General features: G+C 71.8%; 53 protein-coding genes and 2 pseudogenes (1 of these 55 only partly in view). 37 read left to right on the top strand and 18 right to left on the bottom strand.

Features of this window, described 5'->3' with window-relative positions; all coding sequences use genetic code 11:
- Window positions 1–598: the 3' portion of an alpha/beta fold hydrolase gene (locus SJY07_RS01105; RefSeq protein ID WP_380156424.1), read on the top strand. 221 nt of this gene lie to the left of the window's left edge; 598 of the gene's 819 nt are visible here — the last part of the coding sequence; the start codon falls outside the window, past its left edge; the stop codon is at window positions 596–598.
- Window positions 599–624: 26 nt separating this feature from the next.
- Here SJY07_RS01105 and SJY07_RS01100 read toward each other — a convergent pair whose 3' ends face one another.
- Window positions 625–1,509 carry a PD-(D/E)XK nuclease family protein gene (locus SJY07_RS01100; RefSeq protein ID WP_328296084.1) on the bottom strand — a complete coding sequence of 295 codons (885 nt, stop codon included), beginning with the start codon at window positions 1,507–1,509 and terminating at the stop codon, window positions 625–627.
- A gap of 105 nt (window positions 1,510–1,614) precedes the next feature.
- Here SJY07_RS01100 and SJY07_RS01095 point away from each other — a divergent pair, with 105 nt between their 5' ends.
- Window positions 1,615–2,751 carry a site-2 protease family protein gene (locus SJY07_RS01095; RefSeq protein ID WP_380156421.1) on the top strand — a complete coding sequence of 379 codons (1,137 nt, stop codon included), beginning with the start codon at window positions 1,615–1,617 and terminating at the stop codon, window positions 2,749–2,751.
- 37 nt (window positions 2,752–2,788) lie between these two features.
- Complete coding sequence (locus SJY07_RS01090; protein WP_380156419.1) at window positions 2,789–3,865, top strand: tRNA (adenine-N1)-methyltransferase; 1,077 nt, start codon at window positions 2,789–2,791, stop codon at window positions 3,863–3,865.
- A gap of 16 nt (window positions 3,866–3,881) precedes the next feature.
- Here the strand turns inward: SJY07_RS01090 and SJY07_RS01085 are convergent, their stop codons facing one another.
- From SJY07_RS01085 to SJY07_RS01070, 4 genes are all read right to left on the bottom strand, one after another.
- A complete protein-coding gene (locus tag SJY07_RS01085; protein WP_380156417.1) occupies window positions 3,882–4,610 on the bottom strand; it encodes a ThuA domain-containing protein in 729 nt (242 codons plus the stop codon).
- Window positions 4,607–5,674, bottom strand: coding sequence for a Gfo/Idh/MocA family protein (locus SJY07_RS01080; RefSeq protein WP_380156415.1), 1,068 nt, complete (start codon window positions 5,672–5,674; stop codon window positions 4,607–4,609). The genes SJY07_RS01085 and SJY07_RS01080 overlap by 4 nt, the downstream gene beginning before the upstream one ends.
- 110 nt (window positions 5,675–5,784) lie before the next feature.
- Window positions 5,785–6,681: a phosphotransferase family protein gene (locus SJY07_RS01075; RefSeq protein ID WP_380156413.1), complete on the bottom strand. Its 897-nt coding sequence runs from the start codon at window positions 6,679–6,681 to the stop codon at window positions 5,785–5,787.
- On the bottom strand, window positions 6,630–7,457 hold the full coding sequence (locus tag SJY07_RS01070; protein WP_380156411.1) for a sulfurtransferase: 828 nt from the start codon (window positions 7,455–7,457) through the stop codon (window positions 6,630–6,632). The genes SJY07_RS01075 and SJY07_RS01070 overlap by 52 nt, the downstream gene beginning before the upstream one ends.
- A gap of 23 nt (window positions 7,458–7,480) precedes the next feature.
- Here SJY07_RS01070 and SJY07_RS01065 point away from each other — a divergent pair, with 23 nt between their 5' ends.
- Window positions 7,481–8,455, top strand: a complete 975-nt coding sequence (locus SJY07_RS01065; protein WP_380156409.1) for a bile acid:sodium symporter family protein — start codon at window positions 7,481–7,483, stop codon at window positions 8,453–8,455.
- Here the strand turns inward: SJY07_RS01065 and SJY07_RS01060 are convergent.
- The 4 genes from SJY07_RS01060 to SJY07_RS01045 are packed head-to-tail and all read right to left on the bottom strand — an operon-like array spanning window position 8,378 to window position 12,664.
- Window positions 8,378–9,409, bottom strand: a complete 1,032-nt coding sequence (locus SJY07_RS01060) for a YihY/virulence factor BrkB family protein (protein ID WP_380156407.1) — start codon at window positions 9,407–9,409, stop codon at window positions 8,378–8,380. The genes SJY07_RS01065 and SJY07_RS01060 overlap by 78 nt on opposite strands.
- Window positions 9,410–9,468: 59 nt before the next feature.
- Window positions 9,469–10,569, bottom strand: coding sequence for an alpha/beta hydrolase (locus SJY07_RS01055; protein WP_380156405.1), 1,101 nt, complete (start codon window positions 10,567–10,569; stop codon window positions 9,469–9,471).
- Entirely contained in the window at window positions 10,566–11,414 is an 849-nt protein-coding gene (kynA, locus tag SJY07_RS01050; protein WP_380156403.1) for a tryptophan 2,3-dioxygenase, read from the bottom strand. The genes SJY07_RS01055 and kynA overlap by 4 nt, the downstream gene beginning before the upstream one ends.
- A complete protein-coding gene (locus SJY07_RS01045; RefSeq protein WP_380156401.1) occupies window positions 11,411–12,664 on the bottom strand; it encodes a kynureninase in 1,254 nt (417 codons plus the stop codon). Before SJY07_RS01045 ends, kynA begins: the two co-directional genes overlap by 4 nt.
- 43 nt (window positions 12,665–12,707) lie before the next feature.
- On the opposite strand from SJY07_RS01045, the gene SJY07_RS01040 reads away from it, so the two are divergent.
- Both SJY07_RS01040 and arc read left to right on the top strand, forming a co-directional pair.
- Window positions 12,708–14,264, top strand: coding sequence for a class I SAM-dependent methyltransferase (locus SJY07_RS01040; RefSeq protein WP_380156399.1), 1,557 nt, complete (start codon window positions 12,708–12,710; stop codon window positions 14,262–14,264).
- A gap of 139 nt (window positions 14,265–14,403) precedes the next feature.
- A pseudogene (gene arc / locus SJY07_RS01035) lies at window positions 14,404–16,038 on the top strand (proteasome ATPase); the annotation flags it as partial.
- Window positions 16,039–16,075: 37 nt separating this feature from the next.
- On the opposite strand, the gene SJY07_RS01030 reads toward arc, so the two are convergent.
- A complete protein-coding gene (locus SJY07_RS01030; protein WP_380156397.1) occupies window positions 16,076–16,627 on the bottom strand; it encodes an NUDIX hydrolase in 552 nt (183 codons plus the stop codon).
- Window positions 16,628–16,741: 114 nt separating this feature from the next.
- Between SJY07_RS01030 and SJY07_RS01025 the strand changes: the two genes are divergently transcribed.
- The 10 genes from SJY07_RS01025 to SJY07_RS00980 all read left to right on the top strand — a co-directional run bounded on the left by SJY07_RS01025 (window position 16,742) and on the right by SJY07_RS00980 (window position 26,689).
- Window positions 16,742–18,151, top strand: coding sequence for an efflux RND transporter periplasmic adaptor subunit (locus SJY07_RS01025; RefSeq protein WP_380156395.1), 1,410 nt, complete (start codon window positions 16,742–16,744; stop codon window positions 18,149–18,151).
- 107 nt (window positions 18,152–18,258) lie between these two features.
- The gene (locus tag SJY07_RS01020) at window positions 18,259–18,960 is read left to right on the top strand and encodes an ABC transporter ATP-binding protein (RefSeq protein ID WP_380162078.1); all 702 of its coding nucleotides are present in this window, start codon (window positions 18,259–18,261) and stop codon (window positions 18,958–18,960) included.
- Window positions 18,957–20,153 (top strand): ABC transporter permease, encoded by a 1,197-nt coding sequence (locus SJY07_RS01015; protein WP_328296101.1) that lies wholly within the window; start codon window positions 18,957–18,959, stop codon window positions 20,151–20,153. Before SJY07_RS01020 ends, SJY07_RS01015 begins: the two co-directional genes overlap by 4 nt.
- A gap of 19 nt (window positions 20,154–20,172) precedes the next feature.
- On the top strand, window positions 20,173–21,789 hold the full coding sequence (gene dop / locus SJY07_RS01010) for a depupylase/deamidase Dop (protein WP_380156392.1): 1,617 nt from the start codon (window positions 20,173–20,175) through the stop codon (window positions 21,787–21,789).
- Window positions 21,790–21,892: 103 nt separating this feature from the next.
- A complete protein-coding gene (locus tag SJY07_RS01005; RefSeq protein ID WP_328296103.1) occupies window positions 21,893–22,096 on the top strand; it encodes a ubiquitin-like protein Pup in 204 nt (67 codons plus the stop codon).
- 83 nt (window positions 22,097–22,179) lie between these two features.
- Window positions 22,180–23,067, top strand: a complete 888-nt coding sequence (prcB, locus tag SJY07_RS01000) for a proteasome subunit beta (RefSeq protein ID WP_328296104.1) — start codon at window positions 22,180–22,182, stop codon at window positions 23,065–23,067.
- Window positions 23,068–23,069: 2 nt separating this feature from the next.
- Window positions 23,070–23,783, top strand: coding sequence for a proteasome subunit alpha (gene prcA / locus SJY07_RS00995; protein ID WP_380156389.1), 714 nt, complete (start codon window positions 23,070–23,072; stop codon window positions 23,781–23,783).
- Between the two features lie 64 nt (window positions 23,784–23,847).
- Window positions 23,848–25,209, top strand: coding sequence for a Pup--protein ligase (gene pafA / locus SJY07_RS00990; RefSeq protein ID WP_380156388.1), 1,362 nt, complete (start codon window positions 23,848–23,850; stop codon window positions 25,207–25,209).
- 68 nt (window positions 25,210–25,277) lie between these two features.
- Entirely contained in the window at window positions 25,278–26,276 is a 999-nt protein-coding gene (locus tag SJY07_RS00985) for an FKBP-type peptidyl-prolyl cis-trans isomerase (RefSeq protein WP_328296107.1), read from the top strand.
- Window positions 26,277–26,311: 35 nt separating this feature from the next.
- Window positions 26,312–26,689, top strand: coding sequence for an FKBP-type peptidyl-prolyl cis-trans isomerase (locus SJY07_RS00980; protein ID WP_328296108.1), 378 nt, complete (start codon window positions 26,312–26,314; stop codon window positions 26,687–26,689).
- 231 nt (window positions 26,690–26,920) lie between these two features.
- Here the strand turns inward: SJY07_RS00980 and SJY07_RS00975 are convergent, their stop codons facing one another.
- Window positions 26,921–28,012, bottom strand: a complete 1,092-nt coding sequence (locus tag SJY07_RS00975) for a DUF3866 family protein (protein ID WP_380156385.1) — start codon at window positions 28,010–28,012, stop codon at window positions 26,921–26,923.
- A 56-nt stretch (window positions 28,013–28,068) separates the two neighbouring features.
- Here SJY07_RS00975 and SJY07_RS00970 point away from each other — a divergent pair, with 56 nt between their 5' ends.
- From SJY07_RS00970 to SJY07_RS00940, 7 genes are all read left to right on the top strand, one after another.
- The gene (locus tag SJY07_RS00970; protein ID WP_380156383.1) at window positions 28,069–29,094 is read left to right on the top strand and encodes a helix-turn-helix transcriptional regulator; all 1,026 of its coding nucleotides are present in this window, start codon (window positions 28,069–28,071) and stop codon (window positions 29,092–29,094) included.
- A complete protein-coding gene (locus SJY07_RS00965; protein ID WP_380156381.1) occupies window positions 29,091–30,068 on the top strand; it encodes a helix-turn-helix transcriptional regulator in 978 nt (325 codons plus the stop codon). The genes SJY07_RS00970 and SJY07_RS00965 overlap by 4 nt, the downstream gene beginning before the upstream one ends.
- A gap of 167 nt (window positions 30,069–30,235) precedes the next feature.
- A complete protein-coding gene (locus tag SJY07_RS00960; RefSeq protein WP_380156379.1) occupies window positions 30,236–30,574 on the top strand; it encodes a hypothetical protein in 339 nt (112 codons plus the stop codon).
- Between the two features lie 200 nt (window positions 30,575–30,774).
- Window positions 30,775–31,062 (top strand): Sec-independent protein translocase subunit TatA, encoded by a 288-nt coding sequence (tatA, locus tag SJY07_RS00955; protein ID WP_328296113.1) that lies wholly within the window; start codon window positions 30,775–30,777, stop codon window positions 31,060–31,062.
- 32 nt (window positions 31,063–31,094) lie between these two features.
- Window positions 31,095–31,964: a twin-arginine translocase subunit TatC gene (gene tatC / locus SJY07_RS00950; RefSeq protein ID WP_328296114.1), complete on the top strand. Its 870-nt coding sequence runs from the start codon at window positions 31,095–31,097 to the stop codon at window positions 31,962–31,964.
- A gap of 4 nt (window positions 31,965–31,968) precedes the next feature.
- Window positions 31,969–32,868, top strand: a complete 900-nt coding sequence (locus SJY07_RS00945) for a diacylglycerol/lipid kinase family protein (protein WP_380156376.1) — start codon at window positions 31,969–31,971, stop codon at window positions 32,866–32,868.
- A 14-nt stretch (window positions 32,869–32,882) separates the two neighbouring features.
- Window positions 32,883–35,678 carry a DEAD/DEAH box helicase gene (locus SJY07_RS00940; RefSeq protein ID WP_380156374.1) on the top strand — a complete coding sequence of 932 codons (2,796 nt, stop codon included), beginning with the start codon at window positions 32,883–32,885 and terminating at the stop codon, window positions 35,676–35,678.
- Window positions 35,679–35,693: 15 nt separating this feature from the next.
- Here the strand turns inward: SJY07_RS00940 and SJY07_RS00935 are convergent, their stop codons facing one another.
- Window positions 35,694–36,449, bottom strand: coding sequence for a class I SAM-dependent methyltransferase (locus SJY07_RS00935; protein WP_380156372.1), 756 nt, complete (start codon window positions 36,447–36,449; stop codon window positions 35,694–35,696).
- Between the two features lie 51 nt (window positions 36,450–36,500).
- On the opposite strand from SJY07_RS00935, the gene SJY07_RS00930 reads away from it, so the two are divergent.
- Together SJY07_RS00930 and SJY07_RS00925 are read left to right on the top strand one after the other, a co-directional pair.
- On the top strand, window positions 36,501–37,316 hold the full coding sequence (locus tag SJY07_RS00930; protein WP_380156370.1) for an aldo/keto reductase: 816 nt from the start codon (window positions 36,501–36,503) through the stop codon (window positions 37,314–37,316).
- On the top strand, window positions 37,309–38,124 hold the full coding sequence (locus tag SJY07_RS00925) for a dienelactone hydrolase family protein (RefSeq protein WP_328296119.1): 816 nt from the start codon (window positions 37,309–37,311) through the stop codon (window positions 38,122–38,124). Before SJY07_RS00930 ends, SJY07_RS00925 begins: the two co-directional genes overlap by 8 nt.
- Here the strand turns inward: SJY07_RS00925 and SJY07_RS00920 are convergent.
- Window positions 38,109–39,047 carry a 5'-3' exonuclease H3TH domain-containing protein gene (locus SJY07_RS00920; protein WP_380156367.1) on the bottom strand — a complete coding sequence of 313 codons (939 nt, stop codon included), beginning with the start codon at window positions 39,045–39,047 and terminating at the stop codon, window positions 38,109–38,111. The two genes, SJY07_RS00925 and SJY07_RS00920, sit on opposite strands and share 16 nt — an antisense overlap.
- A gap of 150 nt (window positions 39,048–39,197) precedes the next feature.
- Here SJY07_RS00920 and SJY07_RS00915 point away from each other — a divergent pair, with 150 nt between their 5' ends.
- From SJY07_RS00915 to SJY07_RS00900, 4 genes are all read left to right on the top strand, one after another.
- The gene (locus tag SJY07_RS00915; RefSeq protein ID WP_380156365.1) at window positions 39,198–40,055 is read left to right on the top strand and encodes a hypothetical protein; all 858 of its coding nucleotides are present in this window, start codon (window positions 39,198–39,200) and stop codon (window positions 40,053–40,055) included.
- A gap of 126 nt (window positions 40,056–40,181) precedes the next feature.
- A complete protein-coding gene (locus tag SJY07_RS00910; protein WP_380162076.1) occupies window positions 40,182–41,723 on the top strand; it encodes an amidohydrolase in 1,542 nt (513 codons plus the stop codon).
- Window positions 41,724–42,152: 429 nt separating this feature from the next.
- Entirely contained in the window at window positions 42,153–43,808 is a 1,656-nt protein-coding gene (gene lnt, locus SJY07_RS00905; protein ID WP_380156363.1) for an apolipoprotein N-acyltransferase, read from the top strand.
- Window positions 43,805–44,332, top strand: coding sequence for an FxsA family protein (locus SJY07_RS00900; protein WP_380156361.1), 528 nt, complete (start codon window positions 43,805–43,807; stop codon window positions 44,330–44,332). The genes lnt and SJY07_RS00900 overlap by 4 nt, the downstream gene beginning before the upstream one ends.
- 75 nt (window positions 44,333–44,407) lie before the next feature.
- Here SJY07_RS00900 and SJY07_RS00895 read toward each other — a convergent pair whose 3' ends face one another.
- From SJY07_RS00895 to SJY07_RS00880, 4 genes are all read right to left on the bottom strand, one after another.
- Window positions 44,408–44,755: an RNA polymerase-binding protein RbpA gene (locus tag SJY07_RS00895; RefSeq protein WP_328296125.1), complete on the bottom strand. Its 348-nt coding sequence runs from the start codon at window positions 44,753–44,755 to the stop codon at window positions 44,408–44,410.
- Window positions 44,756–44,911: 156 nt separating this feature from the next.
- Window positions 44,912–46,276: an MFS transporter gene (locus tag SJY07_RS00890; RefSeq protein ID WP_380156358.1), complete on the bottom strand. Its 1,365-nt coding sequence runs from the start codon at window positions 46,274–46,276 to the stop codon at window positions 44,912–44,914.
- Window positions 46,273–47,073 carry a glycerophosphodiester phosphodiesterase family protein gene (locus SJY07_RS00885; protein WP_380156356.1) on the bottom strand — a complete coding sequence of 267 codons (801 nt, stop codon included), beginning with the start codon at window positions 47,071–47,073 and terminating at the stop codon, window positions 46,273–46,275. Before SJY07_RS00885 ends, SJY07_RS00890 begins: the two co-directional genes overlap by 4 nt.
- The gene (locus tag SJY07_RS00880) at window positions 47,073–48,359 is read right to left on the bottom strand and encodes a D-alanyl-D-alanine carboxypeptidase family protein (RefSeq protein ID WP_380156354.1); all 1,287 of its coding nucleotides are present in this window, start codon (window positions 48,357–48,359) and stop codon (window positions 47,073–47,075) included. The genes SJY07_RS00885 and SJY07_RS00880 overlap by 1 nt, the downstream gene beginning before the upstream one ends.
- 228 nt (window positions 48,360–48,587) lie before the next feature.
- On the opposite strand from SJY07_RS00880, the gene SJY07_RS00875 reads away from it, so the two are divergent.
- From SJY07_RS00875 to SJY07_RS00845, 7 genes are all read left to right on the top strand, one after another.
- The gene (locus SJY07_RS00875; RefSeq protein WP_380156352.1) at window positions 48,588–49,769 is read left to right on the top strand and encodes a PucR family transcriptional regulator; all 1,182 of its coding nucleotides are present in this window, start codon (window positions 48,588–48,590) and stop codon (window positions 49,767–49,769) included.
- Between the two features lie 146 nt (window positions 49,770–49,915).
- Window positions 49,916–50,920 carry a TerC family protein gene (locus tag SJY07_RS00870; RefSeq protein WP_380156350.1) on the top strand — a complete coding sequence of 335 codons (1,005 nt, stop codon included), beginning with the start codon at window positions 49,916–49,918 and terminating at the stop codon, window positions 50,918–50,920.
- Between the two features lie 157 nt (window positions 50,921–51,077).
- Complete coding sequence (locus SJY07_RS00865) at window positions 51,078–51,254, top strand: DUF1059 domain-containing protein (protein ID WP_328296131.1); 177 nt, start codon at window positions 51,078–51,080, stop codon at window positions 51,252–51,254.
- Window positions 51,255–51,288: 34 nt separating this feature from the next.
- Window positions 51,289–51,600 carry a hypothetical protein gene (locus SJY07_RS00860; protein WP_328296132.1) on the top strand — a complete coding sequence of 104 codons (312 nt, stop codon included), beginning with the start codon at window positions 51,289–51,291 and terminating at the stop codon, window positions 51,598–51,600.
- 6 nt (window positions 51,601–51,606) lie between these two features.
- Entirely contained in the window at window positions 51,607–52,410 is an 804-nt protein-coding gene (locus SJY07_RS00855) for a nitroreductase family protein (RefSeq protein WP_380156347.1), read from the top strand.
- Between the two features lie 247 nt (window positions 52,411–52,657).
- Window positions 52,658–53,923: an IS256 family transposase gene (locus SJY07_RS00850; RefSeq protein ID WP_380156345.1), complete on the top strand. Its 1,266-nt coding sequence runs from the start codon at window positions 52,658–52,660 to the stop codon at window positions 53,921–53,923.
- 155 nt (window positions 53,924–54,078) lie between these two features.
- Complete coding sequence (locus tag SJY07_RS00845) at window positions 54,079–54,519, top strand: hypothetical protein (protein WP_380156342.1); 441 nt, start codon at window positions 54,079–54,081, stop codon at window positions 54,517–54,519.
- Window positions 54,520–54,585: 66 nt separating this feature from the next.
- On the opposite strand, the pseudogene SJY07_RS00840 reads toward SJY07_RS00845, so the two are convergent.
- Window positions 54,586–55,087, bottom strand: a pseudogene (locus SJY07_RS00840) (IS5 family transposase); the annotation flags it as partial.
- A 379-nt stretch (window positions 55,088–55,466) separates the two neighbouring features.
- Between SJY07_RS00840 and SJY07_RS00835 the strand changes: the two are divergent.
- Window positions 55,467–56,762, top strand: a complete 1,296-nt coding sequence (locus tag SJY07_RS00835) for an IS256 family transposase (protein ID WP_380156340.1) — start codon at window positions 55,467–55,469, stop codon at window positions 56,760–56,762.
- The last annotated feature ends 388 nt before the right edge of the window (window positions 56,763–57,150 follow it).

Raw genomic sequence — 57,150 nt, 5'->3', positions numbered from 1 at the left:
GAGCCCCGCGACCGGTGACGTCACCCTGGACCGCGAACTCGCCGCCGTCGCCGCCCTGGTCGAGGAGGTCGGTGGTCACGCCGTCCTGGTCGGGCACTCCTCCGGCTCTTCGATCGCGTTGGCGGCCGCCGCGCGGGGCGTACCCGTCGACGGGCTGGTCCTGTGGGAGGCACCCCTGGACGAGCAGGAGGACCTGGCGAAGGTGCAGGGCTGGCACGACGACGTCACCCGTCTCCTCGACGTGGGGGAGCTCGCCGCGGCGGCGGCGGAGTACGTGCGGGACATGCCGGCGGAGTTCCGCGCCGGCCTCGAGCAGATGCCGTTCTACCCGCAGTTCGTCGCCCAGGCTCCCGCCTACCGCGCCGACGGTGAGTCGCTGGTGTGGGCCGCGAGCGGGAACCTCGGCGAACTCCTGGGGAGGGAACTGCCGGTGCTGGCCGTGGTCGGCGAGCAGACGTTCCCCGTCATGACCCGGGCCGCGGAGCGGATCGTGCGCGAGGTACCGGGTGCGGTGTCGGAGGAACTGGCCGGTGCCTGGCACAGCTGGGACGTCCCCGCGGCGGTCGAGCGGTTCGGGCGGTTCACCCGCGACCTGTGACGGTGGTGCCCGCCCGACCGGTCGGCCTACTCGTCCAGTCCCGGGACCTCGACGGGTTCGCGCACCACGGGGGTCTCCAGCGGCAGCGGCGGGGGCGTCCCGCCGAAGCTGGGGCAGATCGCCTTGTGGTTGCACCACGAGCACATCCGTCCCGGTTTCGGGCGCCAGTCGCCCGCTGCCCGGTTGCGTTCGATGGCGTCCCACAGGGCCTTCACCTTGCGCTCGGTGGCCAGCAGGTCGCCTTCGTCGGGGGCGTAGCGGAGGATCTCACCGGATCCGAGGTAGACGAGCTGCAGGAGCCGAGGAACCTCACCCCGCATGCGCCACAGGACGAGGGCGTAGAAGCGCATCTGGAACAGCGCCTTCGTCTCGAAGGTCTCGGAGGGCGCGCGGCCGGTCTTGTAGTCGACGACGCGCATCTCCCCGGTGGGGGCGACGTCGAGGCGGTCGACGATGCCGCGCAGCACCAGGCCGTTCTCGAGGTCGACCTCGACCCGCAGCTCGCAGGCCTCGGGTTCCAGGCGGGTGGGGTCCTCGAGGTCGAAGTACTTGCCGAGCAGCGTGCGGGCGCTGGCCAGCCAGCCCGTGAGCGCCTCCGCGACGACGTCGTCGCGGTCGGCGTCGGCGCCGAAGAGGGCCCGCACCCGGGGTTCGCGGTCGAGGAGTTCCTGCCACTGCGGTTCCACCATCGCGCAGGCCCGTTCCAGGGTGCGTTCGGTGGCCGGGAGGTCGTAGAGGCGCTCGAGGACGGCGTGCACGACGGTGCCGCGCACGGCGGCCTCGGTGGGGGCCTCCGGCAGCCGGTCGATCGTCCGGTAGCGGTAGAGCAACGGGCACTGCATGAAGTCGGCTGCGCGCGAGGGCGACAGCGCCCGCCGGGGTGCGTCGACCTGCTGCACGCCGGTGGTCACGATCTCACTCTAGGGCGCAGCCGGGTGGTCCCCGATCTGAGCGACGTCGCGGGCCACCTAGGATCGGCGGATGCTCGTCGACCGCTGCACCCTGAGATCGGCATCGTGAGGGGCGGCATACGTCTCGGCCGCCCGTTCGGCGTACCGCTGCTGCTGGCGCCCTCGTGGTTCCTGTTCGCGGCGCTCATCGTCGTGATCTTCGCTCCGGTCGTCCAACGCCAGGTCGCGGGACCGGCGTCCTACGTCGTCGCCTTCGGCTACGCGGTGCTGCTGCTGATCTCGGTCCTGCTGCACGAGGTCGCGCACGCCCTGGCGGCGAAGTGGTCCGGCATGCGCGTCACCGGCATCGTCCTCAACGTGTGGGGCGGGTTCACCTCCCACGAGGGGCGCACCGGACCGGGCAGCAGCCTGGTCATCGCGGTCGTCGGTCCCATCGTCAACGCGGTCATCGCCCTGGTGGCGTGGCAGGTCGGTGGCGCCGTGCGGGACCAGCCCGACGGCGGCGGGGTCGCCGGGCTGCTGCTGGGGGCCCTGACGCTGTCGAACGCCCTGCTGGCCGTCTTCAACCTGCTGCCCGGGCTCCCGCTGGACGGTGGGCACGCGCTGGAGGCCGTCGTCTGGAAGGTCCGCGGCGACCGGCTCGCGGGGACCGTCGTCGCCGGCTGGGTCGGGCGGGTCCTCGCGGTGGTCGTCTTCGTCGGGGCCCTCTTCGGCCCGCGGCTGCTGGGCTTCGGCACGTCCATCACGGACGTCGTCTGGGCCGGCCTCGTCGGTTCGCTGCTGTGGCAGGGGGCCTCGGGTGCCCTGAAGTACGCGACGCAGCAGCGTCGGGTGCCGGCGTTGAGCGCGCGGGTGCTGCTGCGTCCCGCGATCGGGGTGAACGCCCGGGCCACCGTCGAGGAGGTCGTGCGCTCGGCCCGTGCCGCGATCGACGCCGGTGCGACGTCGGGAACGCAGCGCGACCTCGAGGTCGTCCTCGTCACCGACGACGGGGTGCCCGTGGCCGTCGTCGACACCACGGCGCTGCGTCAGGTCCCGGCGGAACGCCGGACCTCGCTGGGGGCCGGGGCCACCGCCCGGGCCCTGCCGCCGCGTTCCTGGCTGGCCGAGGACCTCGCCGGTGAGGATCTGCTCGACGCCGTCCAGGTCCGTCCCGGTGAGCACGTCATCATCGACGGTCAGGGTCGGGTGCGGGGTCTGCTGCACACCTCCGACGTCATCCAGGCCGTCACGGCCCGCTGACCCACCTCCCCGAACACCCCCGCTGGAAGGACCTCCTGTGAACACCCCCACCCCGCCGCCGACCGGCGCCCACACGCGTCGCGGACCTCTGCGCGAGGGGGAACGCGTGCAGCTCACCGACCCCCGCGGCCGGATGCACACCATCACCCTCACCGCGGGCAAGGAGTTCCACACCCACCGCGGCAAGTTCCTGCACGACGACCTCATCGGCCGTCCCGACGGGACGACCATCGTGAACACCGCGAGCATCCAGTACCTGGTGATGCGGCCGCTGCTGCCGGACTTCGTCCTGTCGATGCCCCGCGGTGCCGCGGTCGTCTACCCCAAGGACGCGGGGCAGATCGTGGCGATGGCCGACATCTTCCCCGGCGCGGTCGTCATCGAGGCCGGTGTGGGCTCCGGTGCGCTGACGATGTCGCTGCTGCGGGCCGTCGGCGACGGCGGACAGGTGCACTCCTTCGAACGACGCCAGGACTTCGCCGACGTCGCGACGGGGAACGTGGAGACGTTCTTCGGCGGTGGCCACCCCGCGTGGACGCTGCGCGTGGGTGACCTGGTGGAGACCCTGCCGGGGGTGGGGCTGCAGGCCGACCGGGCCGTCCTCGACATGCTCGCGCCGTGGGAGTGCCTGGACGCCGTCGCCGATGCGATGGCGCCCGGCGGGGTGCTGATCTGCTACGTCGCGACGGCCACGCAGCTCTCCCGCGTCGCCGAGGCGGCCCGCGACTCCGGCCGCTGGACCGAACCCGAGGCGTGGGAGTCGATGGTGCGCGGGTGGCACCTCGAGGGTCTGGCCGTGCGTCCGCAGCACCGGATGATCGGGCACACCGGTTTCCTCATCACGACCCGCCGCCTCGCCGACGGGGTGAAGCCGCCGCTGCGCAAGCGCCGTCCCGCGCCGGGGGCCTACCCCACCACTCCCGTGGCGACGGAGGCCCCCGACGACCTCGAGGTCGAACCGGGCGACCAGGTCGAGCAGGTCGAGGCGAACGGGGAGGACGGCACCGAGTACGGCGACCGTCCCGTCTCCGACCGCAAGGTGCGCAAGGCGGCCCGAGAGGCCGCCCGAGGCGCCGAGGCCTCCGCGGCCGCCCAGGAGCCGACCGAGGAGTGAGCTCAGCGGGCGGGCGTCAGAGCAGCCACTGCCGGGGCGGGTTCGTGACGCCCGGCACCTGACGCTCGCCGGGCGCGGGAGCGGCCCACCGCACCCCGTTGGCCAGCACCTGCTGGATCTCGGACTGCTGGTAGACGGGGTACTCCTGGTCGCCGGGGCTGAAGTAGAAGATCCGCCCGCGACCGCGGGTGAAGGTCACCCCGGAGCGGAACACCTCGCCCCCGGCGAAGGAGCTGATGAACAGCAGGTCGTCGGGGTCGGGGATGTCGAAGAGTTCCCCGTACATCTCCTGCTTCGGGATGACGATGGGGCTCGGGATCCCCTGCGCGATGGGGTGGGACGGTTTCACGTTCCAGACGAGCTCCTGCTCGCCCTCGTTCCGCCAGGCCAGCGAGCACGTGGTGCCGAGCAGGTTCCGGAAGATCTTCGAGAAGTGCGCGGAGTGCAGGGCGAGCAGCCCCATGCCCCCCAGCACGTGCGCCTTGACGCGTTCGACGACCGCGTCGTCGACCTGGTCGTGGGCGACGTGGCCCCACCAGAGGACGACGTCGGTGCTCGCGAGGATCTCCTCGCTGAGACCGTGCTCGGGGTCCGCCAGCGTCGCGGTGGAGACCTCGGCGTCGGGCAGCAGTCGCCGCAGCCCGGCGGCGATGGCGCCGTGGATGCCGTCGGGGTAGTACTCGCCGATGTCCGGCGGGTTCTGGTTGCGTTCGTGGACCCCTTCGTTCCAGACCAGCACCTTCACGCGAGGGTTCCCCCGATCCGTTCCACGGCTTCGACCTGACCGGAGGAGGCGGACCGGGCGGCGGCCTCCATGAGGGCGACGCTGCCGAGGTTGGAGCGCCCCGTGACGTCCGGGGCCGCTCCGCCCTGGACGGCGGCGGCGAACTGGCGCAGACCGGCGGAGCGCCCCCACAGCGGCATGTCCGGCAGGGCCACGGGTTTCGCCGGCTTCCCGCCGAGCCCGAGGGTGACGGCGTCGTCGACCGGACCCCGGTCCCCACGACCGGCCAGCGTCACCAGACCCTTCTCGCCTTCGAAGCTCCACTCACCGTCCCAGAAGGTCTGCTCGGCCCGCGAGACCCAACTCCCGCGGTAGCTCGCGACCAGCCCGCCCTCGAGTTCGATGACGAGCACCGCGGAGGCCTCTTCGGCGTACTTGCTCCACGTCGGGTCGGTGACCTTGGCGTAGACGCTGACGGCTTCGCGGCCGGTCGTCATCCGCAGCAGGTCGAAGTGGTGGATCGCCATGTCGTAGATCAGCGGGTGCGGGAACTGGTAGTGGCGGTAGCTGTCGACGGGAGCGTCGTGGTCCCACCGGCGGAAGTCGACGTGCACGACGGAGAGGTCCCCGATCTCCCCGTCGGCGATGAGCTTGCGCACCGTCTGCGCCCCCGGGTAGAAGCGGTAGTTCTGGCTGACCTGCAGGACCAGGCCGAGTTCCTCCGCCCGCTCGACGGCCGTCCGGGCCTCGGCCACGGTGCCGGCGAACGGCTTCTCGACCAGGACGTGGAGGCCGGCGTCCAGGGCCTCCAGCGTGACCGGGACGTGGAAGTCCATCGGCGCGGTGACGAGGGCACCCTCGGCCTGGACGTTCTCCGCGGCCTCGGTCACCGACGAGAAGCACATCTCGTCGGGCAGGCCCAGCGTCTTCTGCGCCGCGCGCAGCGTCGGTTCGTGGGCGTCGACGATGGCGACGCGGTCGACCTCGGGGACCGGCGGTATCGCCCGCCGTTCCCAGTCGCCTCCCCACCCGCCCAGCCCGACGTGGATGATCCTGGTTCGCTTCGTCTCGTCGCCGTCGACCACGTCCGGAAAACTACACCCAGGGCCTCCACCCCGGCCGAGAGGGCGCGACCGACCGACCCGCCGGCGGACTTCGTCGGGGTCCGGGTCCCTCCCGCGTGCGGGCGGAGACGTCAGACCATCAACTCGCGCAGCCGACGCACCCGGTCGAGCACCATCGGGTGGTCGGCGGGCAGGTTCCGCAGCGGGCCGGACCAGCGGCACACCTGCCGCAGCCCCAGCAGCACCGCGCTGCGGCGCAGCACCCGCTGCGACGGCGCGACGCCGTACCCGCGGAGCAGGTGCGGCAGCAGGGGAGCGGGCAGCCTCTCCCCGTCGTGCAGCAGGAAGTGCGCGAGGTCGAACCACGGTTCCGCGCCCCGGGCCTCGCCGAAGTCGATGAAACCCGTGAACACGCCGTCCTGGACGAAGACGGGGGTGACGTCGAGGTCGCCGTGGGCGAGGGCGGGGACGACGTCGAGGCCGCACTGCTCGGCGATCAGCCCCTCGAGGACGTCGAGTTCGAAGGGTGAGAACAGTTCGGTGAGCCGACCCGGCCACGGGTCGGGGAGGTGGGACACCACGAACTCGCGGTGGGTGGGGAACTCCGCGCGCAACGGCCAGCCCGGGCCGTCACGGACGATGAACCCGAAACCGTCGACGGGGATCGAGTTCAGGACGGCGAGGTGGCGACCGGCGGCCTCCAGGACGGCCGGCGCGTCCTCGGCGCGCGAGAGCGGCGCGCCGAGGACCTCCGTGGTCAGAGCGACCCACCGGTCGAGCCCGACGTCGAACTGCGTGTGCAGGACCGCGGGCACCGGAACCCCCGCCGCGGCCAGCCGGGAGTGCAGTTCCGCGTCGGTGCGCAGGTCGTCGCCCGGCCGTTCGCCCACCCGCAGGTAGTACGTCGCGTCGTCGGTCCGCACCCGGTAGACGACCGTGGAGACGCCGTCCTCGACGCGTTCGACGGAGAACACGATCAGCCGGCGTCCGGGCCGGTCGCGACCGGCCGCGACGGGTCGGCGACCCACTCCGACCACGAACCCGGGTAGAGCCTCGCGGGGATGCCGGCGACCTCGAGCGCGAGGAGGGTGTGGGCGGCGGTGACCCCGCTGCCGCAGTAGACCCCGACCGGTCCGGTGGAGACGTCGGCGAACCGCTCGCGCAATTGTTCCGGGGCCAGGAACCGGCCTGTCGCGTCCAGGTTCTGCGTCGTGGGGAGGTTCAGCGCCCCGGGGACGTGACCGGCGACGGGATCGACGGGCTCGACCTCACCGCGGTAGCGCTCGGGAGCGCGGGCGTCGAGGAGGACCCCGGTGCGGGCGAGGGCGGCGGCCGACCCGGCGTCCAGCACGGGCAGGGACCCCGGGCGCACGGTGACGTCGCCGGGTCCGGGCAACGGGACGTCGGTGGTGAGGACCCCACCGGCCGCGGTCCACGCGGCCAGTCCACCGTCGAGCACCCGGACGTCGGCGAGGCCCGCCCAGCGCAGCACCCACCACCCGCGCGCCGCGCTCGTGGAGGTGGCGGCGTCGTGGACGACGACGCGGGTGTCGTCGCTGATCCCGGCACCGCGCAGGACCTCCTGCAGCGCGACGGGGTCCGGCAGCGGGTGGCGCCCCTCACCGGTCCGGCGGGGCCGGGACAGCTGGGTCTCGAGGTCGAGGTACACCGCACCGGGGAGGTGTCCCCGCGCGTACTCCTGCGCGCCGTCGGGACCACCGAGCGCCCACCGGACGTCGAGCAGGACCGGCGGCCGCCCGCCGCCGAGTTCGGCCTGCAGTTCCGCGACGCTGATCAGAGCCATGTCCCGAAAGGTACAGTCACGGCGTGCTGCGCTGGTCCCGGGTTCCCGTGCTGCGCAGGGTGGAACCCTTCGTCGTCGCGATCCTCTCGGCCGTCCTCGTCGCCGCGCTGCTGCCCGCCGGCGGCGCCGTCGCGACCGGGTTCTCCTGGGGCACGACGATCGGGGTCGGGGTCCTCTTCCTCCTCTACGGGGCGCGCATGGCGCCGGCCGAGGCGGTCGCCGGGTTGCGCAACTGGCGGCTGCAGGGCTCGGTCGCGGCGACGACCTACCTGCTCTTCCCGCTGCTGGGGACGGGCCTCGCGCTCGTCGTCGGCCACGTCCTGGACGACGGTCTCGTCGCCGGTCTGCTGTTCCTCTGCGCCCTGCCCTCGACCGTCCAGTCCTGCGTCGTGTTCACCGCGGTGGCGCACGGCAACGTCCCCGGGGCGGTGGTCAGCGCGACGGTGTCGAACCTCGCGGGCATCGGCCTCACCCCGGTCCTGGCCGCGCTGCTGCTCGGTTCCACGGGGGCCGGGCCCGACGCCGGGGCCATCGGGCGGATCGTGCTGCAGCTGCTCGTCCCGTTCCTGCTGGGCCTGCTGCTGGGCCGCTGGATCGGTGGCTGGGTCCGAGCCCACAAGGGGCGACTGACCCTGCTGGACCGCGGGGTGATCGTGGCGGTCGTCTACGCCGCGTTCAGTCGTGGCGTGCGCCAAGGCGTCTGGAGCGAGGTGACGCCCGCCGAGGTCCTCGTCGTCCTCGGGTGCGCGGCGCTGCTGCTGGCCGTGGCGCTGACGTTCGCCTGGTGGGTCCCGCGGTGGTGGGGCGCCTCCCGCGCGGACCGGGTCACGACCGCCTTCTGCGGTTCCACCAAGTCCCTGGCCACCGGGTTGCCGATGGCGACCGTGCTGTTCCCGCCGCACGTCGTCGGGCTGGTGGTGCTACCGGTCATCCTCTACCACCCGCTCCAGACCACCGTCTGCTCGTTCCTCGCGGGGCGGCTGGGCCGTCAGCGGTGATTCGTCGAACTCGACGCTGACCCGCTCGAAACCCTTGTGCCGCTGGGCCTGCGCGATGTGGGTGTAGGCGCGTTCGTCGCCCTCGGTGAGTTCGACGAAGTCGGTGAACGGGGTCAGCAGCGCCCGCGGGTAGAGCTTGCGGACGCGGACGACGTCGGCCTCGACGCAGAGGACGACGACGCACGAGGTGATGAACAGGAAGGCGATGAGGCCGAGGACGGCGGTGAAGACCTGGTTGGAGATGCTGGACCGTTCGCTGACCAGACCCGTGAGGGTGCTGCCGAACGACTGCAGGAACTGCCACAGGACGGCCATCGTCAGCGCCCCGGGCAGGACCGTCTTGAACGGTGGACGGTGCGCGGCGGCCAGCCAGAACGCCATCGTGAAGCCGATCCCGGCCAACAGCGTGTACCCCGCCCGGGACACCCACTTCAGCAGCCCGTCGTCGCCGATGACGTCGCCGAGCACGACGTTGAGCACCGTGGTCCCGACCACGAACAACCCGGCGGTGACGATGAGCAACAGCGAACGCAGCCGCGCCTTGAACGGGTTCGGCCGTTCGTTCCTGGGGATCCCCCAGGCGATGTTCACGGCGTTCTGGATGGCCAACCCGATCCCCAGCGCCCCGTAGAGCGCACCGGCGATGCCGATGGCGACCGTCGCCGCGCCCCCGCCGAGGGCCCCGGGATCACCGACCTCGTCCCGGATGACCGGGATCTGGTTGACGGCGGAGTTCAGGATCGCTTGCTGCGCGCCGGGGTTCCCGGAGAGGACGTAGCCGAGGATCGTCGAGAGCAAGAGCAACAGGGGGACCAGGCTCAGCAGGCCGTAGTAGGCGACGAGAGCCGCCAGGTAGGCGCCCTGGTCCTCGAAGAACTTGTAGACGACGGCGAGCGGGTAGCTCGCCACCGGGTGCTTGCGCTGGAACGCGTCGAGCCGCGAGACCCACGACATCGACCGTTGTCTCCCACCGTCCGCCGGATCCGCCGCGACGAAGGGTACCGGGGCGGGACTCAGCCGTGCACGCGCGACACCACCAGACGGGCTACCCGCGCCCAGACGTCGGAGGTGGGGTCGATGACCGAGAAGTGGTGCCCGGGCGCCTCCACGACCGTGACGTCGTCGCCGGCGGCGACGGCGGCGGTCGCGAACCGGCGCGAGGCGTCCAGCAGGTCCGGGTCGTCGCCGACCCCGCAGACCACCGCGACGGGGAGACCGAGGGGCAACCGATCGATCGGGGAGGAGGCTGCGTAGACCTCCGGCAGCTCCTCGGGGGTGCCGCCGAGGGCCGCGGCGACCGCGTGCTCGCTGAGACCGCGGGCGTGGATCGACGTCAGGTCCAGGCAGCCGGCCAGGGAAACGGTGAAGGCGGGACGGATCCCGCTCCCGGTGGCCCGGTCGGCGGCGAGGCGGGTGACGAGCTGACCGCCGGCGGAGTGGCCGAGGGTGACGACCCGGTCGAGGTCGAGGGGCGCGTCGAGTTCCCGCAGCGCGTCGAGGGCCGCGGCGACGTCCGCCGTCGTGGCGTCCCAGCCGTGCCGGTCCGGGCGTCGGTACTCCACGTTCCAGGTCGCGAACCCCCGGGCGGTCAGGTCGACGGCCAGCGGGTGCATGACGTCGGCGTCCCAGCGCGAGCGCCAGTAGCCGCCGTGGACGAGGACGGCGACGGGGAACGGGCCCTCGCCCGCAGGCAGGCGCAGGTCGGCGTACTGGTCCCGGTCCGCGCCGTAGGTGTGCCGGGTGCCGGGGTCGCTGGCGTGGAAGAACCAGTCGTCGACGCCGAAGGCCAGGCCCTGCATCCCGCGCCAGCGGACGTGGCGGCGGACGCAGCGGGACGTGTCGGGTTCGCGGGCGTCGAGGTCGACCCGGACGACGCGCGCACCGGGGACACCGGCACCGACCAGCAGGTGATCCGCGGGTGTGTCGTCGCCGGCGACGAGCAGGAACTCCCCGTCCGCGGCGGCGGCGCGCAGGGCGGCCGTGAACTCGGCCGGGGAGCTCGTCAGGACCAGGTCGCCCTCGATCCCGCGGGCGGCGAGCGCCGCGTCGAAGACGGCCTGGCCGGTCACGGAGCCGGTGAGGACTCCGGGGGCGGCGACGGCGGTGAGCTTCACGAGCCGATCTCGGTGCGGACGGCGTAGAGCTCGGGGAAGAAGGTGAGGTCGAGGGCGCGGGCGAGGAAGTCCACGCCGGAGGAGCCGCCGGTGCCGCGTTTGAAGCCGATGGTGCGTTCGACGGTCTTGAGGTGGCGGAAGCGCCAGAGCTGGAAGTTCTCCTCGAGGTCGACGAACTCCTCGCAGGCTTCGTACTCGGTCCAGTAGCGCTCGGCGTCCTCGTAGATGGTCCGGAAGGTGGCGACGAGGGCGGGGGTGTGGACGTGGGCGCGGGTGACGTCGCGGTCGAGGAGTTCGGTGGGGACGTCGTGTCCGTGGCGGGCGAGGTAGCGGAGGAACTCGTCGTAGAGGCTGGGGGCTTCGAGGAGGGTCTTGAGTTCGTGGTGGCGGGGGGCGTCGTGGGCGAAGACGTCGAGCATCGTCGCGTTCTTGTTGCCGAGGGCGAACTCGACGGCGCGGTACTGGTGGCTCTGGAAGCCGGAGGAGTTGGCGAGGAACCCGCGGAACTGGGAGTACTCGGTGGGGGTGAGGGTGGCGAGCACGGACCACTGCTCGGTGAGGGTGCGCTGGATGTGCTTGACCCGGGCGATGTTCTTGAGCGCGGTCTTGAGGTCGTCGCCGGCGATGGCGGTCATGGCGGAGCGCAGTTCGTGCAGGACGAGCTTGAGCCACAGTTCCGAGGTCTGGTGCTGGATGATGAACAGCAGTTCGTCGTGGTGCTCGGGGGTGCTGAGCGGGTGCTGGGACGTGAGGAGTTCGTCGAGGTGGAGGTACTCGCCGTAGGACATGTCACGGGTGAAGTCGGTGACGACTCCGTCCTCGAGCTTGCGGGTGTTCTCGCTCACCGGGGGGCCTCGACGATCTCCTGGAGGGCGAGGACGCCGTGGAGGACCTCGGTGAAGCTGGTGGACAGCGGGGCGAGGCCGAGGCGGATCCCGTCGGGGGTGCGGAAGTCGGGGACGACGCCCCGGGTCCAGAGTTCGGCGGTGACGTCGCGGAAGTCGCTGCGGCGCAGGGTGATGTGTCCACCACGGGCTTCCGGCTCACGCGGGGTGGCGACGGTGACGCCGTGGGGGGCGAGGAGGTCGTCGGCCAGGTCGAGGGCGAAGGTGGTCAGTGCGGTCGACTTGGCGCGGACGGCGGCGATCCCGGCGCGTTCCAGCTGGTCGAGGCCGACCCGGACGGGGACCATGGCGACGATGGGTGGGGTGCCGGAGATGAGTTGCCGGATCCCGGGGTCGGGCTGGTAGCCCTGGCCCATGGCGAAGGGGTCGGCGTGACCCATCCAGCCCTGGACGGGTTGGCGCAGGGCCTGCGGGTGGCTGCCCTGGTGGCGGGTGGCGAGGTAGGCGAAGGCGGGGGCTCCGGGTCCCCCGTTGAGGTACTTGTAGCAGCAGCCGACGGCGAGGTCGACGCCCCACGCGTCGAGCTCGAGTTCCACCGATCCGGCGGAGTGGGAGAGGTCGAAGAGGACGAGGGCGCCGGCGTCGTGGACGACGCGGGTGATGGCGGCGGCGTCGGCGAGGTGGCCGGAGCGGTAGGCGACGTGGCTGAAGGTCGCGAGCGCCGTGCGGGGGCCGACGGCGGCGCGGACCTGGTCGGGGGTGATCCCGGAGGCGGGGTCGGTCTCGATCCAGCGCAGGGTGAGGCCGGTCTCGGCGGCGATGCCTTCGAGGACGAAGCGGTCGGTGGGGAAGTTGTCGGTGTCGCAGACGATCTCGTCGCGGCCCTCGGCCTGTCCGGTGGCGGCGGCGGCGCGGACGAGCTTGTAGAAGAGGACGGTGGTGGAGTCGGCGACGACGGTCTGTCCGGCGGCGGCGCCGAGGGCGACGCGGCCGATCTGGTCTCCCAGCTGGGTCGGCCAGTCCATCCAGCCGCCGTGGGGGCCTTCGGTCCAGCCCTGGATGAGCCGACCGCCCCACTCCTGGCGGAGGAAGGCGTCGAGGGCCGCGGGGGTGGCCGTCAAGGGGCGGCCGAGGGAGTTGCCGTCGAGGTAGGAGGTGACGGCGGGGGCCGCGTCGAGGAGGAACTCCTCGCGGTAGGGGGCCAACGGGTCGGCGGCGTCGAGCGCGGCTGCGCGCTGGGTGTGGGTCACGTCTCTCCTCGGGGTGCTGGGGGCTGACCGTAGCGTGGACGGCGTGTCCCTCGTCGTGCGTCACGTCCTGTTCCCCGGCCGCCACCACCTCGTGACGTCCTTCCAGACGCGGTACCTGCGTTCTCTGCTGGCCGGGGAGCTCGTGGACTCCGCGGGGGTTCCGGTGGTGTGCGCGGTCGACGCGGACGTGGTGTGGGCGGTGACGTCGGCGACGCACAGCGGGACGAGGCGCAACCCGCTGCCGGGTCACCGGCGGGAGGCGATGGTGGAGCGGGTGTCCGCGGTGGAGGGGTTGGCGTCGTTGGTGGCGCCGGTCGCGGACGTCCCGGCCAGTCCGCGGTTCGCGCGGACGGTGCTGGCGAGCGTGGAGCTGTCGACGGGGGTCGCGGCGACCCCGGAGGAGACGGTGCTGGCGTGCTCGACCCCGGAGGTGGCGGCGATGTACGCGGAGCTGGGGTTCCGGGTGGTGGCGGTGGAGGACGGGGACCCGGCGGGTCCGGCGCGTCCGTGGGACGTGCTGGAGATGGTGGCCGCGGGGGACGGGCGGTGGCGGGAGCTGGCGCACCCGGAGGTGGTGCGCTTCTACGACCGCTACGGGCTGGCGGCGCAGGTGGCGTTGATCCACGCGGACCCGACGGTCTCGACGGAGGGGGACCTGACGTCGACGCGGGACTACCGCAGCTACACGGCGGCCTTCGACGACGCCTCGGACCGCAAGTGGGAGCTGGTGTCGGCGTTCGTGGAGCCGGGGCGGGTGGTGGACCTGGGGTGCGCGGCGGGGGGTCTGCTGGAGCGGGCGGCTCGGGACCCGCGGTTGGCGGAGTCGGACCTCTACGGGGTGGACGTGTCGCGGCACCTGGTGGCGGAGGCGGAGCACCGGCGGGCGCAGGGGGTGTTCGCCCACCCCAACGTCTTCTTCGCCCAGCGCAACCTGTTGCGCTCGGCGGTCTTCCCGGTGGCGTCGGTGAGCACGACCCTGACGGTGGCCCTGACCCACGAGATCGCCAGCTACGGCGCGGGGCGGGCGGACCTGGAGCGGTTGGCGGAGCGGATCTTCGAGCACACGGTGCCGGGCGGGGTGTGGGTCTGTTCCGACGTGCTGGGTCCGCGGGAGGGGGACCGGCTGGTGCACCTGGTGCTGGACGGGGTCGGTGCGGGGGTGGCGCCGCGGGACCTGGCCGGTCTGGACGGTGGGGACGTGGCGGCCGTGGTGGGCGCGATGTCGCCGGCGGAGCGGTTGGTGCAGTTCGCGCAGGACTTCCCGGCGCTCTCCGGCGGGCGCTGCGACGTGCGGTGGGTCGGGCCTGGGGTGGCGGAGCTGACCTTGCGGGCGGCGATGGAGTTCCTCACCACCCGCGACTACGTGGACAGCTGGCTCTCGGAGTGCCACGAGCGGTTCTGCGACATGACGTGGCCGGACTGGGTCGAGCTGCTGGAGGGGGTGGGGTTCGGGGTGGAGCCGGTGAGCGGGGCGTGGCGCAACGAGTGGCTGGTGGAGAACCGGCTGTCGGTGGGGGCCTCGGTGCGGGACGCGGTGACGGGTGCGGAGCTGGCCTGGCCGCAGACGCACGTCACGTTCGTGGTCCGACGCCCTCGGTGACCGGCCGGCAACGCGCCGACGTCGAATCCACCGCGCGATCCCGGGTCCGCGGGTTACTGTCGAACGCATCCACCCAGAGGGGAGATGCGCCATGACGGAGCCCCAGCGCCGCTTCGGCGGCGGAGGTGAGCGGGACGCCCGCCACCTCACCGCGCTCGAGGAACAGCTCGGAGCCGCCCGGACCCGACTCGCTCAGGTCAGTGCCCAGAACGACCGCCTCGCCACGACGCTGCGCGAGGCACGGGACCAGATCGTCGCGCTGAAGTCGGAGGTGGACCGTCTCGGTCAGCCGCCCGCGCAGTTCGCGACGTTCCTGGAGGCCGCCGGTGAGGGCACGGCCGACATCATGTCGGCGGGTCGGCGGATGCGGGTGGCGGTGAGCCCGGCGATCGACCTGGACTCGTTGAAGCCCGGCCAGGACGTGATGGTCAACGAGGCCATGAACGTGGTGGCGGCGTTCGACTACGAGCGTACGGGCGAGCTCGCCTCGGTCAAGGAGATCCTGCCCGACGGGCGGGTCCTGGTGCTCGCGCGCGCCGACGAGGAGCGCGTGGTGCGTCTGGCCGGTCCGTTGATGGACGGCCCGCTGCGGGTCGGGGACTCCCTGACCATCGACACCCGGTCCGGGTTCGCCTTCGAGCGGATCCCGAAGGCGGAGGTCGAGGAGCTGGTCCTGGAGGAGGTCCCGGACATCGACTACGAGGACATCGGTGGCCTCGGGCCGCAGATCGAGGCGATCCGCGACGCGGTGGAGCTGCCGTTCCTGCACGCGGACCTGTTCCGCGAGCACGGTCTGCGCCCGCCGAAGGGGATCCTGCTCTACGGCCCGCCCGGGTGCGGGAAGACGCTCATCGCGAAGGCCGTCGCGAACTCGCTGGCCAAGAAGGCCGCGGAGCTGCGGGGCGAGAGCCAGGCCAAGAGCTACTTCCTGAACATCAAGGGCCCGGAGCTGCTGAACAAGTACGTCGGCGAGACCGAGCGCCACATCCGGCTGATCTTCGCCCGGGCGCGGGAGAAGGCGAGCGCCGGGACGCCGGTGGTGGTGTTCTTCGACGAGATGGAGTCGTTGTTCCGCACCCGTGGGTCGGGGGTGTCCTCGGACGTGGAGACGACGATCGTGCCCCAGCTGCTGTCGGAGCTGGACGGGGTGGAGCGCCTGGAGAACGTCATCGTGATCGGCGCCTCGAACCGCGAGGACATGATCGACCCGGCGATCCTGCGCCCGGGCCGGCTGGACGTGAAGATCAAGATCGAGCGTCCGGACGCGGAGAGCGCGGGGCAGATCTTCGCGAAGTACCTGACGCCGGACCTGCCGTTGCACGCGGACGACGTCGCGGTGAACGGGGGGACGAAGCAGCTCACGGTCGAGGCGATGATCCGGGCGACGGTGGAGCGGATGTACACCGAGAGCGAGGAGAACGAGTTCCTCGAGGTGACGTACGCGGGCGGTGACAAGGAGGTCCTGTACTACAAGGACTTCAACTCGGGCGCGATGATCCAGAACATCGTGGACCGGGCGAAGAAGATGGCGATCAAGGACCTGCTGACCCTGAACCAGAAGGGGGTGCGGGTGGATCACCTGATGAGTGCGTGCGTGGACGAGTTCAAGGAGAACGAGGACCTGCCGAACACGACGAACCCGGACGACTGGGCCCGGATTTCGGGCAAGAAGGGTGAGCGGATCGTCTTCATCCGCACGTTGATGCAGGGGAAGAAGGGCACGGAGGCGGGCCGCTCGATCGACACGGTCGCCAACACGGGTCAGTACCTGTAGGTCGCTTCCCGTCCGGTGGTGCGCAGGGCCGTCCTCGTCAGCGGGGGCGGCCTTCCGCACGTCCGGTCTCCCACCAGCGCGGCCAGGCGGCGAGGAGGGCGCGGGTGTCGGGGACGAAGGGCCAGGTGGGGTCGGCGAGGCGGTCGCGCAGGGTGGCGGGGTCCTCCCACCAGCCCTCGGCGACCTCGCTGGGTTGCAGGGTGAGGGGGGTCCCGTCCCAGTCGGCGGTGTAGACGTGGGCGAGGTAGTGGGTGGTGTCGTCGCGGTACCAGGTGGTGGTGACGGGGCGCAGGTCGGCGTCGAGGCCGAGTTCCTCGCGCAGTTCGCGGTGGGCGGCGTGCAGGGGGGTCTCGCCGGCGTCGACGACGCCACCGGCGAGGCAGTCGTGGGCGCCGGGGTTGAGGTCCTTGACGTCGGTGCGGCGGTGCACGAAGACGCGGCCGGTGGCGGGGTCGCGCAGCAGGACGCCGGTGGCGGCGTGGGGGAGGTTGCGGGCGCGGACCTCGGCGCGTGGGGCACTGCCGGTGACCCGTCCGGCACGGTCCGTCGGGTCGTAGAGGTCGACGAGTTCCTGGCCCGGAGTGCTCACCCGTTCGAGGGTAGGGACCGGTGTCCGGGGTGCGACCCAGGGGGGAGGGGCAGGTGTCGAAGACCACGCCTGAGGTGGACCCGTGGACGCTCGGGCAAGCCCTAGTGTGACCAGGTGCGAGCCCACCTCACGACTCCGCGCCCGTCCCGGCGTCCCCTCCGTGCCCTGTCCGCCGTCGCCGTCGGGGCCTCGTTCGTGCTGGTCGCCTCGGCGTGCAGCAAGGACGAGGCTCCGGCGTTGTCGACGGCGACCGTCGCCCGGGGTGACGTCGCGGAGGTCGTCGACGCGCCGGGGACGGTGCAGCCGCGGGCCTCGGCGGTGGTGAAGTCCCCGGCGGCGGGGACGGTGGCGACGTTGAACGTGAGCGACGGCCAGCAGGTCGCGGCCGGTGACGTGCTGATGACGATCGACTCCCCGTCGGCGGTGTCGAACCTCGCGCAGGCGAAGCAGGCCGACGAGGACGCCGCGGCGTCGGGGTCCTCGGGGTCCGGCTCGGCGAAGAGCGCCTCGCAGGTGGCGGCGCAGCAGCGCAAGGCGGCGGCGGACGCGGCGGCGCGCTTCTCCGAGGCGGAGACCCAGGCGCAGGCCATCGCGGACCCCGCGGCGCGGGCGGCGGCACTGGCGGCCGTGCAGTCCTCGCGAACGCAGTACCAGCTGCTGGCTTCGCAGACGCAGGCCCTGGTGGACCAGGTGAACGCAGGGCTGGGGAACCTGGACACGGCGGTGTCGTCGTTGGGTCAGGCCCAGCGCGTGCAGACGCGGGCGGCGGTCTCGGCGGCGCAGGCCACGGTGGACGCCCTGGTGGTGAAGGCGCCGATCTCGGGAAAGGTGTCGCTGTCCGCGACGGGGGGTTCGGGATCGGCGAACCTGCCCGCGGGGGCCGAGGCGCTGCTGGCGGGCAGCGGGGTGTCGTTGCCGGCCGCGGCCGCCGGGTCGGACTCCGGTGCGGCGGGTGCCCCGGTGCTGGCTCAGGGCGCGGCCGTGGCGTCGGGGGCGACGGTGCTCAACGTCATCGACGCGTCGACGCTGAGCCTGACGGCGGACGTCGACGAGACGGACGTGCTGAGCGTGAAGCCGGGGATCGGGGCCGACGTGAACATCGACGCGGTGCCCGGGGCGAAGTACCACGGGACGGTCACGAGCATCGACCCGACGCCCAAGGGCGGCGGCGGGAGCTCGGTGACGTACACGGTCCGCCTGAGCTACGACGGCGGGACGGGCGGGGACGGCACCCCGGCGGCGACGCCGTTGCCGGGCATGTCGGCGACGGTGTCGCTGGTCGTGCAGGAGGTGGACGGCGTCGTGGAGGTCCCGGCCGCGGCCGTGGTGCGGGCCGGGTCCGACAACGGCGCGAAGGACTCCGACACCGTCTGGATCGTCTCCGGCGGCAAGGCGGAGCGACGCGCGGTGACCGTGGGGGTCCGGGGGGAGACCGACGTGGAGATCACCAAGGGTCTCGACGGCGGCGAGGAGGTCGTCACCGAGGGCGCGGCCGGCGTGAAGCAGGGACAGCAGGTCTCGTGACCCGTCCCGACACGGGCCACCCGCAGGACACCACCGAGAACCACGAGAACCACGAGAACCACGACCAGGAGCGCGCGCTGATCCCGTCCCCCGAGCACCACCCGACGCTGCACGCGGCCGCGATCGAGGCGGTCGAGGTCACCCGGTCCTACCGCTTCGGGGACACGACGGTCGACGCGCTGCGGGGGGTGACCTTCACCGTCGCGGAGGGGGAGTACGCCGCAATCGTGGGCCCCAGCGGATCGGGCAAGTCGACGCTGATGCACCTGCTGGGCTGCCTGGACCGTCCGACGTCGGGGATCCTGCGCGTCGGTGGGCGCAACATCGCCGACCTGGGCGACGCGGAGCTCGCGGAGCTGCGCAACGAGGAGATCGGGTTCGTGTTCCAGGCCTTCCAGCTGCTGCCGCGCTCCAGCGCCATCGACAACGTGGCGTTGCCGCTGCTGTACCGCGGCGTCAAGGGCAGCGAGCGGCGCGACATGGCGGCCGAGGCGTTGAAGGCGGTGAACCTGGGGCACCGCCTGACCCACCGGCCCACCCAGATGTCCGGCGGCGAGCAGCAGCGGGTGGCGATCGCGCGGGCGCTGGTCGGCCAACCGCGGATCCTGCTCGCCGACGAACCCACCGGCAACCTCGACTCCAAGAACGGGGCCGAGGTGATGCGCATCCTGGAGGAGCTGAACTCCGCCCGGGGCGTCGCGGTGGTCCTCGTCACCCACGACGACGAGGTCGCCGGCCGCGCGCGCCGTCAGGTCCGGGTGCGTGACGGCCTGGTGGAGCGCGACACGGCGGACGGAGCCGACGCGTGAAGGGCTTCGAAGCGTTCCGCGTCGCACTGGACGCGTTGCGCGGCAACCGGATGCGCAGCCTGCTCACGATGCTCGGCATCATCATCGGCATCGCCGCCGTCATCGTCGTGGTCTCCATCGGGTCCGGGGCGCGCAACCAGATCGAGTCCCAGGTCGAAGGTCTCGGCTCCAACCTGATCCTCGTCGTGCCCGGGCAGTTCGACACCAACAACCTCGGTTCCAACGCGCCCTCGACGTCGACGATGCAGGTCCAGGACGGCAAGGTCCTCGCCGACGTGGTCGGCGACGAGAGCGCCGTCACGGCGCGGGTCTCCACGGGCGCGCAGGTGCGGGCCGGGACGGTCGAGCGGTTCGTCACCATCCAGGGCGCGGACCAGAACCTGCCCCGGGTCCTCACCCGCCCGGTCGCCGAGGGCCAGTACTTCACCTCCGTCGACGTCGACGCCCGCCGCCGGGTCGCGGTGCTGGGCTCGCAGGCGGCGCAGAACCTCTTCCCCGGGGCGGACCCGCTGGGCCGCCAGATCACGGTGGCGGGCACCCGCTTCCAGGTGATCGGGGTGCTGCGGGAGAAGGGGGAGAGCTTCGGGGTCTCCCAGGACAACGAGATCCACATCCCGATCACCACGGCCCAGCGGTTGTTCTCCCTCGACCGCGTCGACGCGTTCGCGGTGAAGGCGCCCTCCTCCGACGTCGTCCCGGCGCTGTCGGACAAGTTGTGGCGGGCGATGAAGGCGCAGTACCCGGACCAGACGTTCAGCGCGGTCACCCAGACCCAGATCCTCGGCGTCATCGGCCAGATCCTCGGGCTGCTGACGGCGGTGCTGGCCGCGATCGCGGGGATCTCGCTGCTCGTGGGCGGGGTCGGGGTCTCCAACATCATGCTCGTCTCGGTGCGCGAACGGACCCGGGAGATCGGGCTGCGCAAGGCCCTCGGCGCCCGCCAGCGCGACGTCCTCGTGCAGTTCCTCGTCGAGGCCGTCCTGCTGACCAGCGTCGGCGGGATCATCGGCATCCTCATCGGGGTGGCCGGGTCGATCGCGGTGAACCAGCTCTCCCCGCTGCCGGCGACGATCGAGTGGTGGAGCCCGGTGGTGGCGTTCGTCGTCTCCGCGGCCGTCGGCATCTTCTTCGGAGTGTTCCCGGCGCGTCGGGCGGGACGCCTGGACCCGGTCGTCGCGCTGCGCACGGAGTGAGCCGCATAGGGTCCTCGGCATGACAGTCAGGCGTGTGACCGGGATCGAGACCGAGTACGGCATCTCGGTGCCGGGGGACCCGGGCGCCAACCCGATGCTGCTCTCGGCTCAGGTCGTCAACGCCTACGCCTCGCCCGCGACGGGCTCGATGCGCAGCTCCCTCACGGGCGGTTCGCGGGCCCGCTGGGACTACGAGGACGAGGCGCCGCTGCGCGACGCGCGCGGGTACGAGATCGACCGCGCCAAGGCCCACCCCTCGCAGCTGACCGACGCGCCGGGCCGTTCGCCGGGGACGAGGCGGGCCGCGCCCAACGCCTCCGACGTCGTCACCGCGGAGACCGAGGACCCGACGATGGCCAACGTCATCCTCACCAACGGGGCCCGGTTCTACGTCGACCACGCCCACCCCGAGTACTCCTCACCGGAGATCCTCACCCCGCGCGACGCGGTGCTGTGGGACCGGGCGGGGGAGCTGATCCTCCTCGACGCGCTGCGCCGGGTCGCGGCGACGCCCGGGCTGACCCCGGTGACGATCTACAAGAACAACACCGACGGCAAGGGCGCCTCCTACGGCACCCACGAGAACTACCTGATGAACCGCTCGACGTCCTTCACCGACGTCGTGCGCCACCTCACCCCCTTCTTCGTCTCCCGGCAGGTGTTCACCGGGGCCGGTCGGGTGGGGATCGGGCAGGACTCCGCCCGGCCCGGGTTCCAGATCAGCCAGCGCGCGGACTTCTTCGAGGTCGAGGTGGGGCTGGAGACCACCATGAAGCGCCCGATCATCAACACCCGCGACGAACCGCACGCCACCGTGGAGAAGTACCGCCGCCTCCACGTGATCATCGGCGACGCGACGATGTGCGAGGTCGCGACGCTGCTCAAGATCGGTACGACCTCCCTGGTCCTGGCGATGCTCGAGGCGGGAGCGCTCGAGGGTGGCCCCGCCGGGAACCTGCAGCTCGCCGAACCCGTCCGCGCCCTGCACGAGGTCTCCCACGACCCCGGCCTCACCCAGCTCGTCCGGTTGCGCGACGGGCGCCGGATGACCGCGGTGCAGCTGCAGCGGGCCTACCTGGAGGCCGCGCAGGCCTTCGTCGCCGACCGCTACGGCGAGGACGCGGACGCCGACACCGTCGAGGTCCTCACCCGGTGGGAGCAGATCCTCACCAAGCTGGAGACCGACGTGTTCTCCGCGGCCCGCGAGGTCGACTGGATCGCGAAGCTGCGCCTGCTCGAGGGCTACCGCTCCCGCGACGGCCTGGACTGGGACCACGCCCGGCTGGCCGCGGTGGACCTGCAGTGGTCCGACATCCGGCCCGAGAAGGGCCTCTACCTCAAGCTCGCCGAACGTGGCCAGGTCGAACGCCTCCTGGACCCCGCCGACGTCGCCCGCGCCGTGGAGCACCCCCCGACCGACACCCGCGCCTACTTCCGCGGGGAGTGCCTGGCCCGCTACGGCCCGCGCGTCGCGGCGGCCAGCTGGGACTCGGTGATCTTCGACATCGCCGGGCGGGGCGCCCTGCAGCGCGTCCCCACCCTCGAGCCGTTGCGGGGCACCAAGGAGCACGTCGGGGCGCTGCTGGACCGCTGCGAGACCGCGGAAGAACTCGTGGCCGCCCTCACCAACGGGTGACGCAGGCCGCACTTCCGCGCCGGGCAGGCGTGGCGGGGTTAGTGTCGGAACACGACCCGGGTCGCAGGACCCGGGAGGCCGAGCCGTCAGAGGGAGCCAGCCGATGCCTGGACAGGAGCAGCAGCGCCCGAGCCGCCGCGAGGAGGAGGTCGAGGAGACCCCCGCCGTCCCCGCGCAGGGCAGCGCCAGTGCCCAGACCAAGGAGACCGACGCCGACGTCGACGCGCTGCTCGACGAGATCGACGAGGTCCTCGAGTCCAACTCCGAGGAGTTCGTGCGCGGCTTCGTCCAGAAGGGCGGGCAGTAGCCCCTGCCACCCCCGGCGCGAGCCCCTCGTGTCCCACCCGGCTCTCCCGGCACGTTGCGGAGGCGCCGGGTAGGGTCCGAAGGGTGAACCACTCCAGCGATCAGTCAGGACGGTTGCCCGCCGCGTTCCTGCGGCCCGGTTCCTCGTCCTTCACCGACTTCGTCCGCGAGTACTCGCCGGAGATGCTGCCCTCCGCCCGCACGCTGCCCCCCACCGGACCGCTGCCCGGTGGGGGACCCGGCGCGGGCGAGGCGCCGCACGCGACGACGATCGTGGCCCTCGTCTTCGCCGACGGGGTGGTCATGGCCGGTGACCGGCGCGCCACCGCCGGGCCCACGATCGCCCAGCGCGACATCCAGAAGGTCTTCCAGACCGACGAGCACTCCTGCGCCGGGATCGCCGGCGTCGCCGGGCTGGCCGTGGAGATGATCCGGCTCTTCCAGGTGGAACTCGAGCACTTCGAGAAGCTCGAAGGTGCCCTGATGTCCTTCGAGGGCAAGGCGAACCGGCTCTCGACGATGATCCGCGCCAACCTCGGCATGGCCATGCAGGGTCTCGCCGTCGTCCCCCTCTTCGCCGGCTACGACCTCGACGCCGGCCGGGGCCGCATCATCGGCTACGACGTGACCGGCGGGCGGTCGGAGGAACGCGACCACCACACCGTGGGGTCGGGGTCGATCTTCGCGCGCGGAGCGCTGAAGAAGCTGTACCGCCCGGGCATGACCGAAGCCGAGACGATCCGCGTCGCCATCGAATCCCTCTGGGACGCAGCCGACGACGACTCCGCCACCGGCGGCCCGGACCTGCTGCGCAAGATCTGGCCCGTCGTGGGCGTCGCGACCCTCCAGGGCTACCGGCGTGTCCCCGACGAGGAACTCGAACCCGTCGTCGAGGCCGTCGTGGCCGGACGGCGCGGCAACCCCGGAGGCAACCCCGGCATCAGCGCCGGCAACGGTGGCGGAGGGAACTGACGATGAGCACGCCGTTCTACGTCTCGCCCGAGCAGTTGATGAAGGACAAGGCCGACTACGCGCGCAAGGGCATCGCCCGCGGCCGCGCCGTCGTCGTCCTCGCCCACGCCGACGGCATCGCCTTCGTCTCCGAGAACGCCTCCCGGGCGCTGCACAAGATCTCCGAGATCTACGACCGCGTCGCCTTCGCCGCCGTCGGCAAGTACAACGAGTTCGAGAACCTGCGCGTCGCCGGCGTCCGCTACGCCGACGTCCGCGGTTACTCCTACGACCGTTCCGACGTCACCGCCCGTGGCCTGGCCAACGCCTACGCGCAGACCCTCGGGGCGATCTTCACGACCGAGTCGAAGCCCTACGAGGTGGAACTCGTCGTCGCCGAGGTCGGACGCACCCCCGAGACCGACCAGATCTACCGCCTCACCTACGACGGGTCCGTCGCCGACGAGCACGGCTACGTCGCCATGGGCGGTTCCGCCGACCAGATCGCCACCAAGCTCGGCGAACGCTGGCACGCCGGGCTCACCCTGGCCGAGGCCGTCCAGCTCGCCGTCGAGGCCCTCGGCTCCGACGCCGCGGCCGAGGCCGCCGGCTCCGGACCGCGCCGGATCGCCCCCGACCACCTCGAGGTCGCCGTCCTCGACCGCACCCGCGACCGGCGGACGTTCCGCCGCCTCACCGGTCCCGTCCTCGCAGGACTGCTCGCCCCGGCGGACTGACCGCTCCGGTCGGCTCGACGCGTTTCGCTGCGCCGCACGGCGCCCGAGTGCCTAAGGTGGGGAAATGGATCGCCGGATCTTCGGGATCGAGACCGAGTTCGGAGTCACCTGCGCGTTCGAGGGACAGCGCAAGCTGTCCCCGGACGAGGTGGCCCGCTACCTGTTCCGCAAGGTCGTGTCGTGGGGCCGTTCGAGCAACGTGTTCCTGAAGAACGGCGCACGCCTCTACCTCGACGTGGGCTCCCACCCCGAGTACGCCTCACCGGAGTGCGACGACATCCGCCAGCTCGTCGTCCACGACCGGGCGGGGGAGCGGACCCTCGAAGGCCTGCTCGTCGACGCCGAACGTCGTCTCGAGGAGGAGGGGATCGCCGGTGAGGTGTTCCTCTTCAAGAACAACACCGACTCCGCGGGCAACTCCTACGGCTGCCACGAGAACTACCTGGTGTCGCGGCACGGGGAGTTCGGTCGCCTCTCCGACGTCCTCATCCCCTTCCTCGTCTCGCGCCAGCTGATCGTCGGCGCCGGCAAGGTCGTGCAGACCCCCCGCGGTGCGGTCTACTCCCTCTCCCAGCGCGCCGACCACATCTGGGAAGGCGTCTCCTCCGCGACCACCCGCAGCCGCCCGATCATCAACACCCGCGACGAACCGCACGCCGACGCCGAGCGGTACCGGCGCCTGCACGTGATCGTCGGCGACTCCAACATGTCCGAGACCACGACGATGCTGAAGGTCGGCGCCACCGACCTCGTGCTGCGGATGGTCGAGGAAGGCGTCGTGCTGCGGGAGATGACCATGGAGAACCCCATCCGGGCCATCCGGGAGATCAGTCACGACATGACGGGGCGCAAACCCGTCCGTCTCGCCAACGGCCGTGAGGCCTCCGCGCTGGAGATCCAGGAGGAGTACCTGGAGAAGGCCAAGGAGTTCGTCGAGCACCGCGGACTGCAGACGCCCAACGTCAAGCGCGTCCTGGACCTGTGGGAGCGGGCGCTGCGGGCCGTGGCGACGCAGGACTTCTCCCTGGTGGACCACGAGGTCGACTGGGTCATCAAGAAGAAGCTGCTGGACCGCTACATGGCCAAGCACAACCTGCCGCTGACGTCGCCGCGCATCGCGCGCCTCGACCTCGCCTACCACGACATCCACCGCAAGCGCGGCCTGCACTACATGCTCGCCGACCGGGGGATGGCCGACCGGGTCTGCTCCGACATCGAGGTGTTCGAGGCGATGAGCGTCCCGCCGCAGACGACCCGCGCCAAGCTGCGGGGCGACTTCGTGCGCGCCGCGCAGGAGAAGCGCCGCGACTTCACCGTCGACTGGGTGCACCTGAAGCTCAACGACCAGGCGCAGCGCACGGTCCTGTGCAAGGACCCGTTCAAGGCCGTCGACGACCGTGTGGAACGGCTCATCGACAGCATGTGATCGGTCTCGCGGCGCGGGCACAGGCTCCACGGTTAGGGTGAGGCAGTTCCACCTCGACCGTCACGACTGTGAGGACCTCCGTGCGCCGCCGTACCGCCGTCCTGTCCGCCTCCGCCGCCCTGGCGATGACCCTGCTCGGCGCCTGCGCCTCCGAGGGGGACGCGCCCACCGAGGCAGAGCAGAGCGCGTCGGCGACCGAGTCCGCCAACACCATCGAACCTGCCGTCGACGACGAGAAGCTCGCCGTGACCGTCACCGGTGAGGTGAACCCGACGATCGAACCGACCGTCGACTTCACCCCGCCGCTGACCGTCACGCAGACCTCGCGCAAGATCGTCGCCCCCGGCACCGGGGCCGAGGTCAAGGCCACCGACGAGGTCGAGTTCGCCTACGTCCTCTACGCCGGCTCCACCCACGACAAGCTGGACTCCAGCTACGGCAAGACCAACGCCCGCTTCACCCTCGCCGAGATCACCAAGGGACTCGCCCGCGGGTTCGTGGGGACCAAGGTCGGTGACCGCCTCGTCATCGCCATCGCCCCCGCCGACGGGTTCGGCAACTCCGTCAGCCAGTTCGGCAAGGAGAACGTCGACGCCTCCACGACCATCGTCATGGTCGCCGACGTCGTCCGCGTCATCCCCTCGATGGCCGAGGGCACCCCGGTGACGCCGCCCGCGGACCTCCCCGTCGTGACCTACGACGACAAGAACGTCCCCACCGGCTTCACCGTCTCGAACCCGACCCCGCCCGCCGACACCATCGTGCAGCCGCTCATCCAGGGCACCGGCGCCCCGCTGACCCCGGGCATGAACGTCAAGATGCAGTACGTCGGCGCGACGCTGGCCGACGGCAAGGTCTTCCAGACCTCGTGGACCTCCCAGGCCTTCGAGACCCAGATCGGGGCCGGCAAGCTCATCACCGGCTGGGACGAGGGCCTCATCGGCCAGACCGTCGGCAGTCGCGTGCTGCTCGTCATCCCCGCCGCCAAGGCCTACGGCGACGAGCCCACCGGGGGCCAGCCCGCCGGTGCGCTGATCTTCGTCGTCGACATCCTCGACGGCTACTGAGTCCCCACCGACGACGCTGACGTTAGGGTTCTGGCATGACTGAACGCACCAAGCCCGAGATCGACTTCCCCGAGGGCGAGCCGCCGGCCGACCTCGTGATCACCGACGAGATCGTCGGCGACGGCACCGAGGCCACCCCCGGCAAGACCGTCAGCGCGCACTACGTCGGCGTCGCCTTCAGCACCGGCGAGGAGTTCGACTCCTCCTGGAACCGCGGCCAGCCGCTCGACTTCCCCGTCGGCGCGGGCATGGTCATCAAGGGCTGGGACCAGGGTCTGCTGGGCATGAAGGTCGGCGGCCGACGCAAGCTCGTCATCCCGCCGCACCTCGGCTACGGGGACCGCGGCGCCGGCGGCGCCATCAAAGGTGGGGAAACCCTGATCTTCGTCGTCGACCTCGTGGACGTCAGCTAGTCCCCTCGGGTCGGTCTGCTTCCGGGCGGGTGAGGACCCTCCTCGTCGGATACTCCGTTCGCGCTCGTCGCGTCGTGAACTCACGTTCTCGCGCAAGCGCTCACTTCGGACATCCGACGAGGAGGGTCCTCACCCGCCCTTCTGCGTCGCCTTCGTGGGACTCCTGAACGGCCACGGGGTCGGCGAGGCTCGATCAGGCAGTTTCTAGGGGGCCACGCACCACGTTCCCCTTCACGAGGTGAGGAGGCGGGCGGCGTGGCGGCCGGCGGCGGCGGCGGTGAGGAAGGCGGCGCGGTCGGTGTCGAGGCCTCGGCCCATGGTGGAGAGGCGGACGGGGCTCGTCGCCAGGGCGTCGTCGAGGCCGGCTCCGGGGACCTCCACGTAGGTGTGGCGGCCGCAGAGGGAGCGGGCCTGCTCGCGGACGCCGTCGTAGAACGCGCCGGGGGAGTCGGGGACGACGACGTCGACGGGGGCCAGGGCGACACGCCCGACCGCGGTGAGCGTGTGGTGCGAGACACCGCGGTGGCGGTCGCGGGCGTCGGCCTCCGACACCCGCAGGGCCGCGACGGGGCGTCCACCGAGGACGGCGGCGGCGTTGAGGGCCTCACCCACGGCGACGCCGGAGAAGCCCCAGCGTGATCCCGTCCCCAGGTTGCCCGGGCCCTGCGCGACGACGACGACGTCGGCGCCCGCGACGAGCTTCGCGGCGAGCAGACCGGTGTGGACGGTCGAGGCCTCCAGGTCGCCCCCGAAGGCCTGGCCCGTGCTCACACAGCTCGTGAGCCATCCCGCCTCCCGCAGCCCGGCGACGGCGCGGGAGAACGCGGCCGGCAGCGCCCCGCCGTCGGTCATCACGTACACGACTCTCGCGTCGGGGGCCTCGGCGCGGACCCCGGCCAGGATCGCGGGCAGCGCGGAGTGCAGGTCGGCGACGACGACGGGGGTGGCGTCGAGGTCGTCGGCGTCGGCGAGCAGGGCGTGGTGCTCCGACTCCTGGTCGTCCACGCCCAGGACCATCGTCTGCAGCGGGGTGTAGCGGGCCTTCACGAGGTGACCGGGCCCGGCGGGCGGGTCGGCGGGCAACGCGTCGGGCAGCGCGACGACGAGGGCGTAGCCACCCGTCCCCAGGCCCCGGGCCAGCGCGGAGGTGTTGAGCAGCACCCGCTCGCCCGGCTGCGGGAAGCCGACGAGGTCGGGGTGGGCCAGAGCCTTCACCTCGGCGCCCGCCTCGGGCCCCGACGCGAGGGTCGCGAACAGCTCCTGGGAACCGGGCCACGACGCCCCGAGTCGCTGGACAATTGCAGAACGCCACCGGATCGTCACGCTTCGAGCGTACGCAGGGTGCTTCCGCGCGCGGTTCCGGTAGCGTCCGGCTCACCATGACGACGACTCCAGCGACGTCCTCGAGCCCACCGGGTGGGGCGGCCGCGGCTGCCCGCGGAGCCCGTCGCACCGAACGGCTGCTGAACCTCGTGATCGCGCTGTCGGCGACGCGCCGCTGGCTCACCAAGGAGCAGATCCGCACGGCCGTCCCGCAGTACGCCGACTGCGCCACCACCGTCGCCTTCGAGCGGATGTTCGAGCGCGACAAGGAGGACCTGCGCGAACTCGGCGTCCCCCTCGACACCGGCGGCGAGGACCCGTTGTTCGAGGACGAGGCCGGCTACCGGATCGACCGCGAGGCCTACGCGCTGCCCGAGATCCGGTTCACCCCGGGTGAGCTCGCCGTCCTGTCGCTGGCCAGCCGGGTCTGGCAGCAGGCGAGCCTCGCCGGCCCCGCGACCCGCGCGCTGGTGAAGCTGCGCAGCCTCGGCGTCGAACCCGACGAGAGCTCCCTCATCGGCGTGGAACCGCGGGTGCGCACCGCGGAACCCGCCTTCGACCCGCTCTACGCCGCGACCCGCGACAAGACCCCGGTGTCCTTCACCTACCGCCGCGCCGGCGGCGAACCCGCGACCCGCCACGTCGAACCGTGGGCCATCGTCAGCTGGCACGGGCGCTGGTACCTCGTCGGGCACGACCGGGACCGTGCGGACTCGCGGGTCTTCCGTCTGTCCCGGGTCGCCTCCGCGGTCAAGCGGATCGGACGGGCCGGCAGCTACGACGTGCCCGCGGGCATCGACCCCCGCGAGATCGTCGCGGGCAGCATCGGACCCGTCCGGCCGCCCCGGGAGGCACGGCTGCTGGTCACGGAGGGCAGCGGACTGGCGTTGCGACGCCGGGCCCGCAGCGTCGAGGTGGGCGCGGGAGAGAGCGTGGGGGAGGACGTGGTCGTGGTGGAGGTCAGCGACGTGGAGGTGAGCGCGGACGAGATCGCCGGCTACGGCGCGGACGTCCTGGTGCTGGAACCGCAGGACCTGCGCGACGCCGTGGTGCGTCGACTCCGTGGGGCGGCGGGCGCATGAGCGGCAGCGCGTCGACGGAGCGGCTGTCGCGGCTGCTGGCGATGGTCCCCTACCTGCTCACCCACCAGGGCATCCCGCTGGAGGAGGCCTCGGAGCACTTCGGCATCAGCGACGACGACCTCGTGCACGACTTGGAGCTGCTCTTCGTCTGCGGGACGCCCGGGCACATGCCCGACGACCTCATCGACGCCCGCTGGGACTCCGGGCGGATCTACCTCTCCAACGCCGACCCGATCGCGCGCCCGGCCCGCCTCGGCGTCGACGAGGCCGTCGCCCTGCTCGTGGGTCTGCGCACGCTGGCCCAGGTCCCGGGTCTGCACGACCGCGAGGCCCTCGAGGGCGCGACGGCGAAGCTGTCGGAGGCGACGGGGGAGGCGGGCCGGGCCGCGGGGTCGGTGACCGTGGACGTCAGCTCGGGGGAGGAGAGCGCCGGTGTCCTCGAGACCTGCCGGGCCGCCCTGCGCGATCACCGGCGCCTGCACCTGAGCTACCTCGTGCCCAGCCGCGACGAGCGCACGGAACGCGACGTGGACCCGATGCGGTTGGTGAGCGTGGAGGGGCGCTGGTACCTGGAGGCGTGGTGCCACCGCGCCGAGGGCGTCCGGTTGTTCCGGGTCGACCGGATCGAGTCCGCCGAGGTCCTCGACGTCGACGGGACACCACCGACGCAGGCGGTCTCGCGCGACGTGGGCTCCGACCTGTTCAAGCCCAGCCCGGACGACCTCGTCGTCACCATCGACCTGGCGCAGCAGGCCGCGTGGGTCGTCGACTACTACCCCGTCGACTCCGTCGAGGACGCGCCGGAGGACGGCTGGGAGGAGGCCGCCCTGCGCGTGAGGCTCCGCACGGCGGACACGCACTGGGTGCACCGGTTGCTCCTGCGCCTCGGTGCCGGTGCCCGCGTCGTCGACCCGCCGGAGCTGGCCGTGGACGTGCGCAACGGCGCCCTGGCTGCCCTGGAGCGGTACCACTGAGCCATTTCCGCGACTGTCTGTGACGAAGCGAACGCACAAGGTCACGGCATGTGTCAAGGTTGGGCCGAAAGGGCGTTCAAGGGATCGCGAGGACGTGCCGAAGCAGTGGTTGTCGGACGGCGGAAAGCGTCCGCCGGACCTACACCACGAAACGGAAGGTGCTCGAGATGACCACGATCAAGGCTTCCTGCCCCTGCTGCGGCGACGTTGAACTGACCCCGAAGCAGGTCCGCCTCGTGGTGTGCTCCGCCAAGGAGCGGTCGTTCTACGCCTTCGGTTGCCCCAAGTGCAAGGACGAGGTCCGCAAGCCCGCCGGCGAGGACGTCGTCGCGCTGCTCGTCTCCGGCGGCGTCGCCGTGGAGCGCTGGAGCATCCCCGCCGAGGCCATGGAGGAGCACAACGGCTCGACCATCGCCTGGGACGACGTCCTGGACTTCGCCCTCGTGCTCGACTCCTGCGACGACCTCGCCTCGCTGGCCGCCCGCGGCCTGCGCACCGTGCGCTGACGCACCCCACACTCCCGAGAGCCGCTCCGCGGACGCCACGGCGTCCGCAGGGCGGCTCTCGTGCTTCCTGGGTGTTCACCGGGAGTGTGCCCCGGAGACGCCTCAAGAGAGGTATTCGGGCGACTCGACGCGCATGCTTGTCCCACAGACGGCTTCGATCGACGTACGATGGCCGCGCTTCGTCCAACCCTGGAGGACTGATGTTCCGCAACCTCGTCGACCACCCCTGGGTGCTCGTCATCCTCGTCGTGCTGATCATCGCGCTGTTCGGCAGCAAGCGTCTGCCCGACGCCGCGCGTGGCCTCGGCCGCTCGATGCGCATCTTCAAGTCCGAGGTCAAGGAGATGAAGAACGACGGCAAGGAGGAGACCACGAAGTCTCCGACCGCCGCCGGCCTCGACTCCGAACCCACGGCCCTCGAAGCCAAGCTGGCCGCCGAAGAGGCGCAGGCCAAGGCGGCGTCCGAGCACCAGACGCGCGCGTCCTGACCCGCCGCACCGCCTGAGATCGCATCCCTGACATGGCCGTCACCACTGTCCGACGACGCTCCTCCAAGGATCCCGAGGGGCGCATGCCCCTCATGGACCACCTGAAGGAGCTGCGCAACCGCGCCGTCAAGGCCGGTATCGCCCTGTTGATCGGCAGCGTGCTGGGCTGGTTCTTGTGGCGTGGGTGGAACGAGCCGTTCTGGGGTCTGCCCAGCTTCCACGGCGGGATCTTCGGTCTCATCCAGGACCCGCTGGTCAAGGCTGCGGCGGCCAAGAACCTGAGCAACGTCAGCATCAACTTCGGTCAGGTCGGGTCTGCCTTCGACTTCGCCATCAAGGGTGCGATCTGGGTCGGTGTCATCGCCTCCAGTCCGTTCTGGCTGTGGCAGTTCTGGGCGTTCATCACGCCGGGGCTGACCCGGAAGGAACGTCGCTACGCGGTGGGGTTCATCTCCGCTGCGGTGCCACTGTTCCTCCTCGGGGCGGGGATCGCCTACAGCGTTCTGCCGAACGCAGTCCGGTTCCTCATCGACTTCACCCCCGAGAACGGGTCGAACGTCATCGACTCGTCGATCTACCTCAGCTTCACGATGCGCATCATCCTGGCCTTCGGCGTCGGGTTCCTCATGCCGGTGGTCCTGGTCGGGCTCAACTTCGCCCACCTGCTGTCCGGCAAGGCGATCCTGAAGCAGTGGCGCATCAGCGTCTTCCTGAGCTTCCTCTTCTCCGCGATCGTGACGCCGACGTCCGACATCACGACGATGCTGTTGCTCGCCTGCCCCCTGCTCATCCTCTTCGCCGTCGCCACGGTCATCTGTCTCCTCAGTGACCGTCGCCGTTCGAAGAACTCCGACGAGCCGGACTACACGAACCTCAGCGACGACGAAGCCAGCGCCATCTGACCCGATGACCTCTCGGGGGCGGGTCGGCCTCCTCGTGAACCCGACGGCGGGTCGCGGGGTCGGCCGTGTCGCAGGTGCCCACGTCCTCTCGACCCTGCAGCACCTCGGTCACCCGGTGACCAACCTCTCGGGCCTCGACTTCGCCTCCTCCGCTCGCGCCGCGCGCGAGCGGGCGGGCGAGTTCGAGGCCCTTGTCGTGGTCGGGGGCGACGGCCTGGTGCACGCCGGCCTCGAGGCCGTCGCCGGCACGTCGACCGCCCTGGGCATCGTCCCCGCCGGCACCGGCAACGACCTCGCCCGCGGGCTCGACCTCCTACTGGGTGATCCGGTGCGTTCGGCGGAGCTCGTCTCCACGGCCCTGCACGAAGGGCGGTGGCGGACGGTCGACGCCGTGCGGGTGGGGTCGCACTGGTTCGGCAGCATCCTCGCCTCCGGGGTCGACGCCCTCATCAACGAACGTGCCAACTCCTGGCGCTGGCCGCGCGGGCCCGCGCGCTACACCCTGGCCGCGGTGCGGGAGCTCGCCGTCGTCCGGGGGCTGCCGATGCGGATTACCCTCGACGGAACCACCGTGGAGCAGGAGTGCCTGCTCGTCGCCGTCGCCAACACCCGCAGCTACGGCGGCGGCATCCTCATGGCCCCCGACGCCGACCCGACGGACGGGCTCCTCGACGTCGTCGTCGTCGACCGCCTGCCGCCGATCGCCGCGTTGCAGCTCTTCCCCCGGGCTCGCCGGGGTGCGCACCTGAAGCTGCCCGCCGTCCACGTCCACCGGGTCCGCAGCGTCACCCTCGAGGTCCTCCCCGGCGCAGCGCAGCCGCACCCCCACGCCGACGGCGAACCGTTCGGGCACCTCCCCGTCACCTGCACCGTGGTGCCGGGCGCGCTGCGGGTGCTCGGCTGACGTACTGTCAGCCCATGGCGAGCCCCGCGGAACGCTACGCGGCAGCGCGCCGTCGCACCGAAGATTCCAGGACCGAGCTGGCGCAGTTCGCGAGCACGGTGGGCTTCGAGCTCGACGGCTTCCAGCTGCAGGCGTGCCAGGCCCTGGAAGCAGGTCGCGGCGTCCTCGTCGCCGCTCCCACCGGCGCGGGCAAGACCGTCGTCGGGGAGTTCGCGGCGCACCTGGCGCTGCAGACCGGTCGCAAGGCGTTCTACACGACGCCCATCAAGGCCCTGTCCAACCAGAAGTACACCGAGCTCGTCGAGCGCCACGGCTCCGCCGCCGTCGGCCTGCTCACGGGTGACAACTCCGTCAACGGTGAGGCACCCGTCGTCGTCATGACGACGGAGGTCCTGCGCAACATGCTCTACGCGGACAGCCCGCTGCTCGACGGCCTCGGCTACGTCGTGATGGACGAGGTCCACTACCTCGCCGACCGTTCCCGCGGCGCCGTCTGGGAAGAGGTGATCATCCACCTGCCCTCGGAGGTGCTGGTCGTCTCGCTGTCGGCGACGGTCAGCAACGCCGAGGAGTTCGGCGCCTGGCTGGACACCGTGCGCGGGGACACCGAGATCGTCGTGTCCGAGCACCGGCCGGTCCCGCTCTGGCAGCACCTCGCCGTCGGGACCCGCCTCTACGACCTCTTCACCGACCCCGACGGCGAGGCCCTGGAGGGTGACGAGGGATCGCTGGTGCCGGGCGCCATCGTCAATCCCGAGCTCGTCGCCATGTCGCGCCAGCAGGTCCGTTCCGACCGGCTCGCCGGACCGGGTGGTCGCGGTCGGCGCCGCAGTCAGCAGCGGCCCGGCCCGGGCGGTCACCGCCCGTCCGGGGTCGGCCGTCCCGCCTCGCGGGCGCAGATCCTGGACACCCTCGACCAGGCCGGGTTGCTGCCGGCGATCACGTTCATCTTCAGCCGCGCGGGCTGCGACGCGGCCGTCCAGCAATGCGTCGCGTGGGGGTTGCGGCTCACCACGCCCGAGGAGGGCCGGGCGATCCGCGCGATCGCCGAGGAGCGCTGCTCGGAGATCCCCAGTTCCGACCTCGCCGTCCTCGGGTACTGGGAGTGGCTGGACGGGCTGGAACGCGGACTCGCCGCCCACCACGCCGGGCTGCTGCCGGTGTTCAAGGAGACCGTCGAGCACCTCTTCGCGGCCGGCTACGTCAAGGCCGTCTTCGCGACCGAGACCCTCGCGCTCGGCGTGAACATGCCGGCCCGTTCCGTCGTCCTGGAACGCCTGGTGAAGTGGAACGGGCAGACCCACGTCGACATCACGCCGGGGGAGTACACCCAGCTGACCGGTCGCGCGGGGCGGCGCGGGATCGACGTCGAGGGCCACGCCGTCGTCCTGTGGTCGAACCAGACCGACCCCGAGGCCGTCGCCGGTCTCGCCTCGCGGCGCACGTTCCCGCTGCGTTCCAGCTTCCGGCCGACCTACAACATGGCCGTGAACCTCGTGCAGCAGGTCGGCCGCGAACGGGCCCGCGAGATCCTGGAGACCTCCTTCGCGCAGTTCCAGGCTGACCGGGCCGTCGTCGGGCAGGCGCAGAAGATCCGGTCTCAGCAGGAGGCGCTGCGCGGTTACACCGAGGCGATGACCTGCCACCTCGGCGACTTCGGTGAGTACTTCGCGCTCCGCCAGGCCATCAGCGAGCGCGAGAAGGAACTCTCCCGCTCCGGGGTCGCGGCGCGGCGCAGCGAGGCCCGCGAGTCCATCGAGGGCCTGTCCCGCGGTGACGTGGTGAAGCTCCCCGGCGGGCGGCGCGCGACGTTCGGCGTCGTCCTGGACCTGCTGCCCGGGAAGGGGTTCGACGGGCCGTCCCCGCGCATCCTCAGCCAGGACCGCCAGGTCCGGACCATCGACTCCGCTGAGTTCTCCGGTGCCGTGGAACCCGTGACGCGGGTGCGGATCCCGAAGAACTTCAACTGGCGGTCCCCGCAGGAACGCCGCGACCTGGCGTCGTCGTTGCGCAACGCCCTGGCCGAGGTCGGGGGCGGCGACGTCCCGCGCCACCGCCGGACGTCGACGGCGGGTGAGGACCGGGAACTGGCGACCTTGCGCGACCGGTTGAAGGCCCATCCCTGCCACGGCTGCGCCGAACGCGAGGAGCACGCCCGGTGGGCGGTGCGCGAGGAGAAGCTGCGCCACGACACCCAGGGTCTGCAGCGCAAGATCGAGGGCCGCACGGGCACGATCGCCCGAACCTTCGACCGGGTCTGCGACCTGCTGGCGGAACTGGACTACCTCGGGGCGGACGGGTTGTCCGTCACGGACGAGGGGCGCACGCTGCGCCGCATCAACGCCGAGACCGACCTGCTCGTCGCCCAGTGCCTGCGCCACGGCGCGTGGACGGGGCTGAGCGCCCCCGACCTCGCGGCCGCGGTCTCGACGCTGGTCCACGAGTCGCGCCGCGACGAGGGCGGACGCCCCGACCGCATCCCGCGCAAGGTCGAGGCGGCCATCGCCACGACCCACCGCTTGTGGAGCGACCTCACCGACCGCGAGGACCACCACAAGGTGCCCGCGACCCGCGAGCCCGACGCCGGGCTCGCCTGGGCCGTGCACCGCTGGGCCAGCGGGCACCGCCTCGACGAGGTCCTCCGCGAGGCGGACCTGGCCGCGGGCGACTTCGTCCGCCGGTGCAAGCAGCTCGTCGACCTGCTGGACCAGATCGGCATCGCCTCCACCGAGCCCGGGGTGCGCAAGGCGGCGCGGGACGCCGTCGACGCGGTGCGCCGCGGGGTCGTCGCCCACACCTCCCTGACCTGAGCCGTCCCGGGGCCCTCACCGGGGTGCGGTGACGAACCAGGCGGTGGCCTCCACGGTGAACGCCCCGCGGGGGAGGAGTTCCGCGCACCGCCGGCGCAGGGACTCCCGGGCGCTGGGCCCCAGCCGGGCCACGTGGTCCCCGGCCGGCCCGACGCCGAGGGTGTAGGACTCCCACCACGCGTCGAAGGAGTCGTAGCCGACCTCGACCGTGAGCTCGTCGTCGAGATCGGGCGGCAGACCGGCACCCCGGAAGAGGTCGGCGAGTTCGCCCTGCCCCCTCCCGGCCCGGCCGGATTCGCCCCGGGCCGCGGGGTCGAGGCTGCGCACCGCCGTCCAGAACGTGGTCAGCGGGCTGCGTTGCCCGCCGAAGTCCCAGACGCTGGCCGCGACGCGTCCGCCGGGACGGGTCACCCGGCGCATCTCCCGCAGCCCACCCACCGGGTCGGCCATGAAGTGCACGACGAGTTGGGCGACGCTGAGGTCGAAGGTCTCGTCGTCGTGGGGGAGGAACTCCGCCGCGGCGACCCGCGCGTCCACGCCGGGGAGACGTCGCGCGACCGCGGCGACGGGTTCCGGGGCGGGGTCGACGGCGGCGACGGCCGGCGCACCGAGCACGCCGACGAGTTCCGCGGTGAGGGCGCCGGAACCGCACCCGACGTCCAGGGCACGCTGCCCGGGCCGGGGTCCCAGGGCGGCCAGCGTCCGCCGGGCGAGGGGGACGGCGAAGCGGCCCATGAACCGGTCGTAGTCCGCGGCGACGTCGAAGGCCATGCTGGACGGTACGCCCGCGCACCTGCGGGGAGCGTGTGGTTGCCTGAGCGCGTGAGCACACTGACGGACACCTTCACCCTCTCCAACGGCGTCGAGATCCCCCAGGTCGGGTTCGGCACCTGGCAGATCCCCGACGGGGACGCCGCCTACGACGCCACCGCGACGGCGCTGACGACGGGCTACCGCCACGTCGACTCCGCCCGCGCCTACGGCAACGAGGCCAGCGTCGCCCGCGCCGTGCGCGACAGCGGCCTGGCCCGCGAGGAGGTTTTCGTCACCACGAAGCTGCCCGCCGAGATCAAGGACCACGACGAGGCCCTCGCCAGCTTCGAGGCCTCCCTGGCCGACCTGCAGCTCGACCACGTCGACCTCTACCTCGTCCACGCGCCGTGGCCCTGGAGCGAGATGGGCAAGGACTGCCGCGAGGGCAACATCGCGGTCTGGACGGCGCTGGAGGAGATCCACGCCTCCGGGCGAGCCCGTTCCATCGGCGTCTCGAACTTCTCCGTGGCCGACCTGGAGTCGCTGACCGCCGCGACGAGCGTGCTGCCGCACGTGAACCAGATCCGCTGGTTCATCGGCAACACCCAGGACGAGACGACGGCGTGGTGCAAGGAGCGGGGGATCCTCGTCGAGGGGTACTCCCCGCTGGCCACCGGTGGTCTCGTCGACGACGAGGCGATCGCGGCGGTCGCGGCGAACTACGGCCGCACGGTCGCCCAGGTCTGCCTGAAGTACCTGCTGCAGAAGGACGTCCTGCCGCTGCCGAAGAGCACGACCCCCTCGCGCATCGCGGAGAACGCCGACCTCGACTTCGAGATCTCCGCCGCCGACCTCACGGTCCTGGACGCGCTGCACCGTGACTGACACCGCCCCGGTCGGGAGGGTGCAGGACTGGGCCCGGAGTCCGTTCACCGGTGGGGGCCAGACCTACGACTGCTACGAACGGGGCCAGGGTCCCGGGGTCGTGCTCGTCCCGGAGATCCCCGGGTTCACGCCCGAGGTCGCCGGCTTGGCCGACCACCTGGTGGCGGAGGGGTTCACCGTCGTCGTGCCCTCGCCGTTCGGGACGCCCGGGCGGGTGGCGAGCACCGGTTACGTCGCGGCGACGGTGGCGAGGTTGTGCGTCGCGAGCGAGTTCCGCGCCTTCGCGCTCGGGGCGCACCGGCCCTTCACCGACTTCCTCCGCGCCCTGGCCTCCGACCTCGCCGGCCGCACGCCGGGCCGGGGCGTGGGGGTCATCGGGATGTGCTTCACGGGGGGTTTCGCGTTGGCCGCGGCCGTCGACGACTCCGTGGGCGCCGCCGTCCTGAGCCAACCGGCCCTGCCCTTTCCCGTGTCGAGGAGGCACCGGGCCGACCCGGCGACGAGCCCGGCGGAGCTGGACCGGATCGCCGAACGCGCCGCGACGGGTTCGGTGTGCGCACTGGGTCTGCGCTTCACCCGCGACGCTGCCGTCCCCGCGGCGCGCTTCGCGACGATCTCGGCCCGCCTCGGGGAGGCGTTCCGGGTCATCGAACTCGACTCCGGGCCGGGCAACCCCGGCGGGTTCTCGAAGGGCGCCCACTCCGTCCTCACCCACGAGGTCCGCGAGCGCCCGGGTCATCCGGCGTTCGAGGCGCGGGGGCAGGTCGTGGGTTTCCTGCGGGAGCGCCTGGTTCAGTCGCGGGACTGAACGAGGGCGGTGAGGACGCGCTCGACGCTGGACTGGATGCCCCAGCGGTGGACGAGCGCGCCGAGGGCGTCGAGGTCGACGGGTTCGCGGGGGAGGGTGTCGTCGAGGTCGGGGAGGGGGACGTCGCGGGCGGTGTTGACGACGACGGACGCGGCGGTGAGGTAGTCGCGGGCGTCGAGGAGCTTGCGGCGCTGGCCGGGGGAGAGCCCGGTGGTGGGGTCGTCGGCGGCGGCGAGGAGGGCGGCGAGGTCGCCGTAGCGGTCGACCAGGGCGGCGGCGGTCTTCTCGCCGATGCCGGGGACTCCGGGGAGACCGTCGGAGGGGTCGCCGCGCAGGACGGCCATGTCGGCGTAGGCCTGGCCCGTGCTGACGCGGTACTTGGTGTGCAGCCAGGGTTGGTCGACGAGGTCGGCCTTGCGGACGCCCTTGCCGCAGTAGACGACGCGGACGCCGAGGTCGTCGTCGACGAGCTGGAAGAGGTCGCGGTCGCCGGTGACGACGTCGACGGGGTCCTTCGAGCGGACGGTGAGGGTGGCCATGACGTCGTCGGCTTCGTAGCCGGGGGCGCCGACGCGGGTGAGGCCGAGGGCGGCGAGGACGTCGACGATGACGTCGACCTGGGGGAGCAGCAGGTCGGGGGCTTCCTCGCCACCGTCGGGGGCCACGCGGTGGGCCTTGTAGGAGGGCAGGGCCTCGACGCGGAAGGCGGGGCGCCAGTCGTCGTCCCAGCAGGCGACGAGCCGGGTGGGGCGGTGGGTGGTGAGCAGGTGGGCGATGGAGTCGAGGAACCCGCGGACGGCGTTGACGGGGGTCCCGTCGGGGGCGGTGATCGACTCGGGGACGCCGTGGAACGCGCGGAAGTACAGCGAGGCGGAGTCGATCAGCATCAGCTTCTGCGCGGGGGCCCCGGTCGACGACGTCATGAGCCTCACCGTAGGGGGTGGGTGGGGTCCGTCGGATGTCGTGGAGGTTCGGTCCGGATGGGTGACGCCGACGAGCGCCGGACGGGTCAAGCTGTGAGGGTGGGAATCGAATCCACACCGAAGTCACAGCCCGACCAGGGGGGACCTTCCATGAACACCAGCACCCGTCGCCGTCGTCGGATCAGCACGTTGGCCGTGAGCGGCGCGGCCGTGCTCGCTCTCGGTCTGGGGGCGTGTGGTGGCGGTGACGACTCCGCGAGCAAGCCGACGACCGCCACGTCCTCGCCCGCGACCGAACTGACCGCGATGCAGGTCGTCAAGGCCTCCTCGGTGCAGTCGAAGGAGGCCGGGAGCGGCAAGTTCTCCTTCACGATGGACGGCACCGCCTCCGGGCAGGCGCTGAACTTCTCGGGTGACGGCGCGTTCGACATCGCCAAGAACGCCTTCGAGATGACGATGTCGCTGCCCGCCGAGGCCGGGGGGTCGAAGCTGACCTTCCGGATGGTCGACGGTGTGGCGTACCTCTCGGGTGCACCGCTGACGGCCGAGGGGCAGTGGATGAAGATGCCGCTGGACCAGCTGGGTGCGACGGGTCTGGACACCTCCTCGATGGACCCGGCGAAGTCGCTGGAGCAGTTGCAGGGTGTCGCCGACGGCGTCAAGGAGGTCGCTCCGATCTCCGTGCGCGGGGTGCAGGCGAAGGGGTACGCGGGGACGATCGACGCGACGAAGGCCCTGGAGCTGGCTCCGGCCGAGCAGCAGACCGACGAGGCGAAGAAGGCTGCGGCGCAGCTGGGTTCGATCCCGTTCACGCTCTACGTCGACGACCAGAACCGTCCGGTGCGCATGACCGAGCAGATCACCGTCGAGGGGTCGACGCTGAACGTCTCGATGGACTACTACGACTGGGGCAGCTCGGTCGACGTGGCCGCTCCGGACCCGGCCAGCGTCACGGAGGCCCCGAACATGGGCGCCCTGGCGGGCGAGCCGGCGGCTGCGGGCGCCTGAACCCTGCGGTGGGTCCCGCGCGGGGCGGCTCCTACGCTGCCTCGCGTGGAACCCAGCGCTGGTGCGACCCGACGGCTCTACCGCGGTGGGGAGGTGTACTCACCCGCCGACCCGTTCGCGACGGCGATGCTCGTGGAGGGCTCCTCGGTCGCGTGGGTGGGGCCGGAGGAGGCCGCGTCGGCGTGGACGCGGGAGGGTGACGAGGTCGTCGAGCTGGACGGCCGGTTGATCACGCCGGCGTTCGTGGACGCGCACGTGCACCTCACCGAGACGGGTCTGCGCGAGACCGGGCTGGACCTCGCGGGGGTCCGCAGCGCGGGGGACCTGCTGGACGCGGTGGCGGCCCGGGCGCGGCCGGGGGAGTTGCTGGCCGGTTTCGGGTGGGACGAGTCCCGCTTCGAGGACGGGCGGGTCCCGACGCGCACCGAGCTCGACCGGGCCGCCGGTGGGGTACCGGTCCTGCTGTCTCGGGTGGATGGTCACAGCGCTCTGGTGTCGACGTCGTTGGCCCAGGCGGCGGCGTTGCGCGGCCTAGAGGGCTGGGACGAGGACGGCTGGGTGCGCCGGGAGGCCCACCACGCGGCGCTGGAGGCGCGTTGGGACGCGCTGAGCCCGCAGGCGGCGCAGTCCGCCCGCCGGGCCGCCCTGCAGGCCGCGGCGGCCGCGGGGATCGGCACGGTCCACGAGATGTCCGGGCCCTGGCTCGCCCCGCCCGGTGACCTGGAGGCGCTGCAGGCGCTCTCGGACGCCGAGGCCCTGCCGGACGTCGTGGGCTACCTCGCGCACCGGGTCGCTTCGCCCGAAGAGGTCGCCGCGGTCCTGGCGGGGACGAGCGCGCGCCTCGCCGGGGTGGGGGGCGATCTCACGATCGACGGGGCCATCGGTTCCCGCACGGCCGCGTTGCGCGCCGACTACGCCGACGCCCCCGGGCACCGCGGCTCGCTGCACCTGGACGCGAGCGCCGTGCGGGACCACCTGCACGCCTGCACCCGGGCGGGGGTCCAGGCCGCGTTCCACGCCATCGGGGACGCGGCGCTGGCGGTGGTCGTGGAGGCGCTGGAGGCAGTGGCGGGTGACCTGGGGATTCCGGCGCTGGCCTCGGCGGGTCACCGCGTCGAGCACGCGGTGATGGCGGGGCCGGAGGTGGTGGCGGCGTTGGCGCGGTTCGGGACCTCGCTCAGCGTCCAGCCCGCCTTCGACGCGCGGTGGGGCGGCCCGGGCGGGTTGTACGAGACCCGCCTCGGGGTGGAGCGGGTGCGGGCGAGCCACCCGTTCGCGGCGTTCGCGGCGGCCGGGGTGCCGTTGGCGTTCGGGTCGGACACGCCCGTGACCCCGTTCGCACCGTGGGCTGCGGTGCGGGCGGCGGGGTTCGGGCACGACGAGGCGCGGGCGGTGTCGGTGCGGGCGGCGTTCCTGGCCCACACGCGGGGCGGTCACCGGCTGGCGGGGCTGGGCCACCCGGGCGTCCTGCGTCCGGGCGCACCGGCGACCTACGCGGTCTGGGACGTGCAGGACCTCGTGGTGCAGGCTCCCGACCGTCGGTTGTCGGGGTGGAGCACGGACGCCCGTTCGGGGACTCCGGGACTGCCCGACCTGGGGCCCGGTGCGCCGGAGCCGGTGTGTCGCCGGACCGTCGTCGACGGGGTCGTCGTGCACGACCGGTCCTAGGACACCTGCCGTCGTCCGACCCGTTGTCCGACACGCCGGGCGACACGCCGGGCGAGGGCTGCTGGTGGCTGCTCGTGGGTCGGGTGTGACCTGCCGCGATGCACGTCGTCGCAGGTCACGGGCAGGTTGACAGCAGGCGGCGGCTGAGTAGCTTCTGAGGTGCAGTCCACGACGAGGAGTACCGATCGGTGCGCCGCGCCACCGCCGTTTCAGCCGCACCACCTGCGACGACGTGTGGAGCGCTGACCGACCGGAGTGGGCGGGGTCGAGTCCGTGCACCCCTAGACAACGGCACGCACCTCGTGGCCGACGGGGCGCGCGACGGCACGAAGGGCGCGCGGACTCGACCTGTTGTTCGGCCCCGACTCGACGCGACCTGACGCGACCCGCGGTGGCCCCGTTCCCACCTCTCTCGCTTACCCTCGCGGGATGCGTGTGCGACCGGCCGATCCTGCTCCTGCGAAGCTGCCGGTGGCGCTGCTGCTGGCCCTCGCGGGTGGTGTCGCCACGTGGGCGGCGTTCCCCGGGTCCCTCTCGACGTCGGGATGGTGGCCCACCGCCGTCCTGGGCATCGCCCTGCTGAGCCTGGCCACCCACGGGGTGCGCGCGCGGCGCGGGTTCCTGGCCGGCCTCCTCTTCGGCCTCGCGTTCATGTTCCCCCTGCTGGCCTGGAGCGGGACCTACGTCGGTCTGCTGCCCTGGTCGGCTCTCGCCGTCGTCTGCGCGCTCTTCTACGCGGTCCTGGGGGCCTTCCTGCCCCGGCTGCAGCGCGCGCGCTGGGGTCTGGCCCCGCTGGCCGTCGCGACCGGGTGGGTGGCCCTGGAGGCCGCGCGGGCGCGGTTCCCCTTCGAGGGGTTCCCGTGGGGACGCATCGCGTTCTCCCAGGCCGACGCGCCGACCCTGGGGCTCGCCGCGCTGGGCGGTTCGCCCGCCGTCACCTTCGGCGTGGCCCTGGCGGGCGCGTTCCTCGCCCTCGCCGTGCTCGCGCTGCGACGGCTGCCCGCTCCGCTGGGGGCTGTGCGGGGCACACCCCGGCTGCGGCCCGCGGTCGTGTCCCTCCTCCTCGCCGTCCTCGTCACCTGGGCGGGAGCGCTCGTCCCACGCCCCACGGGCGCGGAGGAGGGCACGAAGCGCATCGCTGCGGTGCAGGGCGACGTCCCCGAGGCCGGGCTGGAGTTCAACGCCGAACGGCGTGCGGTGCTGGACAACCACGCCGCCGCCACCCAGGCCCTGGCGGCCGCGGTGCAGGCGGGAACCGCGCAGCGGCCCGACCTGGTCCTGTGGCCGGAGAACTCCAGCGACATCGACCCCTACGAGAACGCCGATGCGGCGGCCGTCATCGAGTCGGCGACGAGGGCGATCGGCGTCCCCGTCCTCGTCGGTGCCGTCCTGGACGGTCCGGGCCGCTTCGTGTCCAACACGGGGATCGTGGTGACCCCCCAGGACGGCCTGGACGGCGCGCTCGAGGACGACACCCGGCACTACGTGAAGCAGCGACCGGCCCCGTTCGCGGAGTACATGCCCTACCGCTCCTTCTTCCGGATGTTCAGCGACAAGGTCGACCTCGTCACCCGGGACTTCGTCCACGGTGACCACGTCGGGCTGCTGCGGATGGACGACGTCCGGGTCGGTGACGTCATCTGCTTCGAGGTCGCTTTCGACGACACCGTCCGCGACTCCGTGCGGGCCGGCGCGCAGTTCCTCGTCGTCCAGACCAACAACGCGACGTTCGGCTACTCCGGTGAGGCTGTCCAGCAGCTCGCGATGTCGCGGCTGCGGGCCGTGGAGAGCGGGCGGGCCGTCGTGCAGATCTCCACGGTGGGGGTCAGCTCGATCATCAGCCCCGACGGAACGGCCCACGACGAGAGCACGTTGTTCACCCAGGACGTCCTCCAGGGAGATGTTGTGCTGCGTTCCACCGAGACGATCGCGACGAAGGTCGGGGCCGGACCCGAGTACGTGCTGAGCGGCCTCGCGCTGCTCCTGCTGCTGACCGCCCGCCGCGGCACCCGGCCCGGTCGCCGTGGCCGGGGCACCCGGCGGCGGGTCCCCGACGCGCCCACGGGTGATCCGGTGTCGGCGTGAGCGCCTCCTTCGTCCCCCCGGTGCGCCGGCGCCGCTGGACGTCGTGGATCCCGGTGGGCCTGGTGGTGCTGCTGGCGCTGGAGGTCTGGCTGCTCGTCCAGCTCGGGCACCTCGTCGGCGGTGGCTGGGTGTTCGTGCTGATCGTCGCCGAGACGTTCGGCGGGGCTCTCGTGCTGCGCCGGGCCGGGCGCAGGGCGGTGGCGGCGTTCCGCCAGACGGCGTCGGTGCCCTTCGGGGCGCCCGTCCCCGGCCAGCAGCCCGGCGTCGTCGGCAACGCCGTCCTCGCGGGGGCCGGTGGCGTGCTGCTCATCCTGCCCGGCCTGATCAGCGACGTCGTGGGCCTGCTGTGCATCCTGCCGCCGACGCGCCGGCTGCTGCGCGCCCTCTTCGTCCGCCTGGTGCGGACCCGGGTGGAACGCGCCGTGCGCGAGGCCGGGGGCGCGGTCGTCGTGGGTGACGTCGTCCGGGACGACGACATCGTCGACGGTGAGGTCGTCGAGGACCTGCGCGAACTCGGTCGCTGACCCCGACCGGCAGCTCCGGACACCACGAAGGCCGGCCCACCAGGTGGTGGACCGGCCTTCGTGGTGCGCGCTGGCTCAGGCGCTGCGCTTGATCAGTTCGCGGCTGCGGAGCAGCGCGAGCCTCTCGTCGAGCAGGACTTCCAGTTCGGCGATGGTGCGACGCTCCAGGAGCATGTCCCAGTGCGTACGCGCCGGCTTGCCGGCCTTGCGCTCCGGTGCGTCGGTGTCCGCACGCAGGGCTTCTGCCCCGCAGCGGCACTCCCACAACGGAGGCACATCGGCCTCCAGCGACATCGGCACCACGACCGTGTGCCCCTCGGGGCAGTTGTACGTGACCATCTGGCGCTCGGCCGGTTCGACACCGGACTCGCTCTCGAGGCTCGCGGCTCCGAGGCGGGACCCTCGCAGGTTGCGCTCGCTCATAGTGACCTCCCCATCGTCCCCCTCGTCACGGCTACTCCCGCGGTCCGGGGAGAGTGAAGGGGACTTGATGGTTGAACGCCGTGACGACCCCCGCTGTTCCGCGACTTCCGCACTCGGAGTGTGGAGGTCATGTGCGCAGCGAGGTTGATTGGTTACTCAGCGTACTGGATCGGTACCTCGGCGTGCCTGCTGAACCCCGGCGTCCACATCTACCCTCGACAGGAGCAACGCCCCCACCACGAAGAAGACCAGCAACGCCATCAGCGCCGGGCGGTAGGAACCGGTCAGTTGCGCGACCAGCCCGAAGACCAGTGTGCCCAGCCAGCTCGTCCCCCGCTCGCCGGCCTGGTAGAGGCTGAAGTACTCCGCCTCCGCCCCCACCGGCACCAGCCGGCTGTAGAGCGAGCGCGACAGGGCCTGCGTCCCCCCGAGCACCACTCCGATGAGCACGGCCAGACCCAGCCACGTCGGGAACGCACCCCGTGGGACCCCGAAGGCGATCACCACGACCACCGTCCACAGGCCCAGCCCACCCATGACGGTCCGCTTCGCCCCGAACCGACCGGCGAGGCGGCCGAAGAGCAGCGCCCCGAGGAACGCGACGCCCTGCACCAGCAGGATCGTGGTCAGCAACTGCGCCTGGCTGAAGCCGAGCTCCTCCTGGCCGTAGACGCTCGCCGCCGCGATGACGGTCTGGATGCCGTCGTTGAAGATCAGGTACGCCACCAGGAACCGCAGCACCTGGGGGTGGGCCGGCAACCCGCGCAGGGTGGCGATCAGCTGGCGCACCGGCGCCGTCAGGGACCCCTGCGCACCGGGCGCGAGGTCGAGCACCGGGCGGGCCGGCAACCGCCGCAGACCGAAGAACGGCACGAACGTGAACAGTCCCCACCACAGCCCGGCCGAGGCCAGCGAGACCCGCACCGCCCACTCGTCGTCGAGACCGAAGGTCGACGGCGTGGACACCAGCAGCAGGTTGATCGCCAGCAGCAGGAAACCCCCGAGGTAGCCCGCGGCCCACCCGCGCGAGGAGACCTCGTCGCGGTCCTCCGGGGCCGCGACGTCGCAGAGCAGCGCGTCGTTGACCACCAGGGAGCAGACCAGGCTGACGACCGCGACGAGGGCCAGCAGGACCCCCAGCCACCACCGGTCCCCACCCATCGCGACCATCGCCGTCCCGGCCGCCGCGCCGACCCAGGCGAAACCGGCCAGCAGGCGGTGCCGGTGACGGCTGCGGTCGGCCAGCGCCCCCACGAAGGGCAGCACCAACGCCGCGAGGATCGTCGCCAGGGTGATCGTGTAGAGCGCCAGCGAACCCGGGGCGATCGGCAACCCCAGCACGGACAGGGTGCGGGTGCAGCCGTCCGGCGCCTCCGGGCACGCCGCCCGGCGGGCCAGCACCGTGAGGTAGGGCGCGAACAGGACCGTCTGGGTCGTGGTGACGAACGCGGAGTTGGCCCAGTCGTAGACGTACCAGGAACGACGCGCCCGCCCCAGGGCCGGGTCGAGCGTCGTGCTCACGAGGACCACTCACCGCGGGCGAGCAGGACCTCGCGCAGGACGTCGGCGCGGTCGGTGATGATCCCGTCGACCCCGAGGTCGAGGAGAGCACCGATCTGCACGGCGTCGTCGACGGTCCAGACGTGCACCTGCGCGCCCGCACCGTGCACGGCGTCGACGAAGCGCCGGGACACCACCTCGACCCCGTTCTGGTGCACCGGGACCTGCACGGCGTCGACCCCGGCCAGGGCCCGCCGCACCAGCGGCGGGGTGCGCAGACCGGTCCCCACCAGGGCCAGGGCGGTGGAGCGCGAGGACGCCGACGTCGCCTCGGCCCCGCCGACGGCGGTCAGCGCGGCCCGGCGACGGTCCTCCGCGAACGCCGTCACCAGGACCCGACCGTGCGCCCTCGTCCGACGCAGCACCGCGTCCAGTCCCGGGATCGCCGAGGTCGTCTTCACGTCGAGGTTGAACCGGGCCTGCGGGAACGAGCCCAGGACGTCCTCCAGCCGGGGGACCGGTTCCCGCCCGGCGATGCGGGCGCGGCGGACCTGCGCCCAGGGCGTCCTCGCCAGTTCACCCCGCAGGTCGGTGACCCGGTCCAGGCGCTCGTCGTGGAAGGCGAGCAGCTCACCGTCGGCCGTGGCCCGCACGTCGGTCTCCAGGTAGCGGTACCCCAGCTCCACCGCCGCCGCGAAGGCCGGCAGCGAGTTCTCCAGCCCGGCGAGCTCAGGGGTGGCGGAGAAGCCGCGGTGGGCCATCGCGATCGGTCCCTCCCACGCGCAGAACGCGTGCCGGGCCGGCGGCCGGGGAACCATCAGTCGGTGAACTCCCAGTGCCACGGTTCGAACTGCCCGCCGCGGTTCTGCGCCCACGCGGGGTTGATCCAGCCGTAGAGGGCAGCGTTGCGGTCCATCCACAGGTGCTGCGGCGAGCCGGCGTTCTGGATCCCACCGCCGAGGTCGACGGCGATGCCCAGCCCGTGACGGCTCGTGCCCGGCGTCGCGGCGAGTCCGGGTTTGCGCTGCTTGACGTCGATCTGCTCGGCCAGCGTCCGGTAGGAGTCGGTGACCGGGATGTTGGTGCCGAAGGCCTCGGCGTAGGCGGTGTTCAGCGCCGCGAACGCGTTCGCCGCGTCGGAGCGCAGGACGTGGTTCGGTGCACTCGCCAACGGGCACAGGGCACTGCGGGGGATGAGCCCGTTCGCGTACCCGGCGAGGCTGATGTCGGTGTTGCAGTCGCCGACCGCGCCGTAGCCACCGGAGGAGGCGGCGGCGAGGGCCGCGTCGGCCTGGGCCTTCGCGGTGGCCAGGTTGGCCGCGCGTTCGGCGTCGGAGTTCGCCGTGCCGGCGGCGGTGCTCTGCAGGACGGCGAGGGCGGCGACCTGCGTGCGCTGCTGGGCGAGCAGGCCGTCGGCCTGCTGCTTGGCCGAGGTGGCGATGTCGGCCTGGGTCTGCGCCTCCAGGCGGGCGGCGGCGGCCTTCTGGGTGGCGTCGATCTGGTCGCGCTGGGCCTGTTCGTAGGCCTCGACGGCGTTGCTGCGGCCGTCGCCGATGCGCTTCACCGAGGCGAGGGCGCTGGCGGTGTCGTCGGTCGCTCCGCCCCGTAGGACGTCGACCAGACCCGAGTACTCCCGCAACCCACCCGCACCACCGCGGTAGGACGACGCCGCCCACTGCCCCAGGTCCTTCTTCCCCTCGGCCAGGGTGATCTCGGCCTGGCGCAGACGCTCCTGCTGGGCCGCCTCCTGGTCCACGGCGGCCCGCCGTGCCTCGTCGGCCTGCTGGAAGTTCTCCAGGGCCGTGCTGGCCTGCTTCGCGAGGGCGTCCAACTGCGACTGCGCCGCGTCGAGCTGGGACTGCACCTGCGCGGCCTGCGCCGCGGACGCCGCGGCCTGGCGCTGCGCCTCGGCGAGCTGCTGCGGGGAGGGCGTGTCGGTCCCGACGGAGATGGGGGTGATGGTGGCGGGCGTGACGGTGACCGCCGTCGCGGGCGCGACGACGCCCAGGCTCAGGCAGCTGCTGCCGACCACCGCTCCGGCCAGGAGCAGGGTCGCGCGCAGTCGCTGCGAGCGGCGGGCGGGGCGGGCCTGCGGTGAGAGCACGTCGTGCACGTCCAGTGTGGTCGGGGGCGCTGGCCCGGTGTGGCTGCGTCGGAGTCGTGTGGAGGTCCGGTGCGGACCGTCGGGCCGGACACTACCGTCCGCAACCTCGGCACCACGAGGACCCACACGTAGCTGTGGACAACGAACGTGACCAGCATCACAACCCGGAGGGATGATGATTCGTCACGTTCCGCATCGTTCCAGACGCCGTGGTGCCATCATCCGGCGGTGCCAGCGCCCCACCCCGAGACTCACCCCGACGGCCACGTCCTGGACGCCGTGGCCCGTGCCGCGGCCGACGACGCGGGCGGCATCGACCCCGCCCTGCTCGGCGACTTCCTCGACGCCGTCTGGGGTGCCGTCGTCGAAGGACGACGGCTCTCCACCGCGCGCACCGCCCGCTACCGCAGCGTCGGGGAAGGGGCCGCGACCTCGGGCGTGGCGTTGCGCGCCCTGCTCGACCTCTACCTCTCCGCCGCGTGGCGGCTGTGGCGGCACCTCCCGCCCGTCGCCGCCGCGCACGCGGACCCGGACGGGGTCGTGACCGCCGGAGAGGTCGTCCTGCGGGCCACCGACGACGCCGTCGCCTCGCTCACCGAGGGCTACCAGCTCGCCCGTCGCCAGCTCGTGCGCCGGGAGGAGTCCGACCGCCGGGAATTCGTCGACGACCTGCTGGCCGGCACTGCCGACGTCAGCGGCCTGCTGCGCCGCGCCCCGCGCTTCGGCCTCGAGCTGACCGGCCCGCACGCCGTCGCCGTCGTCCGCGCGCAGACCCCCTTCCGCGACGGCAGCCCCCAGCTGGCTGTCGTCGAACGCCGCCTGCAGGGCAGCGTCGCCGACGCCGACCCGCTCGTGGCGACCAAGGACGGCGCCCTCGTCGTCGTCTTCGCCGCCCCCGACCGGGCCGCGGTCGACGAGGTCGTCCTGCGGTTGCGCGACGTCCTCGGTCCCCCCGACCGCACCGCCTGGCGCGCCGGCGTCGGGCGTCCGGCCGCGGGGGCCGCGGGTGTCGTCGGCTCCTTCGAGCAGGCCCGCCGCGCCCTGGAGCTCGGCCGCCGCCTCGGGGCGGGGGACCCGGTGGCCGACGCGGCCGACCTCCTCGTCCACGAGGTCCTGCTGCGCGACCCGGGCGTCGCCCGGGACCTCGTCGAGTCGACGCTGGCCCCGCTGCGCCAGGTGCGTGGGGGAGTGGAACCCGTCCTGGCGACCCTGGAGGCGTACCTGGACTCCGGCGGCAACGCGACCGAGACCGCGCGGCGGGTGCACCTGTCGGTGCGGGCCGTCACCTACCGCCTGGCCCGGGTGCGCGACCTCACCGGGATCGATGCGACCCGCGCCGAGCACCGCTTCGGGCTGCAGGCGGCGGTGCTCGCCGCCCGGGCACTGGGCTGGCCGGGGGAACGCGCCTGACGACCTTGCCGGATGTCGGCAAGGAAGAGCCGCCAAATCGTCCAATTCTCGACTCCGCTTTGCCATCTTTCGGCAGTCATCATGGGTGAAAGCGACAAACGTCGTCACGAACCCTCACACACCGGGAGATCACAGTGGACCTGGGGTTGAACGTCCCCTTGTGGGCCTGGCTGGCGCTCGGCGCGGTCATCGTCGTCATGCTGGCGATCGACCTGCTGTCCCACCGTGGAGCCCACGTCATCGGCTTCCGCGAGGCGGCGATCTGGAGCACTGTCTGGGTCGCGATCGCGCTGGCCTTCGGCGGCATCATCTTCTGGGCCTACGGCGTCGACGCCGGTACCCAGTACACGACGGCCTGGTTGCTGGAGAAGAGCCTCTCCGTCGACAACCTCTTCGTGTTCGCGCTGATCTTCGGGTACTTCAAGGTCCCCCGCGAGTACCAGCACCGGGTCCTCTTCTTCGGGGTCTTCGGCGCCCTGATCTTCCGCGCCATCTTCCTCGGCGTCGGCGTCGCGGTCGTCGAGCGCTTCACCGTCATCCTCTTCGCCTTCGGCGCCATCCTGCTGTGGTCGGCCTGGAAGATGCTCAAGGGCGACGACGGCGAGGAGAGCGACCAGAGCAACAACATCGGTGTCCGGATGCTCAAGCGGGTCATCCCGCTGAAGGACGAGTACCACGGCACGAAGTTCTTCATCAAGGAGGCCGGCAAGCGCTACGGCACCCCGCTGCTCGCCGTCGTCGCGGCCATCGAGGCCGCCGACCTGATCTTCGCCGTCGACAGCGTCCCGGCCGTGCTCGCGGTCTCCAGCGAACCGTTCATCGTCTTCTCCTCCAACGCCTTCGCCATCCTGGGGCTGCGGGCGCTGTTCTTCCTGCTCTCCGGTCTGCTCGAGCGCTTCCACCTGCTCAGCAAGGCACTGGCCTTCATCCTCGCCTTCATCGGCGTGAAGCTGTTCTTCCAGGCCGGGCACGAGGTCATCAGCCCCTCGATCCCGCACATCCCCACCTGGGTCAGCCTCGGCGTCATCGTGATCTCGCTGACGCTGGCGATCGTGCTCAGCCTGCGCCACCCGGCACCGGCCGCGGTGGACGGGGACTCCACCCCGGAGTCCACCGACGAACCCGCGGGGGAGCCGGTCGACAAGCACTGAACCGCAACGCCCCGAACGCCCGTCCACCCCTCCCGGTGGGCGGGCGTTCGGCCGTCCGGGCAGGGTTCCTCGCGCGGGCTCAGGTCGGAGTCGGTGTACGCCGACAACAGTGACTGACCGTCGAGCCCAGCGGCGTCAGGAATGGAGCCCTCCCACCGTGAAGCAGTTCTCCTGCGGCGACGTCGTCGCCGGGTGCCCGCGCACCTTCACCGCCCACGACAGCGACTCCATCCTCAACGAGGTCTCGGGTCACGCCCGCCACGACCACGGGCTGCGCGACGTCCCGGCCGAACTCGTCGGGCAGGTGCTGCTCGCCATCCGCGAGGTCCGCTGAGCCCGGCCCGGCGCTGCGTGGTGCACTTGCGCCCGTGCGCACCCCGCTGTTGACCGCCGCCGCCGCGAGCTACCTCGCCAACTGCGCCCTCGGCGCGGCCGTCGCCACCCGGGTCCTGGACACCTCGGGGTTCCGCTGGGTGCACCACGCCGTCTACGTCGCGACCGCCGTCCTCACCGCCGCCGCCGGGGCCGAGCTCGCCCTGCGCCGCGACCGGGCCTTCTTCCGCCTCCTCCCCGCGGCGCTCCCGCTGCTGGCGATCCCGGCGGTACCGGCCCGCACGCGCTGGCACCCCGTCATCGCCGGCAGCGCCGCCCCCGCCTACGTCGCCGCCCTGGCGAGCTGAGCGGCCGTGGAACTGCGCGCGGCGATCGCCGCCCGACGGACCACCAACGGGGCTTTCCTGCCCGACCCGGTGACCTCGGAGCACCAGCGGATCCTCATGGAGGTCGCCGCCCGGGCCCCCTCGCAGCTGAACAGCCAGCCGTGGCGCTTCGTCCTGGTCGAGTCCCGCGACACCATCGCCGAGGTCGCGCGGGTCAGCGGCGCGTCGATGACGACGGCCATGGGCAACGGGACGTTCTTCGAGCGCTACAAGCGCTACTTCCGCTTCAGCGCCGAGGAGATGGAGAGCAGCCGTTCGGGGATGCTCTTCGACAAGCTCCCCGCGCCGTTGCGCCCCTTCACCCGCAGCGTGTTCACCCGACGCGGGCAGTTCGTGATGAACCTGCTGGGGGTCCCGCGCAAGCTCGGCCGCCAGAACCGGGACCTGGTCGCCGGCTCCCCGCTGCTGCTGGGGGTGATGCTGGACCGCGCGGAGTACCGGCCGGGGGAGTTGTCCGGCTTCTACTCGCTGTTCTCGATGGGGGCGGCGATGGAGAACGTCTGGCTCTCCACGACGGAGCTCGGCCTGGGGATCCAGTTCGTCAGCTTCCCCATGGAGGTCCCCGGGGCCTGGGAGACGCTGGTGGACCTGCTGAAGGTCCCCGACGACCTCGAGCTGATGGCCGTCTACCGGATCGGCTACCTCCCCGAGCAGGCCCGTCGGCCGGTGATCGACTGGTCGAGCCACGAACGGCGGCGGGTGTCGCAGTTCGTCTTCCGCGAGGACTGCCGCACGCCCCAGGAGGGCTGGGACGCCGAGAGCGGTCTGTAGGGCGTGTCCTGCGGATCAAGAAGACGGCTGACATCGAGTCGGCGTGATCGTGCTTGCATGCGGTGGGAGAACAACCGCTGACGCCTTCGAACACTTGTGCGATCATGAGTGCGTCGTTCGGGAAAGTGGAGTCCACCAGAGTGGTGTACGACCACCCCCGATGACGGGCGTGGCTAAGACGTAGAAGGCGGCCACCGCGTGATGCTTCGACCTGAGTTCCCACTCAAGACCGAAGAAGGACCACGCGATGACCGCCAACCCCATGATGGACCCTCCCCGCTTCGTCGACGAGCAGCTGGCGCAGGCGAGCCCAGACCTGCTGCGCGAGCTGATGTCAACTTTCATCAACACACTCATGTCCGCTGACGCCGACGCCGTCTGCGGAGCTGCCTACGGCGCTACGAGCCCGGAGCGGGTGAACTCCCGCAACGGCTACCGCCACCGCGACTTCGACACCCGTCTGGGCACGATTGACGCCGCGATCCCGAAGCTGCGTTCCGGGTCGTACTTCCCGGACTGGCTGCTGGAGCGACGCCGCCGCGCTGAACGGGCCCTGACAACCGTCGTTACCACCGCCTACCTACTGGGAGTCTCGACGAGGCGGATGGAGAAGCTCGTCGAGTCGTTAGGGATCACGAGGTTGTCGAAGTCGCAGGTCAGCGAGATGGCCAAGGACCTCGACGTCCAGGTCGAAGCCTTCCGCACGAGGAGACTTGACGCTGGTCCGTACACGTTCGTCGCTGCCGATGCGCTGGTGATGAAGGTCCGTGAGGACGGCCGCGTCGCCAACGTCCACGCGATGCTCGCCGTCGGGGTCGACGCCGACGGTCACCGCCAGATCCTCGGCCTGCAGACCTCCAGCGCGGAGGACAGCGCGGGCTGGTTGGGGTTCTTCCGCGATCTCACCGCCCGCGGCCTGAGCGGCGTCCGACTCATCACCTCCGACGCCCACGCCGGCGTGGTCGCAGCGATCGGGGCGCCCCTGCCCGGCGCCAGCTGGCAGTGGTGCCGGACGCACTACGCCGCGAACCTCATGTCGGTTACACCGAAGACGTTGTGGCCTTGGGTGAAGACGTTGCTGCACAGCGTCTACGACCAGCCGGACGCGGACTCGTTGCACGCCCAATTCGACCGCCTGTTGGACGCCGTGGAGCAGAAACTGCCGAAGGTCGCCGCCCATCTGGACGCGGCCCGCGCCGACGTTCTCGCGTTCACCGCGTTCCCGAAGGAGGTCTGGCGTCAGGTCTGGTCGAACAACCCGCAGGAACGGTTGAATCGGGAGATCCGCCGCCGCACCGACGTCGTGGCTATCTTCCCCGACCGCGACTCCCTGATCCGCCTCGTCGGGGCCGTCTTGGCTGAGCAGGACGATGAGTGGACCGAGGGCCGGCGCTACCTCGGCCTGGACCTGCTGGGCCGTTGTCGGTTGATCGCGATGCCCGGCGGAGCCGACACCATCGAGACCGCGTCGGAGGTGAACTCCGACCTCACCCTGCAGGCCCTGACGGCCTGATCACACGGAGCATCTCGCGGCGAACGTCGTACACCACCTCCATGGACTTGACCTTCGGGAGGTACTGGCGCAGTAGTAGCTTCGTCAGCACTCCTCGATGTGCGTCTACGGGTGGAGGTCGTGTGTTCAAGTCCTTAACCATCGGGTCGTCGCCGGTGGCGACCGTCGACCTGAACCTGATCTCCGTTGAAGCGGCGCAGGCCACGTTCACGCTGAACGTTCGTCACACCAGCTCAGCGACGCACGACGTCACCTCTGACCTGTTCGATGAAGCTGGCGCTTTCGGCGAAGATCCAGGCGGCCCAGCGAGGCTACGACTGACGTTGAACTTCTCTGACGGGCAGTCGGTGGACAACGTGTCCTCACTACAGCGGCAAGCCCCCACCAGCGGTGGTAGCGAACATTCCTCACCATCGGCCAGCGACTTGCCCCTACTGGCCGGCGGTGAAGGCGGCTCGTACATGACCGACGACGACCCGACGCGAACCGCAGAACGGACTTTCCGGCTGCAGCCGCTGCCGGCGGGGAAGCTGGTGAGCATCGACTTCCGGTGGCCGGGACTGCAGATCCCTGACACGCGCACCGGGTGGACGTAACCCTTCTCGAGTCCGCCGTGGTTCCGTCGCGATTCCGTGGTGGTTCGACTCACGTCGTGGCGCGGTTCATTGAAGGTGCAGCATGATGCAAGCGAGGATCACTTCGCTGCGGAAGTAGGCAGCGCGTTTGGCGTAGCGGGTGGCGAAGGCGCGGAACTGTTTGAGTCGGTTGATGCAGCGCTCGACGACGTTGCGCTGACGATAGATTTTGGAGTCGAAGGCGGGTGGCCGTCCACTGGTGGAGCCCTTGGCTTTGCGCCGGGCGATCTGGTCGCTCTTCTCCGGAATTGTCGCTTTGATGCGTCTGCGCCGCAGTGCTTTGCGTGTGGGGGCGTGGGTGTAGGCCTTGTCGGCGATGGACCCGCTCGACGTGCAGGCGTCGGTTGTCCGCATACCCACTGCCGCGCAGCGCGGCCAAGGCGTCCAGCAGTGGCAGCAGTTGCGGGTTGTCGCCGGCCCGACCTGGAGTGAGGATCAATGCGAGCGGTAACCCGGACGCGTCGACGGCCAGGTGCAGCTTGGACGTCAGTCCTCCGCGGGAGCGCCCGAGGTACTCTCCCTCGACCGCGAGGGCTTCGATCCAGGATGCACAGCCCCGTTACCTTGTTCTTGCCCCCAAGGTGGGGGCGCAGGCCAGCGGTCCCGGTATGACTCGAAGCCCCTGTCGTCATGATCGAAAAGGTGGTGTCACCGGGATCGCAGGGCGCTCGTGACCGCTGATAAGGACCTGGCCGCCTTCGTGTAGGCCCTCCGTAACGTGGCTGCCGGCGCGGTGTCCAGGCTGGCCTGGCAGCGGTGCGGAAGGAGCGGACGGGTGAGTCCCCTCGAGTGGTGTAACTCCGGCCCGCCTCAGGACCCGCCCCAGCGTGTCCCACCAAGCAGGTGAGGGCCACCGCGTGAAGCTCTGCGAGTACCCGCCAAGGAACTCGTAGAAGGAGATCAACGCGATGGCCCTCATGGACCAGTCTGCCCTGTCCACCCTCACCGAAGCACTCACCACTGCCGACGACGGCACCTTCATGCGCCGAATCCTGCAAGGCGCCCTGCAAGCCCTCATCGATGCCGAAGCCGAGCACCACATCGGCGCCGGCCACCACGAACGCTCAGCCGGGCGCACGACCCAGCGCAACGGCACCCGCGACCGCCTCGTCGCCACCACCGCAGGTGACCTCGCACTGAAGATCCCCAAGACCAGGACGGGGTCGTTCTTCCCGACCCTGCTGCACCCTCGCCGGCGCATCGACCGGGCCCTGCACGCCGTCGTCATGGAGGCCTACGTCCACGGCGTATCCACCCGCAAGGTCGACGACCTCGTCGAGGCCCTGGGCGCTGAATCGGGCATCTCCAAGTCCGAGGTGTCCCGCATCTGCGCCGACCTCGACACCGAGGTCGCCACCTTCACCAGCCGCCCGTTGGACGCGCAGGCGACCCCATACGTGTTCCTCGATGCGACGTACTGCAAGGCCCGCGTCGGCGGTGACCAGCACGGCAAGGGCGCACGTGTCGTCTCTCAAGCAGTCGTCATCGCCACCGGCGTCACCGCGGATGGACACCGGGAAGTATTGGGCTGCAACGTCGGAGACGCCGAGACGTTGGCGTTCTGGAAGGAGTTCCTGACCTCACTGCGCGAGCGGGGTCTGCACGGGGTGCAGCTGGTGATCTCCGACCAGCACCGCGGTCTGGTCTCGGCGATCGAGCAGAGCATGACCGGCGCGTCCTGGCAGCGATGCCGGGTCCACTTCATGCGCAACGTCTTGAGTCGGGTCACGAAGGGGCAGTCAGACGCGGTCGCGGCGATGGTCCGCACCATCTTCGTCCAGCCCACCGCGGAGGCTGTCGGTGAGCAGGTCCGCGTCGTCGCCGACACCCTGCGCGCGCAGTTCCCTGCGGTCGCGGAGATGCTGGATGAGGCCGGTCCGGACGTGACGGCGTTCGCGGTGTTCCCCGAGGCGCACTGGAAGAAGATCTGGTCGACGAACCCGATCGAACGCCTGAATCGGGAGGTCAAGCGCCGCACTGACGTGGTGGGGATCTTTCCCAACGCCAAGGCCCTGCTGCGTCTGGCCGGGTGCGTGCTGATCGAGGCCCACGATGAGTGGCAGTCCGGGGAACGTCGCTACCTCTCCGAGGCCTCCATGGCCTTGCTGACTCCGCCCGAACCCACCGTCCTGCCCACCGCCGCGGTCACCGTGAACCCCGACACGGTCACCCCGCTCGACAGGACCGCCGCCCTCACGGCATAGTCCGAAACCGCAGCGCTTCACGCGCAGGAGTTACACCACTTCACGGGACTCCATCCTTCGGGGTCCTCAGGCGGGCCGGACATGGCGACGCCGATAATGTGACCGTTCGCTTCCGCGACGGCAGCGTGGTTGTTGCTCCAGCGCTCGTCGGTCAGGGCCGCGGTCCAGAAGCCTTCTCGGGCCGCGGGGAGAGCGGGATCATCCAGTACCGAGTCAGGCATCGAACCGCGGTAGGTCTCCTGCCAGGAGGTGACATGGACTCGTGCCATCTGAGGCGCGTCGCTGGCCCATGCGCAGCGAACGGTGACCCGAGACATCTCGTCACTCTAGGAGCTCGGCCATCGCCAGAAGCGCGCACAACGCGGGATGAGCGGACGCAAGGCGAGTG

The organism is Kineococcus sp. R86509 (assembly GCF_042466365.1).
GTDB lineage: Bacteria > Actinomycetota > Actinomycetes > Actinomycetales > Kineococcaceae > Kineococcus.
Note: the sequence above shows the minus strand (reverse complement) of the source record. Positions and strands in the feature narration are given on the sequence as shown.

What these genes read in the sequence shown, in the direction of transcription:
- SJY07_RS01070 (WP_380156411.1), bottom strand. Translation starts at nt 7,457, where the DNA reads ATGGCTCTGATCAGCGTCGCGGAACTGCAGGCCGAACTCGGCGGCGGG.
- tatC (WP_328296114.1), top strand. Translation starts at nt 31,095, where the DNA reads ATGGCCGTCACCACTGTCCGACGACGCTCCTCCAAGGATCCCGAGGGG.
- SJY07_RS00885 (WP_380156356.1), bottom strand. Translation starts at nt 47,073, where the DNA reads ATGGTTCCCCGGCCGCCGGCCCGGCACGCGTTCTGCGCGTGGGAGGGA.
- SJY07_RS00935 (WP_380156372.1), bottom strand. Translation starts at nt 36,449, where the DNA reads ATGGCCTTCGACGTCGCCGCGGACTACGACCGGTTCATGGGCCGCTTC.
- SJY07_RS00970 (WP_380156383.1), top strand. Translation starts at nt 28,069, where the DNA reads ATGACGACGACTCCAGCGACGTCCTCGAGCCCACCGGGTGGGGCGGCC.
- SJY07_RS00895 (WP_328296125.1), bottom strand. Translation starts at nt 44,755, where the DNA reads ATGAGCGAGCGCAACCTGCGAGGGTCCCGCCTCGGAGCCGCGAGCCTC.
- SJY07_RS00980 (WP_328296108.1), top strand. Translation starts at nt 26,312, where the DNA reads ATGACTGAACGCACCAAGCCCGAGATCGACTTCCCCGAGGGCGAGCCG.
- SJY07_RS00960 (WP_380156379.1), top strand. Translation starts at nt 30,236, where the DNA reads ATGACCACGATCAAGGCTTCCTGCCCCTGCTGCGGCGACGTTGAACTG.
- SJY07_RS00920 (WP_380156367.1), bottom strand. Translation starts at nt 39,047, where the DNA reads ATGACGTCGTCGACCGGGGCCCCCGCGCAGAAGCTGATGCTGATCGAC.
- tatA (WP_328296113.1), top strand. Translation starts at nt 30,775, where the DNA reads ATGTTCCGCAACCTCGTCGACCACCCCTGGGTGCTCGTCATCCTCGTC.
- dop (WP_380156392.1), top strand. Translation starts at nt 20,173, where the DNA reads ATGACAGTCAGGCGTGTGACCGGGATCGAGACCGAGTACGGCATCTCG.
- SJY07_RS00965 (WP_380156381.1), top strand. Translation starts at nt 29,091, where the DNA reads ATGAGCGGCAGCGCGTCGACGGAGCGGCTGTCGCGGCTGCTGGCGATG.
- pafA (WP_380156388.1), top strand. Translation starts at nt 23,848, where the DNA reads ATGGATCGCCGGATCTTCGGGATCGAGACCGAGTTCGGAGTCACCTGC.
- lnt (WP_380156363.1), top strand. Translation starts at nt 42,153, where the DNA reads ATGCGTGTGCGACCGGCCGATCCTGCTCCTGCGAAGCTGCCGGTGGCG.
- SJY07_RS00945 (WP_380156376.1), top strand. Translation starts at nt 31,969, where the DNA reads ATGACCTCTCGGGGGCGGGTCGGCCTCCTCGTGAACCCGACGGCGGGT.
- SJY07_RS00835 (WP_380156340.1), top strand. Translation starts at nt 55,467, where the DNA reads ATGGCCCTCATGGACCAGTCTGCCCTGTCCACCCTCACCGAAGCACTC.
- SJY07_RS00850 (WP_380156345.1), top strand. Translation starts at nt 52,658, where the DNA reads ATGACCGCCAACCCCATGATGGACCCTCCCCGCTTCGTCGACGAGCAG.
- SJY07_RS01005 (WP_328296103.1), top strand. Translation starts at nt 21,893, where the DNA reads ATGCCTGGACAGGAGCAGCAGCGCCCGAGCCGCCGCGAGGAGGAGGTC.
- SJY07_RS01060 (WP_380156407.1), bottom strand. Translation starts at nt 9,409, where the DNA reads ATGTCGTGGGTCTCGCGGCTCGACGCGTTCCAGCGCAAGCACCCGGTG.
- SJY07_RS00910 (WP_380162076.1), top strand. Translation starts at nt 40,182, where the DNA reads ATGCTCGTGGAGGGCTCCTCGGTCGCGTGGGTGGGGCCGGAGGAGGCC.
- prcA (WP_380156389.1), top strand. Translation starts at nt 23,070, where the DNA reads ATGAGCACGCCGTTCTACGTCTCGCCCGAGCAGTTGATGAAGGACAAG.
- SJY07_RS00940 (WP_380156374.1), top strand. Translation starts at nt 32,883, where the DNA reads ATGGCGAGCCCCGCGGAACGCTACGCGGCAGCGCGCCGTCGCACCGAA.
- SJY07_RS00915 (WP_380156365.1), top strand. Translation starts at nt 39,198, where the DNA reads ATGAACACCAGCACCCGTCGCCGTCGTCGGATCAGCACGTTGGCCGTG.